The 54,204-nt window shown below is 43.8% G+C and carries 48 protein-coding genes, 1 other RNA gene and 3 pseudogenes; 39 read left to right on the top strand and 13 right to left on the bottom strand.

Annotated elements, in window-relative coordinates; translation table 11 throughout:
• Nucleotides 1-128 precede the first annotated feature (128 nt).
• From ROSEINA2194_RS15410 to ROSEINA2194_RS15385, 7 genes are all read left to right on the top strand, one after another.
• Nucleotides 129-977: a VanW family protein gene (locus ROSEINA2194_RS15410; RefSeq protein WP_007889509.1), complete on the top strand. Its 849-nt coding sequence runs from the start codon at nt 129-131 to the stop codon at nt 975-977.
• 85 nt (nt 978-1,062) lie between these two features.
• Complete coding sequence (locus ROSEINA2194_RS15405) at nt 1,063-2,745, top strand: nucleoside kinase (RefSeq protein ID WP_007889508.1); 1,683 nt, start codon at nt 1,063-1,065, stop codon at nt 2,743-2,745.
• A 128-nt stretch (nt 2,746-2,873) separates the two neighbouring features.
• Nucleotides 2,874-3,249: RNase P RNA component class A (gene rnpB, locus ROSEINA2194_RS19880), an RNA gene on the top strand.
• 104 nt (nt 3,250-3,353) lie between these two features.
• The gene (locus tag ROSEINA2194_RS15400; RefSeq protein WP_172727140.1) at nt 3,354-4,490 is read left to right on the top strand and encodes a type IV pilus twitching motility protein PilT; all 1,137 of its coding nucleotides are present in this window, start codon (nt 3,354-3,356) and stop codon (nt 4,488-4,490) included.
• A 101-nt stretch (nt 4,491-4,591) separates the two neighbouring features.
• Nucleotides 4,592-4,987 carry a hypothetical protein gene (locus tag ROSEINA2194_RS15395; RefSeq protein ID WP_007889494.1) on the top strand — a complete coding sequence of 132 codons (396 nt, stop codon included), beginning with the start codon at nt 4,592-4,594 and terminating at the stop codon, nt 4,985-4,987.
• A 22-nt stretch (nt 4,988-5,009) separates the two neighbouring features.
• Nucleotides 5,010-5,885: a DUF5685 family protein gene (locus tag ROSEINA2194_RS15390; protein ID WP_007889492.1), complete on the top strand. Its 876-nt coding sequence runs from the start codon at nt 5,010-5,012 to the stop codon at nt 5,883-5,885.
• A gap of 12 nt (nt 5,886-5,897) precedes the next feature.
• Nucleotides 5,898-6,554: a DnaJ domain-containing protein gene (locus tag ROSEINA2194_RS15385; protein ID WP_007889491.1), complete on the top strand. Its 657-nt coding sequence runs from the start codon at nt 5,898-5,900 to the stop codon at nt 6,552-6,554.
• Nucleotides 6,555-6,632: 78 nt separating this feature from the next.
• On the opposite strand, the gene ROSEINA2194_RS15380 is transcribed toward ROSEINA2194_RS15385, so the two are convergent.
• Both ROSEINA2194_RS15380 and pyrB read right to left on the bottom strand, forming a co-directional pair.
• Nucleotides 6,633-7,070, bottom strand: coding sequence for an aspartate carbamoyltransferase regulatory subunit (locus ROSEINA2194_RS15380; RefSeq protein WP_007889489.1), 438 nt, complete (start codon nt 7,068-7,070; stop codon nt 6,633-6,635).
• Nucleotides 7,071-7,155: 85 nt separating this feature from the next.
• Nucleotides 7,156-8,082 carry an aspartate carbamoyltransferase gene (gene pyrB, locus ROSEINA2194_RS15375; protein WP_044928435.1) on the bottom strand — a complete coding sequence of 309 codons (927 nt, stop codon included), beginning with the start codon at nt 8,080-8,082 and terminating at the stop codon, nt 7,156-7,158.
• Between the two features lie 252 nt (nt 8,083-8,334).
• On the opposite strand from pyrB, the gene ROSEINA2194_RS15370 reads away from it, so the two are divergent.
• Nucleotides 8,335-8,754, top strand: coding sequence for a PH domain-containing protein (locus ROSEINA2194_RS15370; RefSeq protein ID WP_007889484.1), 420 nt, complete (start codon nt 8,335-8,337; stop codon nt 8,752-8,754).
• A gap of 8 nt (nt 8,755-8,762) precedes the next feature.
• Here the strand turns inward: ROSEINA2194_RS15370 and ROSEINA2194_RS15365 are convergent, their stop codons facing one another.
• Complete coding sequence (locus ROSEINA2194_RS15365) at nt 8,763-9,143, bottom strand: putative ABC transporter permease (protein ID WP_021923308.1); 381 nt, start codon at nt 9,141-9,143, stop codon at nt 8,763-8,765.
• A 141-nt stretch (nt 9,144-9,284) separates the two neighbouring features.
• Between ROSEINA2194_RS15365 and ROSEINA2194_RS22265 the strand changes: the two genes are divergently transcribed.
• The 17 genes and pseudogenes from ROSEINA2194_RS22265 (at nt 9,285) to ROSEINA2194_RS15285 (ending at nt 27,021) form a co-directional block, all read left to right on the top strand.
• On the top strand, nt 9,285-10,298 hold the full coding sequence (locus ROSEINA2194_RS22265) for a Mur ligase family protein (protein ID WP_007889482.1): 1,014 nt from the start codon (nt 9,285-9,287) through the stop codon (nt 10,296-10,298).
• Between the two features lies 1 nt (nt 10,299).
• The gene (locus ROSEINA2194_RS22260; protein WP_252832669.1) at nt 10,300-10,848 is read left to right on the top strand and encodes a glutamate ligase domain-containing protein; all 549 of its coding nucleotides are present in this window, start codon (nt 10,300-10,302) and stop codon (nt 10,846-10,848) included.
• Nucleotides 10,820-13,104: pseudogene (gene priA, locus ROSEINA2194_RS15355) on the top strand (replication restart helicase PriA). Before ROSEINA2194_RS22260 ends, priA begins: the two are co-directional and overlap by 29 nt.
• Before the next feature lie 16 nt (nt 13,105-13,120).
• The gene (gene def / locus ROSEINA2194_RS15350) at nt 13,121-13,594 is read left to right on the top strand and encodes a peptide deformylase (protein ID WP_021923305.1); all 474 of its coding nucleotides are present in this window, start codon (nt 13,121-13,123) and stop codon (nt 13,592-13,594) included.
• Nucleotides 13,595-13,641: 47 nt separating this feature from the next.
• Complete coding sequence (gene fmt, locus ROSEINA2194_RS15345) at nt 13,642-14,577, top strand: methionyl-tRNA formyltransferase (protein ID WP_007889471.1); 936 nt, start codon at nt 13,642-13,644, stop codon at nt 14,575-14,577.
• Between the two features lie 18 nt (nt 14,578-14,595).
• Nucleotides 14,596-15,303 carry a zinc metallopeptidase gene (locus tag ROSEINA2194_RS15340; RefSeq protein WP_021923303.1) on the top strand — a complete coding sequence of 236 codons (708 nt, stop codon included), beginning with the start codon at nt 14,596-14,598 and terminating at the stop codon, nt 15,301-15,303.
• A complete protein-coding gene (gene rsmB / locus ROSEINA2194_RS15335; RefSeq protein ID WP_007889467.1) occupies nt 15,296-16,618 on the top strand; it encodes a 16S rRNA (cytosine(967)-C(5))-methyltransferase RsmB in 1,323 nt (440 codons plus the stop codon). The genes ROSEINA2194_RS15340 and rsmB overlap by 8 nt, the downstream gene beginning before the upstream one ends.
• 36 nt (nt 16,619-16,654) lie before the next feature.
• Complete coding sequence (gene rlmN / locus ROSEINA2194_RS15330) at nt 16,655-17,698, top strand: dual-specificity RNA methyltransferase RlmN (RefSeq protein WP_007889465.1); 1,044 nt, start codon at nt 16,655-16,657, stop codon at nt 17,696-17,698.
• Between the two features lie 137 nt (nt 17,699-17,835).
• The gene (locus ROSEINA2194_RS15325) at nt 17,836-18,582 is read left to right on the top strand and encodes a Stp1/IreP family PP2C-type Ser/Thr phosphatase (RefSeq protein ID WP_007889463.1); all 747 of its coding nucleotides are present in this window, start codon (nt 17,836-17,838) and stop codon (nt 18,580-18,582) included.
• Nucleotides 18,576-20,705 carry a Stk1 family PASTA domain-containing Ser/Thr kinase gene (gene pknB / locus ROSEINA2194_RS15320; protein ID WP_007889462.1) on the top strand — a complete coding sequence of 710 codons (2,130 nt, stop codon included), beginning with the start codon at nt 18,576-18,578 and terminating at the stop codon, nt 20,703-20,705. Before ROSEINA2194_RS15325 ends, pknB begins: the two co-directional genes overlap by 7 nt.
• A 16-nt stretch (nt 20,706-20,721) precedes the next feature.
• A pseudogene (rsgA, locus tag ROSEINA2194_RS15315) lies at nt 20,722-21,599 on the top strand (ribosome small subunit-dependent GTPase A).
• A 66-nt stretch (nt 21,600-21,665) separates the two neighbouring features.
• Nucleotides 21,666-22,319 (top strand): ribulose-phosphate 3-epimerase, encoded by a 654-nt coding sequence (gene rpe / locus ROSEINA2194_RS15310; RefSeq protein ID WP_044928428.1) that lies wholly within the window; start codon nt 21,666-21,668, stop codon nt 22,317-22,319.
• Nucleotide 22,320: 1 nt separating this feature from the next.
• Nucleotides 22,321-22,971 carry a thiamine diphosphokinase gene (locus ROSEINA2194_RS15305; RefSeq protein WP_007889454.1) on the top strand — a complete coding sequence of 217 codons (651 nt, stop codon included), beginning with the start codon at nt 22,321-22,323 and terminating at the stop codon, nt 22,969-22,971.
• A 233-nt stretch (nt 22,972-23,204) separates the two neighbouring features.
• A complete protein-coding gene (gene ychF / locus ROSEINA2194_RS15300) occupies nt 23,205-24,305 on the top strand; it encodes a redox-regulated ATPase YchF (RefSeq protein WP_007889452.1) in 1,101 nt (366 codons plus the stop codon).
• 50 nt (nt 24,306-24,355) lie between these two features.
• Nucleotides 24,356-24,610, top strand: coding sequence for a YlmC/YmxH family sporulation protein (locus tag ROSEINA2194_RS15295; protein WP_007889450.1), 255 nt, complete (start codon nt 24,356-24,358; stop codon nt 24,608-24,610).
• Nucleotides 24,611-24,632: 22 nt separating this feature from the next.
• Nucleotides 24,633-25,466 carry a sigma-70 domain-containing protein gene (locus ROSEINA2194_RS15290; protein WP_044928425.1) on the top strand — a complete coding sequence of 278 codons (834 nt, stop codon included), beginning with the start codon at nt 24,633-24,635 and terminating at the stop codon, nt 25,464-25,466.
• A 175-nt stretch (nt 25,467-25,641) separates the two neighbouring features.
• The gene (locus tag ROSEINA2194_RS15285) at nt 25,642-27,021 is read left to right on the top strand and encodes an MATE family efflux transporter (RefSeq protein WP_007889447.1); all 1,380 of its coding nucleotides are present in this window, start codon (nt 25,642-25,644) and stop codon (nt 27,019-27,021) included.
• Here ROSEINA2194_RS15285 and ROSEINA2194_RS15280 read toward each other — a convergent pair.
• Complete coding sequence (locus ROSEINA2194_RS15280) at nt 26,964-28,655, bottom strand: bifunctional diguanylate cyclase/phosphodiesterase (RefSeq protein WP_044928422.1); 1,692 nt, start codon at nt 28,653-28,655, stop codon at nt 26,964-26,966. The two genes, ROSEINA2194_RS15285 and ROSEINA2194_RS15280, sit on opposite strands and share 58 nt — an antisense overlap.
• A 118-nt stretch (nt 28,656-28,773) precedes the next feature.
• Nucleotides 28,774-33,033: a 2-hydroxyacyl-CoA dehydratase gene (locus tag ROSEINA2194_RS15275; protein WP_007889445.1), complete on the bottom strand. Its 4,260-nt coding sequence runs from the start codon at nt 33,031-33,033 to the stop codon at nt 28,774-28,776.
• A 272-nt stretch (nt 33,034-33,305) separates the two neighbouring features.
• On the opposite strand from ROSEINA2194_RS15275, the gene ROSEINA2194_RS15270 reads away from it, so the two are divergent.
• The 9 genes from ROSEINA2194_RS15270 (at nt 33,306) to pdxR (ending at nt 43,728) form a co-directional block, all read left to right on the top strand.
• Nucleotides 33,306-34,220: a rhomboid family intramembrane serine protease gene (locus ROSEINA2194_RS15270; protein WP_007889444.1), complete on the top strand. Its 915-nt coding sequence runs from the start codon at nt 33,306-33,308 to the stop codon at nt 34,218-34,220.
• Nucleotides 34,221-34,446: 226 nt separating this feature from the next.
• Nucleotides 34,447-35,688 (top strand): BMP family ABC transporter substrate-binding protein, encoded by a 1,242-nt coding sequence (locus tag ROSEINA2194_RS15265; RefSeq protein WP_044928419.1) that lies wholly within the window; start codon nt 34,447-34,449, stop codon nt 35,686-35,688.
• 46 nt (nt 35,689-35,734) lie between these two features.
• Complete coding sequence (locus ROSEINA2194_RS15260; protein ID WP_007889440.1) at nt 35,735-37,348, top strand: ABC transporter ATP-binding protein; 1,614 nt, start codon at nt 35,735-35,737, stop codon at nt 37,346-37,348.
• The gene (locus ROSEINA2194_RS15255) at nt 37,341-38,447 is read left to right on the top strand and encodes an ABC transporter permease (RefSeq protein WP_007889438.1); all 1,107 of its coding nucleotides are present in this window, start codon (nt 37,341-37,343) and stop codon (nt 38,445-38,447) included. Before ROSEINA2194_RS15260 ends, ROSEINA2194_RS15255 begins: the two co-directional genes overlap by 8 nt.
• A 1-nt stretch (nt 38,448) precedes the next feature.
• A complete protein-coding gene (locus tag ROSEINA2194_RS15250) occupies nt 38,449-39,429 on the top strand; it encodes an ABC transporter permease (protein WP_007889436.1) in 981 nt (326 codons plus the stop codon).
• A gap of 184 nt (nt 39,430-39,613) precedes the next feature.
• On the top strand, nt 39,614-41,305 hold the full coding sequence (locus ROSEINA2194_RS15245) for a glutamine--tRNA ligase/YqeY domain fusion protein (RefSeq protein WP_044928416.1): 1,692 nt from the start codon (nt 39,614-39,616) through the stop codon (nt 41,303-41,305).
• 40 nt (nt 41,306-41,345) lie between these two features.
• A complete protein-coding gene (locus tag ROSEINA2194_RS22255; protein WP_007889433.1) occupies nt 41,346-41,834 on the top strand; it encodes a DUF2225 domain-containing protein in 489 nt (162 codons plus the stop codon).
• 55 nt (nt 41,835-41,889) lie between these two features.
• Entirely contained in the window at nt 41,890-42,201 is a 312-nt protein-coding gene (locus ROSEINA2194_RS22250) for a DUF2225 domain-containing protein (protein ID WP_007889432.1), read from the top strand.
• Nucleotides 42,202-42,255: 54 nt separating this feature from the next.
• Entirely contained in the window at nt 42,256-43,728 is a 1,473-nt protein-coding gene (gene pdxR, locus ROSEINA2194_RS15235) for a MocR-like pyridoxine biosynthesis transcription factor PdxR (protein WP_007889430.1), read from the top strand.
• Nucleotides 43,729-43,954: 226 nt separating this feature from the next.
• Here the strand turns inward: pdxR and ROSEINA2194_RS15230 are convergent, their stop codons facing one another.
• Together ROSEINA2194_RS15230 and ROSEINA2194_RS15225 are read right to left on the bottom strand one after the other, a co-directional pair.
• Complete coding sequence (locus ROSEINA2194_RS15230) at nt 43,955-45,250, bottom strand: sensor histidine kinase (protein WP_007889428.1); 1,296 nt, start codon at nt 45,248-45,250, stop codon at nt 43,955-43,957.
• 14 nt (nt 45,251-45,264) lie between these two features.
• Nucleotides 45,265-45,993: a LytR/AlgR family response regulator transcription factor gene (locus ROSEINA2194_RS15225; protein ID WP_007889426.1), complete on the bottom strand. Its 729-nt coding sequence runs from the start codon at nt 45,991-45,993 to the stop codon at nt 45,265-45,267.
• A 188-nt stretch (nt 45,994-46,181) separates the two neighbouring features.
• On the opposite strand from ROSEINA2194_RS15225, the gene ROSEINA2194_RS15220 reads away from it, so the two are divergent.
• Nucleotides 46,182-47,051, top strand: coding sequence for a hypothetical protein (locus ROSEINA2194_RS15220; protein WP_007889424.1), 870 nt, complete (start codon nt 46,182-46,184; stop codon nt 47,049-47,051).
• Nucleotides 47,052-47,368: 317 nt separating this feature from the next.
• Here the strand turns inward: ROSEINA2194_RS15220 and ROSEINA2194_RS15215 are convergent, their stop codons facing one another.
• The 5 genes from ROSEINA2194_RS15215 to ROSEINA2194_RS15195 form a co-directional block, all read right to left on the bottom strand.
• Nucleotides 47,369-48,880, bottom strand: coding sequence for a recombinase family protein (locus ROSEINA2194_RS15215; RefSeq protein WP_007889423.1), 1,512 nt, complete (start codon nt 48,878-48,880; stop codon nt 47,369-47,371).
• A 94-nt stretch (nt 48,881-48,974) separates the two neighbouring features.
• Entirely contained in the window at nt 48,975-49,166 is a 192-nt protein-coding gene (locus tag ROSEINA2194_RS15210; RefSeq protein WP_002566025.1) for a hypothetical protein, read from the bottom strand.
• A gap of 70 nt (nt 49,167-49,236) precedes the next feature.
• On the bottom strand, nt 49,237-50,178 hold the full coding sequence (gene mobV, locus ROSEINA2194_RS15205) for a MobV family relaxase (protein WP_007889418.1): 942 nt from the start codon (nt 50,176-50,178) through the stop codon (nt 49,237-49,239).
• 183 nt (nt 50,179-50,361) lie between these two features.
• Nucleotides 50,362-50,757, bottom strand: coding sequence for a replication initiator protein A (locus ROSEINA2194_RS15200; protein WP_007889413.1), 396 nt, complete (start codon nt 50,755-50,757; stop codon nt 50,362-50,364).
• 111 nt (nt 50,758-50,868) lie between these two features.
• Nucleotides 50,869-51,282 carry a cysteine-rich VLP domain-containing protein gene (locus ROSEINA2194_RS15195; RefSeq protein ID WP_044928413.1) on the bottom strand — a complete coding sequence of 138 codons (414 nt, stop codon included), beginning with the start codon at nt 51,280-51,282 and terminating at the stop codon, nt 50,869-50,871.
• 481 nt (nt 51,283-51,763) lie between these two features.
• Here ROSEINA2194_RS15195 and ROSEINA2194_RS15185 point away from each other — a divergent pair, with 481 nt between their 5' ends.
• Genes ROSEINA2194_RS15185 through ROSEINA2194_RS15175 form a run of 3 tightly spaced genes read left to right on the top strand, consistent with a single transcriptional unit; the run spans nt 51,764 to nt 53,510 of the window.
• A complete protein-coding gene (locus ROSEINA2194_RS15185; RefSeq protein WP_007889409.1) occupies nt 51,764-52,210 on the top strand; it encodes a hypothetical protein in 447 nt (148 codons plus the stop codon).
• 55 nt (nt 52,211-52,265) lie between these two features.
• The gene (locus tag ROSEINA2194_RS15180; RefSeq protein ID WP_044928408.1) at nt 52,266-53,066 is read left to right on the top strand and encodes a helix-turn-helix domain-containing protein; all 801 of its coding nucleotides are present in this window, start codon (nt 52,266-52,268) and stop codon (nt 53,064-53,066) included.
• Nucleotides 53,067-53,084: 18 nt separating this feature from the next.
• Nucleotides 53,085-53,510 (top strand): DUF4299 family protein, encoded by a 426-nt coding sequence (locus tag ROSEINA2194_RS15175; protein ID WP_007889405.1) that lies wholly within the window; start codon nt 53,085-53,087, stop codon nt 53,508-53,510.
• A gap of 131 nt (nt 53,511-53,641) precedes the next feature.
• On the opposite strand, the gene ROSEINA2194_RS21315 is transcribed toward ROSEINA2194_RS15175, so the two are convergent.
• Nucleotides 53,642-53,851 carry a hypothetical protein gene (locus ROSEINA2194_RS21315; RefSeq protein WP_044928406.1) on the bottom strand — a complete coding sequence of 70 codons (210 nt, stop codon included), beginning with the start codon at nt 53,849-53,851 and terminating at the stop codon, nt 53,642-53,644.
• 254 nt (nt 53,852-54,105) lie between these two features.
• On the opposite strand from ROSEINA2194_RS21315, the pseudogene ROSEINA2194_RS20600 reads away from it, so the two are divergent.
• Nucleotides 54,106-54,204: pseudogene (locus tag ROSEINA2194_RS20600) on the top strand (IS200/IS605 family transposase); the annotation flags it as partial.

Below are 54,204 nucleotides of genomic sequence, written 5' to 3'. Positions count from 1 at the left end.
CTTCAGGCATATCGTGAAGGAACGATTGTAGAAAATCCTTAAAAGTGTTATACTACATCTATCTTACCATAATTTACCAGAGTAACATATGGTCTGGAATAATATGATACCAAAGAAGGGAGTTTCTTATGAAAAAGAAAGTAATACAGATTTTATCCATTGCATTGTGCATGGTGTTGTTGTCCGGAAGCACTGTCACGGCAAATGCAGCAAAGAAATCATCGAATACAGGTGCATATCAGGCAGTATTTGATGCAGAATATTATTATAATTCCAACCCGGATCTTCAGGCGGCGTTTGGATATGATGCACAGAAGTTGTTCAATCATTTTGTATCTTCCGGCATTTATGAGGGAAGATCAGGCTGCGCTAATTTCAATGTTGCAATTTACAGAGCCAATTACCCGGATCTTCAGGCAGCATTCGGCAATGACCTTGCATCCTACTGTGCCCATTATGCGGCAAACGGTGCAGCAGAGGGAAGAAATGCAACGACACTGATCTCGGCAGGGGAGGGAGCACAGGCATCGATTGTCCGTGGTTCCTGCACAACGAAGTTTGATCCGAGAGCTTCCAGAGCAACCAACATTGCAGTGGCAGCTTCCAGAATCAACGGTGTAGTCATTCAGCCAGGGGAAGAGTTTTCCTTTAACAGAACGATCTTACCAAGAACGGCAGCAAACGGTTATGTGGAAGCGCCAATTTATGTGAGTGGTAAACATTCCACAGGAACAGGCGGAGGTATCTGTCAGGTATCTTCTACCATGTATTCTGCAATGTTAAACGGAGGAATCCCGGCGACTGAGCGTCACCCACATTCTCTCCCGGTTCCATATCTTCCAGAAGGCAGAGATGCGACAATTGCAGGTAATTATTACGACTTAAGATTTGTGAATATTTATAATACGCCATTGCAGATTTCAGCAGTAGCAGATTTAAGAACCGGTACAGTCAGTGTGACATTGATCCAGCAGTAATTTTTAAGAAAAATAAGAACAGCAAAATACGAAACTTAAGTATATTAGGTTTCGTATTTTGTTTTCACGGAAAAGGGGGATTACGATGAACGGAAAAAAAGTTATGTTAACAATCCAGGGGGAGAAAAAAGAGTATCCGGCAGGAACAAGTTTTTTGCGCATTGCGCAGGATTACAGCGATGCGTATCAGGATGATATTGTTCTGGTATTGTACAATAGGAGACTGCGGGAATTAAATAAGTGTGCAGATGGAGACGGAACCGTAGAATTTCTCACAACCGCAGACAAGACAGGGAAAAAGGCGTACCGCAGAAGCGTGACACTTTTAATGCAGAAGGCAGTCTATAATCTCTGGGGAAAAGGGAATATATCGGTGCGTGTAAAATACTCCATCGGACAGGGAAATTACTGTGAACTTGTGAAGTGGGAGAATGATACAGAGGAAGTTGTGAAAGTAACTGGGACAGAAATCAATAAATTAAAGAATGAGATGTATCAGATGGTAGTTTCCGATATTGAGATCCACAAGGAGAGCATCAATACGGATGACGCCGTGACACTGTTTCATGACCTTGGAATGACAGACAAGGAAAAACTGTTCCGTTACCGGAGAAGTTCCAGAGTCAATATTTATGAACTCGATCATTACATGGATTATTTTTACGGATTTATGGTGCCGTCGACCGGATATCTGCGCTATTATGATGTGATCCCTTATGCGGATGGATTTATGCTTCAGTTCCCGGATAAAAATACGAGAGAGGTCGCACCGTTTGTTCCGGCAGAAAAACTGTTCCACACGTTAAAGACATCCAGAGACTGGGGAAAAATGCTTGAGATCGATACGATCGGAGCCTTAAATGATGCGATCGCAGCCGGAAAAACACAGCAGATGATACTGACACAGGAGGCATTGTTTGAGGAGCGTATCGGAAGGCTTGCCGAGGAGATCATTTCAGCAAAAGACCGCAAATTCATTATGATCGCAGGACCATCCTCCTCAGGAAAAACGACTTTTTCACACAGACTGTCCATCCAGCTGGCTGCAAAAGGACTGAATCCGCATCCATTTCCACTGGATGATTATTATAAGAATCGGGACATCTGTCCAAGGGATGAGAACGGCGAACTGGATCTTGAGTGTCTGGATGCGCTGGATGTGGAATTATTCAACCATGACATGAATGAACTGCTGGCAGGAAAAACAGTCAATCTTCCTATTTTTAACTTCAAGACGGGAAGAAGGGAATATAAAGATAAGCTTATGACACTGGGAAAGGATGATGTGTTAGTCATCGAGGGAATCCATGGCCTGAACGATAAGTTGTCCTATTCCCTGCCGATCGAGAGCAAGTTTAAGATTTATATCAGTGCGCTGACGCAGTTGAATATTGATGAACATAACTGTCTGCCGACGACTGACGGAAGACTGATCCGACGGATCGTCCGCGATGCACGGACACGCGGAACCTCTGCAAAAGAGACCATCGCCATGTGGGATTCCGTGCGCAGAGGAGAAGAAAAGTATATTTTCCCATTTCAGGAAGGTGCAGATGTGATGTTTAACTCCGCGCTCATCTACGAACTGGCGGTTCTTAAAATGTATGCGGAACCATTGCTTTTTGCCATTGACAAAGACTGCCAGGAATATTTAGAGGCAAAGCGTCTGCTGAAATTCCTGGACTATTTCCTTCCAATGCCGAGCGATGGGATCAACCAGAATTCCATTCTGCGTGAATTTATCGGCGGAAGTTGTTTCAATGTATAAATACAATTGAAAAAATTTTCTTGCGAAAAAAATTTTCTTGCGAAAAAAATTTTCTTGCGAAAATTAAAGGAATAGTGTATATTAAGGAGCGTCGCAAAGTTTTTGCGGCGTTCTTTCAGTTTTTAAAATAAGTAGGACAAATGATCGCGGCTGCAAGTGTCGAAAGACCGCAGGTGAGGAAAGTCCGGGCTTCACAGGGCAGAATGCCGGATAACGTCCGGTGGAGGCGACTCCAAGGAAAGTGCAACAGAAATATACCGCCGATTCTGGCTTGACCAGAATCTGGTAAGGGTGGAAGGGCAGTGTAAGAGACTACCGCCTTTCTGGTAACAGGAGGGGCATATGTAAACCCCATTCGAAGCAAGACCGAACAAAAGCGTTGACGTGGCCCGCCAGCTTTAGGTAGGTCGCTTGAAATGGCTGGCAACAGTCATTCTAGAAAGATGATCATTCGTGTCTGCATTTGCAGACGGACATAACCCGGCTTATCGTCCTGCTTATTTTAGATAGAGAAGATGTCAGCTGACATCTTTTTTTTTATGCCGGATTGTTGTATGATGGTGTAAGTGTAGAAATTATCATTGCGCCTGCAAAAAGTGCACCGCAATGTGTATACAAAAAAAATCGTGGCAATCATATATAGAAGAAAGTTGAGGACGATCATGCAGAGTGATACTACCGGATCTTTACAGGAATTTCATAAGATATTAGAAGAGGCAGGAAAAAAAGGAGCTTCCGATATCCATTATGTGCCGAAAGAGCAGCTGCTGCTCCGGATAGATGGAAGGCTTGTGGATATGACAGAGGAATGGAACGTGTCTTTTTCCATGGAGGAACTCATAGAGAAATTGCTGGACAAAAAACAGCAGAAAACATTCGAAGAAAATGGAGAGGTTGAATTTTCCTGCCCGGTTTTCAATAAGCGTGTCCGCGTGAATCTGTTCCGGCAGAGTGGAACGTGTGCAATGTCTGTCCGTCTGTTCGCAGAGAAGATCCCGACACCGCAGATGCTTGGACTTCCGGAGTCGGCAGTGCAGATGGCTGGGAAGAGAAGAGGACTCATTCTTGTGACAGGTGCATCCGGAAGTGGAAGGACAACAACGATGGCATCGATGATCGACCATATTGCTTCTAATTATGAGCGGTCGATCCTGACACTGGAAAAACCGGCAGAGTATCTTTTCCGGAGCGGAAAGTCCATGGTGCTGCAGCGGGAGATCGGCATTGACAGCCGGTCTTATGAAGCGGGTTTAAAAGCTGCGTTAAAACAGGATATGGATGTCATTCTGATCAGTGAGATGGAAGATCTGGATACGGTTTCACTTGCGCTGACTGCGGCGGAGATGGGACATCTTGTGATTGCCGCACTTCCAACCAGAAATGCAGTGGCTTCCATCGAACGGGTCGTGGAATGTTTCCCGGATCACAGGCAGCATCAGATTCGTTCACAGCTTTCGGATGTACTGGCAGGCGTTATTTCCCAGCAGCTTCTTCCGAGACTGGATGGAGGCGGACGTGTGGCGGCGTTTGAAGTTCTTTTGGCAAATCAGGAGATAAAAAGCCTGATAAAGGAACAGAAGTATTTCCAGATACCGTCCGTGATGCGCAGCTGCAGAAAAGAGGGAATGGTCTCCATGGACGATGCCGTGTACGACCTTTATATGAAGAGTATGATCGACTCGGATACTGCTGTCTGCTATGCACAGGATGGTGTGGGCATGCGTCAGAAAGTACAGTTATTTTAAATTATTATAGAAATCTAAAATGTTTCTTAAAAGACAATAGGTGTGTTGACGCGATTTCCTTTGAAGCGTAACATAAAATCACTTGATAGGAGGTCGGAACAATGAGGGAGAAAATACAGCGTTTTATGATTGGAAGATATGGAGCGGATGAACTGGCAAAAGCACAGAGCATTGCTGCACTGGTATTGCTTTTTTTGTCGATGTTCAGCCGTCTTGGCATTTTTTACTGGTTGGCGATCGCGCTGATGATCTATTCCACATGGAGAATGTTCTCGAAGAATATTTCCGCAAGATATGCAGAAAATCAGAAATATCTCAACTACAGATATCAGATGGCTGTGAAGTGGAACCGGTTCAAAAAGCATCTGGCACAGAGAAAAAACTACAGATTTTACAAATGTCCGCAATGTAAACAGAAAGTGAGAGTGCCAAAAGGCAGAGGAAAAATCTGCATTACCTGTCCAAAATGCCGGACAGAATTTGTGAAAAAAAGTTGAAAAATAAAAGGAGATTTTTCCATTGTTTGGTTATATCAATATCAATCAAAAAGAACTATCGGAAGAAAGTAAAAAAATATATCAGGCATATTACTGCGGACTCTGCCAGAAACTCAAAACAAATTGTGGCACAAAAGGACAGATGCTGTTAAGTTATGATCTGACATTTCTGATCGTTCTGCTGACCGGACTGTATGAACTGGAGAACACCGAGACAGAGTTTACCTGTCCGCTGCACCCGACGAAGAAACGGACGGCTTACATCAATGAGGCGACAGAGTATGCCGCAGACATGAACCTGATCCTGGCATACCAGAATCTTTTAGATGACTGGAAGGACGAGAAATCCTACACGAAAAAAGCGTTTGTAAAAATCCTCGATAAGGATTATACTCGTATCGTGTCAAAATATCCAAGACAGGTAAGGGCTTTGGAAGAATTCATGCGTAAGACAGCGGAAGCAGAGAAGAACAAAGAGACGAATCTCGATCTTGTGGCAGGTCTTACCGGTGAGATGCTTGGAGAGATCATGTGCTGGCGGGAGGATGAGTGGCAGGAGGAGATGCGTACCCTTGGATTTTATATGGGTAAGTTTATTTATCTGATGGACGCATACGAGGACTATGAAGCAGACCAGAAGAAGAACTGCTATAATCCGCTTGTATACATGGAAAAAGAAAATGATCAGGAATTTGATACATTCTGTAAATTGCTGCTGACGAGCATGATGTCGGAGTGTGCCAAGTCATTCGAGCGTCTGCCGATTTTACTGCATGCGGATATTTTGCGGAATATTCTCTACTCCGGTGTATGGAGCAGATATGAATACTTACAGCTTAGAAAAAAGAAGCTGGAAGAGAAAAAGACGAAGAGAAAAAAAGAAGACAGGAAAAAGTAACAGGAGAATTATATGATGAATCCATATCAGGTGCTCGGTATTTCACCGGGTGCCTCGGATGATGAGATAAAAAAAGCATATCGGGCTTTAAGCCGTAAATATCACCCGGATGCTAATATTAACAATCCGAATAAGGCACAGGCTGAGGAGAAGTTTAAGGAAGTACAGCAGGCCTATGATCAGATCATGAAGGAAAAACAGTCGGGCGGAAGCTTTGGTGGAAGTTATGGATATAACACCTCCTCCGCAGGTGGTGGAAGCTATCGGTACAATTACAGTGGAAATCAGGGATACAGAACAGCGAATGACTCCCCACAGATGCAGGCGGCTGCAAATTATATCGCAAACCGCTGTTATGCGGAAGCACTCAATGTTTTGAACGGTATTCCATTTGCAGAGCGCAGCGCACGATGGTACTACTATAGTGCAATGGCAAATCAGGGAGCCGGCAATAATATCGTTGCAAAACAGCATGCGGGAAGGGCTGTCGAGATGGAGCCAAGTAATTTTGAATACCGTCAGTTTTTACAACATCTGGAATTTGGAGGTACATGGTACACCAGCATGGGTGATAATTATGACAGACCATATTCCAGTTCCGGAAGCTGGTGCTTAAGCCTCCTGTTTTTGAATATGCTGTGCAACTGCTGTTGTCTGCGGCCATTCTAAGAATTATTTTTTACAAAAATTATGAAATCTGCGATATAAAAAAGTCCCCTTGAATGGGGACTTTTTTGTGCCGTATTTTTATCTGCGGTTTGGATTGGTATATTTCTCTTCACAGTATTTGCAGCGGTAAACTTCTTTTGCCTCATCGGTGAGAAGGAAGATCTGGTCGAGTTCCTGCTCGATGGAAGTGATGCAGCGTGGGTTTTTGCACCGGATGACATTCTTTACCTGTTTTGGCATGTGAAGCTCCTTTTTCTCTACGATCTTGGAATCCTTGATCACATTGACCGTGATGTTGTGGTCAATAAATCCGAGAATATCTAAGTCTAATGCCTCAACCGGACATTCCACTTTTAAAATGTCCTTTTTGCCCATCTTATTGCTCTTTGCATTCTTAATGATGGCAACGGTGCAGTCTAACTGGTCTAATTTCAGATCATGATAAATCTGAAGGCTCATTCCCGCCTGGATATGGTCTAAGACGAAACCTTCCTGAATACCACTAATATTTAACATGTGTACTCCTATCTGTGACGGACGTCACGAAAAATCTTAATATTCAAAATCCATAAAAACTGATTCAGAGTCTGCATCAGTGGATTTAAAGCTTCGCAGTATCGATTTCAAGCAATGTCAGGATCAGTGCCATCCTTACATAGACGCCGTACTGCGCCTGACGGAAGTAGGCAGCTCTTGGATCATCATCCACTTCGACAGAGATCTCATTGACACGAGGGAGTGGGTGAAGCACTAACATATCGTCTTTTGCAAGATCCATTTTAGCTTTGGTCAGAATATAGAAATTCTTCAAACGTACGTAGTCTTCTTCGTTGAAGAAACGTTCCTTCTGTACACGTGTCATATACAAAATATCAAGATCCGGCATTGCATCTTCTAAGCGTTCCACCTCTTCAAATGGAATATTGTTGGCTCTCAATACATCTTCACGGATATAGCTTGGAATCTTTAACTCTTCCGGTGAGATGAGTACGAACTTAATCCCCGGGTAACGGATGAGGGCATTGATCAGTGAATGTACGGTCCGTCCGAATTTTAAGTCGCCACAGAGACCGATCGTCATGTTAGACAGTCTGCCCTTTAAAGACCGGATCGTCAATAAGTCCGTCAATGTCTGGGTAGGATGCTGATGACCACCGTCGCCGGCATTAATTACTGGAATTCGGGATTTTTGGGAGGCTACAAGAGGTGCACCTTCCTTTGGATGACGCATAGCACAGATATCTGCGTAACAGGAAATAATCCGGATCGTATCAGAAACACTTTCACCTTTGGATGCGGAAGAACAACTCGCATCGGAAAAACCTAAAACAGAACCACCAAGATTTAACATGGCAGCTTCAAAACTAAGTCTTGTTCGTGTACTTGGCTCATAAAAACATGTTGCAAGCTTTTTGCCATCACATGCATGGGCATACTTGCCAGGAAACTTCTCGATATCATTTGCAAGGTCTAAGAGTTTGTCTAACTCTTCGACGGAGAAGTCTAATGGACTCATTAAATGACGCATATAAACCTCCTTATAAATACCTGCTCTTTTATAAGAAATAGTGATATTTCTCTCAGGCATTTTTACTATCATATAATAATCATTTTCCAAATTCAAGAGAAAAATTATTTACGTTATATTGGTACAAAATAATAAAATTTTCAGAAATTTTTGGTCGTCAGCTGGCTTTTTATATTGCAGTTTGAAAGCAAAAAAGCTATAATCAAATAATCATGAGGATGAAAAGCAATCCGGAGAAAAAAGGAGTATCATATGGCTGAAGATATCAGGACAATGCATGAAGAAGACGAGGATGAAGTAAAATACTGTGAGCGGAAGAGATTATTATTTTTCGGTCTGCCATGGACGTTTACAAAGTATACGATCACACCAAGCATGCTGACGATCGATCAAGGTCTGTTAAAGACGGAAGAAAATGACTGTTACATGTATAAGGTACAGGATGTGAAGCTGACAACGACACTGTTGGAGCGCATTTTCGGGCTCGGAACGATCACCTGCTACACTGGGGATGTCACGAATGCGGAACTGAAACTGATCCACATCAGAAAGTCAAAGGAAGTCAAAAATTATCTTTTGAAAGCATCAGAAGCGGCACGTATGAAACGCCGCACATTAAATACACTAGACATTGGAGCTGCGCAGGATCTGTCGGATGCTCTGGATTCATGATCTAAAACTTACTTAGAGAGGATTTTCTCAAAGATCAGTCCGGCAGCCATCCATACCGGCGCATAGTCAAGACGGATGACACCATTTATGTTTGTGGGAGCATTGCTGTAATCCCAGGGACATAGATGGTGTTTTTTTAACAGGGAACCACTTAAGTACTCAAAACAGAAAATACCTGTGGAATAGATAAAGCCCCGGAAGAGAGCAGGGATTTTTTTAAAGTATCTGTACAGCGGTTTGATGATACATGCCATGCCGTAAATGGGAAACATCCAGACGGAAGTCTGCCCGATCAGGCGCAGGTCATGCCGGCTGCAATTGCCGATGGAGGTAAAAAGAATTTCAAGGCACCAGCCCGTGAGTCCGCAGATAAAAAAATTTCGCCGCATAATAAAAGTCTCCTGTCTTTTTTTATAATATGCCACAGATCCATTGATTTCATACATGGAATCGAATGGGACAACTTGTAAAATCAGCCTTCTTGTCATATAATAAAAAAAGTACATTCTGCCATTAGGCAGGGGAGCAGTATGCAATTATTACGCAGTCTGTTAAAACAGATTTTATACGAAAGTGTAAGGGGAGACGATGACCGGAAGATAACGGATATCTGTTGTCATTCTGAAAAAGTAAAAGAAGGCTCCCTTTTTGTTTGCATAAATGGATACCGAAACAACGGTCATGAATATGTGCCACAGGCGGTGGAGCATGGTGCAGCGGTACTTGTTGTGGATGACCGCTATGTGATCGAGAGCCGGTCTGGACCGGTGATTCTGACAGAACATATGAAGGTGAATGTGTATGAGTTGATCCGTGACAGAAATATCTGTGTGGTCGCAGTGAGAGATACCAGAAAAGCACTCTCTGCGCTCTCGGCAGCTTTTTTTGATCATCCGGCAGAACGGATGAAGATGATCGGCATCACAGGCACGAATGGCAAGACGACAACAGCATTTCTGACTGCGGGGATTTTGCAGGAAGCCGGTTACCGGGTAGGAATGATCGGAACAATCGAATCCTATGATGGAAGAAGGAGAGAGACGGTGAAAAACACCACGCCGGAATCGTGCGAGATCCACAGGCTTCTGTCCCGCATGGTGGAAAATGAATGTGACTGCTGTGTGATGGAGGTGTCCTCGCAGGGCATTGCATTGCAGCGCACGGCAGATATTTTTTTTGATATCGGCGTTTTTCTGAACATAGAACCGGATCATATCGGAAAGGGGGAACATGCAACTTTTTCCGAGTATCTGTACTGCAAAAGCAGGCTGATGCGGCAGTGTGGCATTGGCATTGTGAATCAGGATGATCCGAATGTGGATAAGATACTTGCAGGACATACCTGCGAGGTGGAGAACTTCTCCATCCGGCACCCTTCGGACGTGATGGCGGAGGACGAATGGTATGGGATGGAATCGGGCAGCTTACAAAGCCATTTTACGGTAAAAAGAGAGTGGCGGAGAGAGGATATCGTCATGCAGCTTCCGGGGCAGTTTAATATCTATAATGCGCTTGCCGCCATTTCTGTGGCAGGGCATTTTTAAGGTGGACCGGGAGCAGATAAAAGCAGCGCTGGCAAAACAGATCGTGCCGGGAAGATGTCAGAACATGACGGCTGGGACCGGGTATGTGTTCCTGATCGATTATGCCCACAATGAGATGAGTCTTCGGAATCTGCTCGAAACTTTACGAAAATTCAAACCGGCAAGGCTGATCGTGATTTTTGGATGCGGAGGAAACCGCTCTGTTTTGAGAAGGTATCAGATGGGAGAGACGGCAGGCAGACTGGCAGATTTTACCATTATCACCTCGGATAATCCAAGGTGGGAGGATCCGGAGCGGATCATGAACCAGATCGAGGATGGGCTGCGTGGCGCAGTGTGTGCAGGGGAAAAGCCATCTTACATAAAGATCTCAGACCGCAGGGCAGCAGTGGAATATGCCGTTTCGATGGCAGAGAAAAGGGATATTATTGTTTTAGCCGGAAAAGGACACGAGAGTTATCAGGAGATCAAAGGAATCCGATATCCGTTAGACGACAGAAAAATAGTACAGGAGGCGCTGGATGGCGGAATACGCGAATATCATTGTTGATATATTCAATGAAAAATTAGATAAAACATTTCAATATAGGATTCCGGAAGCAATGAAGGAAAAACTGACACTTGGAATGCAGGTGTATGTCCCATTTGGCAAGCGCAACATCAAGGGATATGTTGTGGAACTGACGGATGAACCGGAGTTTGAGGTGGCAAAGATCAAAGAAATTATCGGGATCGTGACAGACAGCGTTCCAATTGAAAGCCAGTTGATCGCACTGGCAGGCTGGATGAAGAAAAACTATGGAGCGACCATGAACCATGCGTTAAAAACCGTCATTCCGATTAAGAAAAAAAGCAATGCAGTGGAACACAAAAGCGTCCGCCTGAAGCTGACAGAAATCGAAGCCAAAAGTGAACTTGCAGAATTTGAACGGAAACATCAGAAGGCGCGTGTGCGGCTGTTGTCTGCGCTGATTGAGAATCCACAGATGGATCAGAGCATGATCACACAGAAGCTGAATGTTTCGGGAACGGTGATCCGGGCATTAGAGACCATGGGAATCGTGGAGGTGGTCAGTGAGCGGTCCTACCGCAACCCAGTGTCACATTTAGACAGCAAGGGGTATCATCTCACGTTAAACGAAGAACAGCAGTCCGTGGTGGATGCGATCGAGCGGGATCTGGATCAGAAAATTGCAAAAACCTATCTGATCAAAGGCGTGACCGGAAGCGGCAAGACGGAAGTGTACATGGAACTGATCGCCCATATGTTAGCGCAGGGAAAACAGGCGATCGTGCTGATCCCTGAGATCGCGCTGACATTTCAGACCGTCATGCGGTTTTACAACCGTTTCGGAGACAGGGTTTCCATCATGAATTCCAGATTGTCTCCGGGAGAGCGGTTTGACCAGTTTGAGCGGGCAAAAAACGGGGACGTGGATATTATGATAGGCCCGAGATCGGCGTTGTTCACACCTTTTTCAAAATTAGGGCTTATTATTATCGATGAAGAGCACGAGAGCAGTTATAAAAGTGAGACACTTCCGAGATACCATGCAAGGGAGACTGCGATCGAGCGTGCGAGAATGTGCGGTGCGAGTGTCGTGCTTGGCTCGGCAACTCCGTCTGTGGAAAGTTATTACAAGGCGAAAACAGGGGAGTATGAGCTGTTAGAGTTAAAGCACCGTGTAGCAGAAAAACCACTCCCGAAAGTAGAGGTCGTGGATTTAAGGGAAGAGTTAAAAGCAGGCAACCGTTCCATTTTAAGTGTACGGCTTCAGGAGCTAATGGAGGACCGCCTGAAAAAGGGACAGCAGATGATGCTTTTTATCAACCGGAGAGGGGTTGCAGGCTTTGTCTCTTGCAGAGCCTGCGGTCATGTGTTAAAATGTCCGCATTGCGATGTGTCTCTAAGCCAGCATGTGACAAGACAGCATCCGGAAGGAAAAATGGTCTGTCATTACTGCGGATATGAGATACCGATGCCGAAAACCTGTCCGGCGTGTGGTTCGCGGTATATCAGCGGATTTAAGGCGGGTACGCAGAAGATCGAGATGATCGTCAAGGAGCGTTTCCCACAGGCGAGGGTGCTCCGCATGGATATGGACACCACGCGGAACAAGGAAGGCTATGAACAGATTTTATCTGCTTTTGCCAATCAGGAAGCCGATATTCTGATCGGAACCCAGATGATCGTCAAGGGACATGATTTCCCAAATGTGACGTTAGTCGGTGTGCTGGCGGCAGACCTGTCATTATATGTCAGTGATTACCATGCAGCAGAACGCACCTTCCAACTTCTGACACAGGCGGCTGGAAGAGCAGGGCGCGGAAGTGAGCCCGGAGAGGTTGTAATCCAGACGTATCAGCCGGATCATTACAGCGTGCAGGCAGCAAAAGAGCAGGATTATGAAGCATTTTATGAGCAGGAGATGGAGTACCGCAGGATGCTTTTATATCCGCCGGTCTGGAACATGCTTGTGATCTTATGTGCATCGAAGCAGGAGCAGACCGCTTATGATTCCGCAAAGCTTCTGGTGCAGGAGATCGACACCTGGCAGGAGAACATCAAAGCTGCAATGGAGCGCGTGGGAGAGGATTTTAAAAAGAAACGGGTTTTCCCGGTTGGACCTGCGGATCCGGCAGTGGCAAAAGTGAATGACATCTATAAAAAGGTGATTTATATAAAACAAAAGATTATCAGACGCTGGTTGAGTTGAAAGACCGTCTCGAACATTACATGCGTGATAACAGAGCATTTAAAGATACGGTCGTACAGTTTGATTTTAATCCAATGAGTGGTTTTTAAAAACAAGGAGGACATTATGGCACTTAGAACAATCCGTGTACAGGGAGACCCTGTATTAGAAAAAATCTGTAAACCTGTGAAGGAGCTGACACCGCGCACAAAAGAGCTGATCGAGGACATGTTAGATACCATGTACGAGGCAAACGGTGTTGGACTTGCAGCACCGCAGGTGGGTATCTTAAAAAGAATCGTAGTGATCGATGTGGGCGAGGGCCCGGTCGTGATGGTAAATCCGGTTATTCTGGAGACATCCGGGGAGCAGACCGGCGATGAGGGATGTTTAAGCATTCCCGGAAAAGCCGGACAGGTTACAAGACCAAATTATGTGAAGGTGCATGCATTTGATGAAAATATGGAAGAATATGAGATTGAGGGCACAGAGTTAATGGCAAGAGCCATGTGCCACGAGATCGATCATCTGGACGGACATCTTTACGTGGAAAAAGTGGAAGGCCAGCTTCATGACGTTACCTATGAGGAAGAGGAATAGGCGCAGAGGGAAGAAGCAGAAAAGAAACCGGAAGCGAGGAGAGGATCATGAGAGTTATATTTATGGGAACCCCGGATTTTGCAGTGGGTACATTAGAGGAAATTATAAAAGCAGGACATGAAGTAGTGCTGGTTGTCTCACAGCCGGATAAAGCGGTTGGAAGAAGCAAGGCATTAAAGTACACACCGGTGAAGGAATGTGCGGTTGCACATGGGATTGAAGTGTATCAGCCGGCAAAGATCCGTGCAGAGGAAAGCGTAGAATATTTAAGACAGTACAATGCGGATATCATCATTGTAGAGGCTTTTGGACAGATCATTCCAAAAGCAATCCTTGATATGCCGCGTTTCGGATGTGTGAATGTACATGCGTCCCTGCTGCCAAAATACCGTGGTGCAGCCCCAATCCAGTGGGCAGTGTTAAACGGGGATCAGGTCACAGGCGTCACGACCATGCGTATGGATGAAGGTCTTGATACCGGGGATATGATCATGAAGCAGGAAGTGATCGTGGATGAGGATGAGACAGGCGGAAGCCTGTTTGACAAGCTGTCGGAAGTAGGGGCAAAGCTTTGCGTGAAAACGATGGAAGCAATTGAAAATGGTACAGCTGTTTACACACCTCAGGATGACGCGCTTGCAACCCACACCGGAAAGATCCAGAAAGAGATGGGAAGTATCGACTGGTCAAAAGATGCAGAGGTGATCGAGCGTCTGGTGCGCGGCTTAAATCCATGGCCGAGTGCATATACAAGGATCGATGACAAAAACCTAAAGATCTGGCGCGCAAAAGTCATTTCCCATGAGGTGAAAGCCGCTCCGGGATGTATTTTAAAAGTGACAAAGGACGAACTGGAAGTCCAGACGGGGAATGGAGTATTAGCTTTATTAGAGGTACAGTTAGAAGGAAAGAAACGAATGACAACGGATGCCTTCTTAAGAGGATACCAGGTGACAGAAGGCAGTTTCTTAAAACGTTGCTGATAAGAAAGGATGATTACTATGCCATATTATTATTACGGATTTGACCCAACTTATTTTCTTGTGATTATCGGAGCAGTGATCTGCATGATCGCTTCCGCAAGAGTAAAATCAACTTACAATAAATATTCCCAGTACCGCAGTGCATCGGGAATGACAGGCGCACAGGCAGCACAGAGAATCTTAAATTCCGCAGGAATTTATGATGTGACGATCCAGCATGTATCCGGAAATCTGACCGACCATTACAATCCGTCTGCAAAGACATTGAATCTTTCGGATTCTGTATACAATTCCACATCGGTTGCAGCCGTTGGAGTTGCAGCACATGAGTGTGGACATGCAATCCAGCATCAGAACAGCTATTTTCCACTGACACTGCGCACGGCAATTGTCCCGGTAGCCAATCTTGGTTCCACACTTGCATGGCCGTTGATCCTGATCGGATTATTCTTTACAAGAAATACAGGGGCAGTTCTGATCAATCTTGGAATCATCTGCTTCTCTTTTGCAGTGATATTCCAGCTTGTGACATTGCCGGTAGAGTTTAATGCATCTGCAAGGGCATTGCGCATTTTAGGCGAGCAGGGCATTTTGAGTGACAGTGAGCTCCCATACACGAAAAAAGTGTTAAAAGCAGCGGCACTGACTTATGTGGCAAGTGCGGCTGCAGCTATTTTACAGTTACTGCGTCTGGTACTGTTATTTGGAGGAAGAGACCGTGACTGATTCTGTCAATACAAGAGAACTGATCCTCGGGATCCTGATGGAAGTGACAAAAGAGGGCAGTTACAGCCATCTTGTGATCCGTTCCGTGCTCGATAAGTATCAGTATCTGGAAAAAAAAGAGAGAGCCTTTATCACGAGAGTATCTGAGGGAACCATCCAGTACATGATCGAGCTTGACTATATCATCAATCGGTTCTCCAAAGTGAAGGTAAACAAAATGAAACCGGTCATCCGCAATATTCTGCGGATGAGCGTGTATCAGTTGAAATATATGGATTCCGTGCCGGACTCCGCAGTGTGCAATGAGGCAGTGAAACTGGCAAAGAGAAAAGGGTTTGGTTCTTTGAGCGGTTTCGTGAACGGGGTGCTGCGCAATATCAGCCGCAATTTAAGCAGCATCACCTATCCGGATGGGCAGAAAGATCAGATCCAATATCTGTCCGTGCATTATTCCATGCCGGAGTGGATTGTGAAACAGTGGATCAACGATTATGGCATGGAGCGGACGGTAAGTGTGTTGCAGGCATTTTTGCAGGAGGCACCGGTTACGATCCGTACCAATCTTTTGAAAATCACGCCGGAAGCGTTGGAAATGCGGTTGAAAGAGGAAGGCGTTACCACAGAGAAAATTGTCTGTGCAGATATGCCGGAATTAAACTATGCATTTATGATCTCCGGTTTTGACCATCTGAATGCATTGGAGAGTTTCCGTGAGGGACTCTTTTATGTGCAGGATGTGAGCTCCATGATGGTAGCGGAAACGGTTGATCCAGTGAAAGACAGCTACATCATGGATGTGTGTGCAGCGCCTGGAGGAAAGAGCGTCCATCTGGCAGAAAAACTCGGGGGAACCGGTATGGTGGAGGCGAGAGATCTCACAGATTATAAGACAGATCTTATAAGACAGAATATCGCAAGACATCAGCTTTCTAATATGCGTGCAGTACAGATGGATGCGACGGTTCTGGACGAGGCTTCCATTGGAAAAGCAGATGTGGTGATCGCCGATCTTCCGTGTTCAGGGCTTGGCGTCATGCGTAGGAAGACGGATATAAAATATAAGATGACATTACAGACAGAGCAGGAACTCGTCTCTTTACAGAGAAAAATGTTAGAAACTGTCTGTCAGTATGTAAAGGCGGGCGGAACATTGTTATATTCCACCTGTACAATGGATAAAATGGAAAATGAAGACAATGTCACATGGTTCTTAAAACAGCATCCACAGTTTGAACTTGTGAAAATGCAGCAGATTTTTCCGCAGAAAACATATGGAGACGGATTTTTTCTGGCAAAATTACAGAAAAAGGCGTGAGAGACTTCCGAAACTTCTGATGAATGAAGGAGAATTATGGATCAAAAGGAAAAGACAGATATCAGATCGCTGAATCTGAAAGAACTGACTGTATTCATGGAGCAGCTTGGGGAGAAAGCGTTCCGTGCAAAGCAGATTTACCAGTGGCTTCATGTGAAGCAGGCAGCGTCTTTTGATGAGATGACCAATATCTCAAAGGCGCTGATCGAAAAGTTAAAAGAGAACAGTCATCTCGTCAGCATAAAACAGGAGGCAGTACAGATCTCCAAAATCGACGGAACGAGGAAATACCTGTTTCTGTTAGATGACGGAAATGTCATTGAGAGCGTTTTCATGCGATACAAACATGGTAATTCGGTCTGTATTTCTTCACAGGTGGGATGCCGCATGGGATGCAGATTCTGTGCATCCACATTAGACGGTCTTGTGCGGGGACTGACACCCTCTGAGATGTTAGACCAGATTTATCAGATCGGAAGGGACACCGGCGAGCGGGTTTCCAATGTGGTCGTGATGGGAACCGGGGAGCCAATGGATAATTTCGATAACCTGTTAAAGTTCATTGAACTTCTGACCGATGAAAATGGATTAAATATCAGCCAGAGAAATGTGACAGTATCCACCTGTGGAATTGTTCCGCGTATGCGGGAACTTGCGGACAAAAAATTACAGATCACGCTTGCATTATCCCTGCATGCATCCACGCAGGAAAAGCGGCTGGAATTGATGCCGGTCGCAAATAAATATGAGATCCATGAAGTGATCGATGCATGTAAATACTACTTTGAACAGACGGGCAGAAGAGTTACATTTGAGTACAGTTTAGTGGGAGGCGTGAATGACACGGACGAGGATGTAAGGAATCTGTGCAGACTGATCAAAGGCATCAACTGTCATGTAAACCTCATCCCGGTAAATCCGATCAAGGAGCGCGACTATGTGCAGCCGGATGTGAGAGTGACAACGGAATTTAAGAACAAACTGGAAAAAAACGGGATCAATGCAACCATCCGCAGGGAGATGGGAAGAGATATTGACGGAGCCTGTGGGCAGCTTCGAAAACGTTATATGGGAAGTTGACTTGTTCTTTTACAGTACGTGTGATAGAATAAAGTGCGTCGGACAGAGTCCGCGCAGATAACAATGATAAGTGAAGTTTATGAAACATTCCGCATGGAATGCACAGATGTAGCAGTAAGAAAGGCAGGAATTGGTAAATGAAGACGTTTTCCATGACACATATTGGAAGGCGACGTGAGATGAATCAGGATTATATGTATACGTCTGAGAACGCAGTAGGAAAGCTGCCGAACCTTTTTCTGGTTGCGGATGGCATGGGCGGTCACAAAGCAGGTGAGTATGCTTCCAGATTCACAGTAGAAAAGATTGTAGAGACGATTGAAACATCCGGACAGACAGAGCCGGTAGCAGCAATGAAGGAAGCTGTGGAGGCGGCAAACAGAGGTCTTTTGGAAGAGGCGGGCAGGGATGCCGCCAAGGCAGGAATGGGAACTACAGTGGTAGCTGCCACAGTGATCGGAGATCATCTGCATGTTGCCAATGTAGGGGACAGTCGTTTATACTTAATAAATCACGAAGCTATCAGGCAGATCACAAGGGATCATTCTCTGGTAGAAGAGATGGTCCGTTTAGGAGAGATGGATAAAGCGGATGCGAAAGATCATCCGGATAAGAACATCATCACACGGGCGGTGGGCGTTGTTCCCGAGTTGTCCGTGGATTTTTTTGAGGTTGAGTTAAAGCCGGGAGACACAGTTTTAATGTGCTCGGATGGTCTGACGAACATGATCGAGGATGAAGAGATCAAAAAGATCGTGCTCGGACAGAGAGATATTGTTGAGAAAGCAGAAAAATTAATAGATACTGCCAATGAGAATGGCGGAAAAGATAATATTACGGTTGTGTTGATAGAACCATTTTCTGATGAGGTGAAGGAATGTTAACGGAAGGTATGTTTGTTGGAGATCGTTATGAGATCGTAAACAAGATAGGAACTGGCGGAATGTCAGATGTATACAAAGCGAAAGATCATACACTTGGACGTTTTGTAGCGATTAAAGTATTGAAACCGGAATTTTCGGAGGATGTCAATTTTGTGACAAAGTTCCGCACGGAAGCCCAGTCGGCGGCCGGATTAGAACATCCGAATATTGTAAACATCTATGATGTAGGCAGCGAAAATGGCATGCATTACATCGTGATGGAGTATGTGGAAGGAATCACTTTAAAAACTTATATTGAGAAAAAAGGACAGCTCACATTCAAGGAGGCTGTCAGCATTGCAATCCAGGTGGGAAGAGGTATTGAGGCTGCCCATAACAAAGGCATTATCCACCGGGATATCAAGCCGCAGAACATCATTATCTCCACAGAGGGAAAAGTAAAAGTCACAGACTTTGGTATCGCAAGAGCCGCAACATCCAACACGATCAGTTCCGATGTGATGGGATCTGTTCATTACGCATCCCCGGAGCAGGCGAGAAACGGCTTTGTGGATGGCAAGAGTGACATTTATTCCCTTGGTATCGTAATGTATGAGATGGTGACCGGAAGAGTACCGTTTGACGGAGATACGACCGTTGCGGTGGCGATCCAGCATCTGCAGGAGGAGATCGTTCCACCAAGTGCTTACGCACCAAATCTTCCTATCAGTATGGAAAAGATCATCTTAAAATGTACGCAGAAGAATCCGGACAGACGCTATGAGTCCATGACAGCGCTGCTTGCAGATTTAAGAAAAGCGTTGATCAGCCCAAATGAAGACTTCGTTGTGATCGCACCGGTTTCCCAGGAGAAGACACGTGTGATCGGGGAAGAAGAGATCAATAAGATCAAACAGGAAACAAGCAATATTTATCTCAGCGATGAGGATGTTGTATCACATAATCAGAATCACAGAGACAAATTTGAAAAGCGTGACCGCTTCGAAGAGGATGACGAGGATGACGAAGAGGCATATGATGATGATGATCTCGAAGAGATGAATCCGAAAATGGATAAGGCGATCACGATCATGGGGATTGCTGCCGGTGTCATCATTGTCGCACTGATCATTTTTATCCTGGTAAGCTTCTTCGGAGATTTTAAATTCGGAGGATCTTCCAACAAAGCAAACACTGAGACATCCGAAACCCAGACAGACGGAATCGAAGTGCCGGATCTGAAAGGTCTTACCTTCGATGAGGCAAAAGAACAGCTCAATGCAAAAGGTCTCGGAATCAAGAAGAATGCGGGAACCGTTGCATCTGACCAATATGGCGAGGGACAGATCGTAAGCCAGACACCGGATGCACTGACAAAGGCAGAGGCGAACACAACAGTGGAAGTTACCTTAAGCAGCGGAAAAGGAGAGGTTTCCGTTCCTTCCGTGACAGGCATGGATGAGACAACTGCTTACAATACACTGACAAATTCAGGATTTACTCCGGTAAAAGATTATGCATACAGTGCGGATGTCGCACAGGGAAATGTCATCGAACAGAGCCCAAATGCGGGATCGCTTGCAAAGTCAGGGGACAATGTCAAGATCGTGATCAGCCGTGGTGAAGAGCAGGCAGAGGCAACAAGTGTAGCAGTACCTGGCGTGACAGGACTTACCGAGGATGCAGCAAGATCTGCCATCCAGAATGTCGGTCTTGCCGTTGGTAATGTGTCAAGCGCCTACAGTGACAGCGTGGCAAGCGGACAGATCATTTCCCAGAGTCCGGTTGCAGATACAGCAGTGGATGCTGGAACCGCAGTTGATTTTGTGGTAAGTATGGGTGCAGAACCTGCACAGGAAGTAACGCCTACCACTTATAAGATCAATCTGAACATCAAAAAACCAAATAATGAATCCGTGGCAGCAGCCAATATTTATCTGTATGATGGAGCAGACGGAACAGGTAATATCTTAGAGCAGTGGACGAACCAGTCTATCTCCTTATTCGGGGAGGAAGGTCTCAGCATTTCCAAATCCGGAATGTTAGCATCCAGCGGTTCATTAAAGATTGACTGGCTTGGAGCAGATGGACAGCAGCTTGGATCATCCCAGATCGTGTCTCCAATCTCATTCAAGGCAGAATAATAACAAAAGGTAATATATGCAGGGAAAGATTGTAAAAGGAATTTCCGGGTTCTACTACGTTCATGTAGGAGAACCCGGAATTTATGAATGTAAGGCAAAAGGTGCGTTCCGCAATCAGAAGATCAAACCGTTGGTCGGAGATGATGTGGAGATTGCGATTGTTGACGAAGAAACAAAAAAGGAAACATTGAAAAAATCCTGCCGCGGAAAAATGAACTGATCCGCCCGGCAGTTGCGAATATCGATCTGGCGCTGATTATTTTTGCAGCGGCAAAACCGCAGCCAAACTTTAATCTGTTAGACCGTTTTCTGATCATGATGGAATATCAGGATGTTCCTGTGACAATCTGTTTTAACAAAAAAGATCTGTTAGAAGAACAGGCGATTGAGGAATTTGCGGGTGTATACAAAAAGTGTGGCTATTCCGTTCTCTATACCAGCGCGGAAAAAGAAGAAGGAATCCGTGAACTGCATGAACTGTTAGATGGCAAGACAACAGCGGTCGCGGGACCTTCCGGCGTTGGAAAATCATCACTGGTCAACCGTCTCCAGCCAAATGTGCAGATGGAGACCGGAAGTATCAGCAGAAAGATTGAGCGTGGAAAGCATACGACGCGCCATTCGGAGATCATACCGATCGCGGCAGACACATACATTATGGATACACCGGGATTCAGTACACTATATATTCCGGGATTTGAGAAAGAAGATCTGCAGAATTTCTATCCGGAATTCAAAGAGTATGAGCCATATTGCAGATTCAAGGGATGCAGCCATATCAGCGAGCCGGACTGCGGTGTGAAAGAAGCACTGGCAGAAGGAAAGATCAGCCCATTGCGCTACGAGAACTATAAGCTGCTCTATGAAGAATTGAAAGATGTAAAAAAATATTAGAAAAGATATTAAAATATCATTTTGCATGAGAATTATGTTTTCAAAATTACTTTGGAGGAAAAAGTTATGAATTGTTTATCACCATCCATTTTATCCGCAGATTTTGCAAATCTGGGAGAACAGGTGAGAATGTTGGATGAGGCAGGCGCACAGTATGTACATATTGATGTGATGGATGGAATGTTTGTGCCAAGCATTTCATTTGGTATGCCGGTCATCAAGAGTATCAGAGAGTGCAGCGACCGTATTTTTGATGTGCATCTGATGATCGAGGAACCGGGAAGATATATTGATGATCTCGCAGAAGTGGGAGCGGATCTCATCACAGTACACGCCGAGGCGTGTAAACACTTGGACCGCACGATTGAGGCAATCAAAGAAAAGGGACTGCTTGCAGGTGTGGCATTAAATCCGGCAACTCCGTTGTCTGCGATTGAATGGATACTTCCAAAGGTTGACATGGTGCTGATCATGTCTGTCAACCCGGGATTTGGAGGACAGAAGCTGATTCCTTACACCGTTGAAAAAGTTAGGGCGTTAAAGAAAATGATCGATGAGAAGGGTCTTAAGATCGACATTGAGGTAGACGGCGGCGTGAACCTTGAAAATGTGACAGAAGTCATGGATGCCGGTGCCAACATTATCGTGGCTGGCAGTGCAGTGTTCAAGGGCGATATTTCTGAGAATGTGGAACGTTTTTTAGATGTATTAAAGGAGTAGTATGAGACATTGCATCATTGTGGTAGGCGGATATATCAATGACATTTTTGCAAAAGAGTTCATAGAAAAAGAAAGACCGGAGCTTTGCATTGCGGCAGATTCCGGGATGAACTTTTTCTATCGGAATAAGTTGACCCCGGATTGGATCATCGGAGATTTCGATTCAGCATCCAGTGAGGCATTAGATTATTTCGGCGGACAGCCTGATATTTCATGGATCAGGTTAAACCCGGTCAAAGACGATACGGACACGGAATCGGCGATCCGGAAAGCAATTGCGCTTGGAGCAGAGAAAATTACGCTGCTGGGAGCAACCGGAACAAGAATCGATCATCTGCTTGGAAATATTGAACTTCTGGGGATCGGACTGCAAAATCATATTCCAATCCAGATTGTGGATGAGAGAAACAGAATCCGCATGATCGGGGCAGGAATCACGCTTGAGAAGGAAAAACAGTTTGGAAAGTTTGTATCCCTGATCCCTTATACGAACGTAGTAAAAGGTCTTACGCTGACCGGTTTCAAGTATCCTCTGGATCATTATGATTTCAAGGGCTTTTGTTCGCTCGGTGTGAGCAACGAGATCATTGCAGAAAGTGCAGAGATAGCCTTTGAAGAGGGAATACTGATCGTGATCGAGGCGAGAGACTGAGGATAGCCTGATTGCTGATAACAATAAAACAACAAAAATTGATTTTAAGGTTTAAAAAATGAGGCTGATATGGTATAATACAAGACTGTATCAGACTCTTTTTGCTTGCGAAGCAGAAGGAAATTCATTTTACAAACAAAGATTGAAAAGAAAGAAAAATCAGGTGTAGTAAAATAACATAGAAAGGCGAAAACCCTTGAAAACAAAGGATTTTCAGACAGGTATATTAAGATATGAAACTTGGAATCGTCGGACTTCCAAACGTCGGAAAGTCTACATTATTTAATTCCCTGACCAAAGCAGGTGCTTTATCTGCAAACTATCCATTCGCAACGATTGATCCGAACGTCGGAATCGTTTCCGTACCGGATGAGAGAATCGTAAAACTCGGTGAACTTTATCATACCAAGAAGGTAACACCGGCTACCATCGAATTTGTGGATATTGCAGGACTTGTAAAGGGAGCCAGCAAGGGCGAGGGTCTTGGAAACCAGTTTCTTGCAAACATTCGTGAAGTGGATGCTATCGTACATGTAGTACGTTGTTTTGAGGATACCAATATTATCCATGTGGATGGATCTATTGATCCGGCAAGAGATATTGAGACCATCAATCTGGAACTGATCTTTTCTGATATTGAGATTCTTGACAGAAGAATTGCAAAGATTTCCAAACAGGCAAGAATGGACAAGACACTTGCAAAAGAACTGGAGCTTGTAGAGGCAATCAAAGCACATCTGGAAGCCGGTAAGATGGCAAGATCTTTTGAAGTGCCGGATGATGAAGATGCGGAAATCTGGTTCAAAGGCTATAACCTTCTGACTGCAAAACCGACCATTTACGCAGCAAATGTTGCAGAGGATGATCTTGCAGATGACGGGGCATCCAATCCACACGTTGCAAAAGTGAGAGAGATGGCAAAGGAAGAGGGCGCAGAAGTATTTGTGATCTGTGCACAGATTGAACAGGAACTTGCAGAACTCGATGAAGATGAGAAAAAGGAATATTTAGATGACCTTGGAGTGACCTCAAGCGGACTTGATAAACTGGTAGCTGCAAGCTACAGCCTGCTTGGTCTTATCAGTTTCCTTACAGCAGGAGAAGATGAGTGCCGTGCTTGGACGATTAAGAAAGGCACAAAAGCACCACAGGCAGCAGGTAAGATCCACACAGACTTTGAGCGCGGATTTATCAAGGCTGAGGTTGTAAATTATCAGGATCTTTTAGATAATGGAAGTCTTGCAGCAGCCCGTGAAAAAGGAATTGTAGGCATGGAAGGAAAAGAGTACGTGGTCAAAGACGGAGACGTTATTTTGTTCCGCTTTAATGTATAAGAGATAAAAAAACGCATATCATTTTTCGAGGGAATGTTTCGGAGAATGGTATGCGCTTTTGTGACTTGACAGAAAAAGAAGTGATAAACGTCTGTGACTGCAAATGCCTTGGAAATGTCCATGATCTTGATATTGACGAATGTGATGGAAGGATACGGGCGTTGATCGTTCCGGGACCCGGAAAATGGTTCGGCTGTTTTTGCAGGGAGTTCGAACTGTTTATTCCGTGGTGTAAGATCGTCAGAATCGGACCGGACATTATTTTAGTTGATATTGATGAGAAAGAGGCAAAACACAAGGTTTAAAGAGAAGAAAACAGGAGAGACTATGTTAGATCAGAGTGTATTTACAGAGACAATCCATGAGGTGGCAGAGATTATCCGCACTTCTGCGACACCGTTATCAAAAGAAGAGATCTTAAGCTATTTCAAAGAGATGGAGTTAAACGAACAGCAGGAAAACATGGTTTTAGAGTTTCTGCTGACACCACATGAGGAGGAAGAAGCGGAAGAGGAAACGGAAGAGAACGAAGGCGGAGAGCAGGAAGCAGCAGACTGGCAGGAAACGTCAGATGCATCTGTGCTGGCGCAGAATGATCCTGACAAAAAAGAGGAAAAAAACGCAGAGCCGGATGTTTTACCGGAAACTAAGGTATTTCAGATGTATCTGGAGGAGATCAGCAGTCTTCCGGTATATTCTGGGAAGAAGCAGGAAGAAATGTATCAGAAACTTTTAGCAGGGGATGAGTCCGTGATCAATCCAATCTCTGACAGCTGGATGATAAAGGTGTTAGAGACCGCCAGAAAGCTTGCAGTGACCTCAGAGGGCTTTGAGGATGTCATTCAGGAAGGAAATATGGCACTTTTTTTAAAACTGACAGAACTTTGCGGATGTGAGGAAAAAACAGATGTTGAGGCAGAATTGCAGGGCGCAGTGGAGACAGCCATGAAATCATCCATTCTTGCGGAAGAAGGCGAGGATGAGGATGAGAAGGCTATGGTCGGTAAGCTGGCATTAGTCAACGAGGCAAAGAAGTATCTTGCAGAGGAGAATGGCAGGGAAGCAACTGTACAGGAACTTGCAGCATATACACAGTTGACAGAAGAGGAACTTTCTGATATCCTTTTATTGATCCAGAAAGCGGATCAGAAGGACAAATAGCATATAGAATCCAAAACCAATATTGGAGTGGACTTTTTTGGAGCAAAAAGCTCTATTTTTCGCCACACGACTGAATGTGAACAGTCGTGTGGTATTTTTTTGCGCTAAAACAGATATTTCAGCGTATGCGAGTAAGATTGATTGACAGAAAGAAAACAGAGGAGAAAAAGAAAAGATGAATCAGGAATTTATGAAAGAAAAACCGGTGATGCCGCTGGTGATCTCCATGGCGCTGCCGATGACATTTTCCATGTTAGTGAATGCATTATATAATATCATAGACAGCTACTTTGTAGCGCAGATCAGTGAGGATGCGATGACGGCGTTATCGTTAGTATTTCCGTTACAGAATCTGGTCAATGCAGTGGTCATTGGTTTTGCTATCGGAATGAATGCTGCGATGGCTTATTATCTTGGGGCACAGAAACAGCAGCTGGCGGATAAAACAGCATCGATTGGCATGTTATTGAATATGCTGCATGGTCTGGTGCTGGCAGCCATCTGTATTGCAGTTATGCCGGTCTTTTTAGGAATGTTTACAAAACAGGCCGGAATTATCGGAATGGGGGTACAGTACTCGGATATTGTATTTTTATTTGCAGTGCCAAATGCGGCAGCGCTTTGTTTTGAAAAAATATTTCAGGCAGTTGGACGCATGAAAACATCTATGTTTTGTATGCTGCTTGGCTGTGTGACCAATATTGTGCTTGATCCACTGCTGATTTTTGGAATTGGGATTTTTCCTGCAATGGGAATCCGGGGAGCGGCACTTGCAACCGGAATCGGACAGATCGTGTCACTGGCAGGGTATCTGACCGCATATTACTGGAAACCGATTCCTGCCAAAGTGAAGGTCAGAAATATGAAGCCGGAGAAGCAGCTCTGCAAAAAAGTGTATTCTATCGGAATCCCTGCAACGTTAAGCCTTGCGCTGCCTTCCGTCCAGGTGTCTGCATTAAATGCGATACTGGCTGTTTATTCTGCAAGTTATGTTCTTGTATTGGGTGCTTATTTCAAATTACAGACATTTTTGTATCTGACTGGAAATGGTGTGGTACAGGGGATGCGTCCATTGATTGGATACAATTATGGAGCAGGAGAGTCAAAGAGAGTGAAAGAGATTTTTCGGTCAGCATTGTTCCTGATCGTAATAGTGATGGTGATCGGTACGATTCTCTGTATGGCAGTGCCACAGGCGCTGATCGGTCTGTTTACAGGAAATCCTGAGACAATCCGGCTAGGCAGGGAGGCACTCAGGCTCATCAGTATAGGATTTATCGTGTCATCGGTTTCCGTCACGGTATCCGGCGCTTTGGAGGGGCTTGGAAAAGGGAAGGAATCGTTAGTCATTTCATTACTGCGTTATATCGTGGTGATTTTGCCGCTGGCATTTATTTTAAGCCGCCTTTTTCAGGCGGCTGGTGTATGGCACGCGTTCTGGATCACGGAATTTGTTTCAGCAGTGATCTCATGGATCATATGCAAAAAAGAGATTTTTCAGTGGGGCACATCCAGCAATGTTTCGAACTGGTCGATCGGAACAGGTTTGGAATAAAAATAACCCTGATACCAGGTCGCACCAAATTGATGAATGTAGTCGCTTACCTCCTGATTTTCAATTCCCTCGATACAGGTTTCGGTATTGGTACGGTTTGCGTAATCAACGATCGACTGTACCATAGCCTGATTCTGTGGCTTATGTTCAATATCTTTGATAAAACTCATATCGACTTTCAGCTCATCAATAGGTAATTCCAAAGCAAGGCTTAGGGAGCTGTTACCGGTTCCAAAATCATCCAGTGCAATTTTAATCCCCTTTGAGTGAAAGAAATCGACTTCATTCTTCAGAAAAGTCACATCGAGATCCCGGCAGCGCTCAGTCAGTTCCAGACACAATTCCTCCGGTCTGGCTCCGGTTTCTTTTAAAATCGTCATGACAGAGTCACGAAATTCTTTTCGCGACAATTGAGCGGCAGAGATGTTGACGTTTACGAAAAAGTGTGGGATCTTATCACGGATCCTGCCGATATCCTTTAATGCGGTGCGTAAAATCCAGTTGCCGAGGTCAAAGATACATGGATCTTCCTCTAACCACTCCATAAATATTCCTGGAGAGATGAGACCATAGGGCTCTAATTCCCATCGTATCAGTGCTTCCATGCCACGGATCTTTCCGGTCTTTGTGTCTGCTATCGGCTGGTAGAACAGGCGGAATCCCTCAAAATGGCTGGTCGCACACTGGTGGATCAGACCGATCAGCTCAAACTGTTTTTCGTTGTTGCCACAGATCTCATCGTTAAAAATGACGAGATCGCTATGATGTTCATAGCGTGAATGATTCTGCGCATAGGTCAGACGGCTGCGGACAGCATTCGTTTCTTTCATATAGGGTTCTAAGAAAATGGCTCCTGCAGAGATCTTGATCGGAATCCGTTTTCCATTCACTGTAATGGTGTTTGCCAGTGCATCCTCGATGAAATTGAAGATGTCACGGAGTTCTATTTTGGATATTTTGTCGAAAACGAGCACAAATTTTGCACCGGACAGGCGATAGGCATATCCGATATTGCGTACCATGTGTAAAAGGCTTTGTGCCACTTTGTTCAGGATATTATCTGCAAAAGCTGCTCCATACATGACATTGATATGACTGAACTGATCCAGCCCGATCTTTAAGAGTGCGGAAGGACGTGTGTTATCTAGTAATTGTGTGATATGGCGGTTCAGTGCCGGTTCCGTATAGAGACCTGTGACAGAGTCCACTTCATCAGAAATTCCATAATTATCATAGCGGATAATGATGATAAAAGGCTGCTTTTGTTCATCATAAAGTACACGCGCCATGGCGTTGAAACGGTTGTAGGAATCGCCATCCTGAATCCGGTATTCCCATGCGGTATCCAGATTCTTACCGTCAACCCGTTCTTTAAAACCACGTTTGAAAGTGGCAACATCATCAGGATGGATCTTCCGGTTTGCCTTTTCCATGCCGCGGATCGTATAATTTTCTTTCATGCCAAAATAATCCATCGCCCGTTCGGACCACCAGGTGATTCCGGTCCGAAGGTTTGTAATGGAAAGATATGATTTTTTGGAAAGAGAGGCGATCGCTTTTATCATATCTGGAAAAAGCTGGTCGATCTCTTCCCAGAAAAGCTGTTCATGATTGTCAGTTTTATCGTTTTTCATTCGTTTTCCCCGATTGACATACGCACGCATGTCTTTTCACAATGTACACATAACCAATAACTAATAAAGCTATTTGTGATTATAGCATAAAACAAATTAAATTTCGAGTTTTTTCGTATTAATTCATAGTATCTTTTTTCAGGTTCTTATTTGCTGTTGAAAGCATGAGTTTAATACGGTTCAACTGGTTTACCTCACTTGCACCCGGATCGTAGTCGATCGCAACAATGTTGGAATCCGGATAGCGGTGACGCAATTCCTTGATAACACCTTTTCCTACAACATGGTTCGGCAGGCAGGCAAATGGCTGCGTGCAGACAATGTTCGGAGTGCCGGTATGGATCAGTTCCAACATTTCTCCGGTTAAGAACCATCCTTCACCGGTCTGGTTACCTTCGGATACGATATCCCTTGCATATTTTGCAAGATCCTCAATGTGTGCAGGTGGAGTAAAATGTTTACTCTTCTTAAATTCATCAACCGCAGCAGAGCGCAGCCACTCAAAGAACCTGATGCCAAGGCGTCCGATACGTTTGGATTTCTGGCTGAAACCGAGGTTGTCTGCCTTAAAGCCTGTGTTGTAGAAGCAGTAGAGCAGGAAGTCGGTAAGGTCAGGAACAACAGCTTCCGCACCTTCGGATTCTAACAGGTCTGCAAGATAGTTGTTGGCAGCCGGATGGAATTTCACCAAAATCTCACCAACTATGCCGACACGCGGCTTTTTAATATCAAGACGCGGGAGATTGTCAAAGTCACGGATGATCTCACGGCACATCTGTTTGTATTTTTTATGGGATAAAATCTTATCCTGTGTAATAAATGCAATGATCTTCTTTTTCCATTTTTCATGGAGCTCGTTGGCAGAACCGGGAACTGCTTCATAAGGTCTTGTGGCGTATAAACAGCGAAGGAAAATATCACCAAATTCCAGAGCGTAAAGTCCGTGCTGGATAAGCTTTGGAGTGAAAGTGAATCCCGGGTTGCTCTCTAAACCGCTCAAGTTGATGGAGATAACCGGAACATTCGGGTAGCCAGCCTTTTCCAGAGCACGGCGGATGAATCCGATGTAGTTACTTGCACGGCATCCGCCACCGGTCTGGGAGATTAAAATCGCAGTCTTATTCATATCGTATTTGCCGGATTTTACGGCAGCCATCAACTGGCCGACAACGATCAGGGACGGATAACAGGCATCGTTATTGACGAATTTTAATCCGACATCGACACATTCCCTTGCAGGAACATCTGGTACGACCAGATTGTATCCGGCAGCATTGAAAGCCGGCTCTAATAATTCAAAATGGATCGGTGACATCTGCGGGCAGAGAATCGTGTAGTTTTCACGCATCTCCTTCGTAAATACCACACGCTCATAACTTGCAGGCACGATCGTTCTTTTGGTCTGCTTTTTCTCGCGGACGCGGATCGCTGCGATCAGTGAACGGATACGGATTCTGGCAGCACCTAAGTTGTTGACCTCATCGATCTTCAGACAGGTGTAGATTTTGCCTGATCTGGTCAGAATATCGTTGACCTGATCGGTGGTAACGGCGTCAAGACCACATCCGAAGGAGTTCAACTGGATCAGATCCAAGTCATCTCTTGTTTTTACAAAGTTTGCAGCCGCATACAGGCGGGAGTGGTACATCCACTGATCCATAACGATCAACGGACGCTCCGGCTGATGCAGATGAGAGACAGAGTCTTCTGTTAAAACGGCGATTCCATAGGAAGTGATAAGCTCCGGAATACCGTGGTTGATCTCCGGGTCAACGTGGTATGGACGTCCGGCGAGAACGATACCGCGTTTTCCGGTCTCTTCCATATATTTTAATACTTCTTCACCTTTTTTCTGCATTTCCATGCGGATAACAGCTAATTCCTTCCAGCCTTCGGAAACTGCATCACGGATCTCCGCTTCGGAAATGCCGAATTCAGAAGAACCAAATACCTTGATGAGCTGGGAGGATAAGGTGTCCTCATTTGTGAATGCCATAAATGGATTTAAGAACTTCACCTGACCGGAAGTGATCTCATCCACGTTGTTTTTAATATTTTCCGCATAAGAAGTAACGATCGGGCAGTTATAGTGGTTGTTGGAATCCGGGAACTCATTTCTCTCGTAAGGGATACACGGGTAGAAAATGAAATCCACATTCTGATGGATCAGCCAGGTCACATGTCCGTGTGCAAGTTTTGCAGGGTAACATTCGGATTCGGATGGGATCGAATCGATACCAAGTTCGTAAATCTTACGTGTGGAGGACGGAGAGAGTACCACGGAGAAACCTAGTTTTTTGAAAAAGACTGCCCAGAATGGGTAGTTCTCATACATATTCAACACACGTGGGATGCCGACGGTACCGCGGGCTGCTTCCTCTGCACTTAATGGTTCATAGTCAAAAATACGTTTGTTCTTATATTCAAAAAGGTTTGGAATGTTGTCTTTGTTCTTCTCTTTTCCAAGACCACGCTCACAGCGGTTGCCGGTAATATACTGACGGTTGCCGGAGAAACGGTTGATGGTTAAGAGACAGTGGTTCGTACATCCCTGACATCTTGCAAGCTTCGTGTCAAAAGTCAGTGCATTGATTTCGTCGATGGAGAGCATGGAGGTCTGATAACCTTCCTCATGGCGTTCCCTTGCGATCAGGGCAGCACCGAAAGCTCCCATAATACCGGCAATATCCGGACGGATACACTGGACACCGGCAATTTTTTCAAAACTTCGTAAAACGGCATCGTTGTAGAACGTTCCACCCTGTACCACAATGTTCTGGCCAAGATCTTTTGCATCGGAAAGCTTGATTACCTTATATAGAGCATTCTTGATGACTGAGTAGGCAAGACCGGCAGAAATATCAGCGACGGATGCGCCCTCTTTCTGCGCCTGTTTTACTTTCGAGTTCATGAATACTGTACAGCGGGTTCCAAGATCGATCGGATTTTTGGCAAAAAGAGCTTCTCTGGCAAAGTCCTGCACAGAGAAATTCAAGGATTTTGCAAATGTCTCAATGAAAGAACCACAACCGGAAGAACAGGCTTCATTTAACTGGACACTGTCAACGGTCTGGTTTTTGATCTTAATGCATTTCATATCCTGACCACCAATGTCGAGGATACAGTCAACTTCCGGATCAAAGAATGCTGCGGCATAAAAATGTGCGACAGTTTCTACTTCGCCGTCATCTAATTTCAGAGCAGCCTTCTGTAACGCCTCACCATATCCGGTGGAGCAGGAGTGTACAATGTGTGCCTTTTCCGGCAGTTTGGAATAAATATCCTTGATCGCACGGATCGCAGTAGAGAGCGGGCTTCCGTTGTTATTGCTGTAGAAGGAGTACAGCAGAGAACCATCCTCACCGATCAGGGCAACTTTCGTTGTGGTGGAACCTGCATCGATACCAAGGTAGCAGTTACCTTCGTAAGAAGCCAGATCTGCGGACTTTACATGATGTCCGTCGTGGCGTGTGCGGAAAGCATCGTATTCTGCCTGATCTTTGAATAAAGGATCAAGTCTTGCAACTTCGAATTCCATATGGATATCCGACTGAAGTTTTGTATGTAATCCTGCTAAAGTAGTTACTTTGTCCTCTTTATAGTTCAGCGCAGAACCGATCGCTGCAAAAAGATGGGAATTCAAAGGAGTGATCGCATGCTCCTCGTCTAAGTTTAAGGTACGGATGAACGCAGCCTTTAACTCGGATAAAAAGTGCAGGGGACCTCCTAAGAAAGCAACGTGTCCACGGATCGGTTTGCCGCAGGCAAGACCGCTGATCGTCTGGTTGACAACTGCCTGGAAAATAGAAGCGGATAAGTCTTCCCTGGTAGCCCCCTCATTGATCAGAGGCTGGATATCTGTTTTGGCAAATACACCGCATCTGGCGGCGATCGGATAAATTGCCTTATAATTCTTTGCGTATTCGTTCAGCCCGGTCGCATCTGTCTGGATGAGGGATGCCATCTGGTCGATAAAAGAACCTGTACCACCGGCACAGATACCGTTCATACGCTGTTCCACATTGCCGCCCTCGAAATAAATGATCTTTGCATCCTCACCGCCAAGCTCGATGGCAACATCGGTCTGTGGTGCATAGTGCTGTAAAGCAGTGGATACGGAGATGACCTCCTGGACAAACGGCACGTCTAAATGTTTTGCAAGGGTAAGACCACCGGAACCGGTGATCATCGGGGCAATCTGCATATCCCCAAGCTGTTTATAAGCTTTTTCCACCAGCAGGGAGAGAGTTTCACGGATATTGGCGAAATGTCTCTCGTAATCGGAGAATAACAGGTTGTCATTCTCATCCAGCACAGCTACTTTGACTGTCGTGGAACCAATATCAATACCAAGTTTATGAAGTGTATTGTTACTCATATCTTTCCTCCAAATTATCTCTTGTAAATCAAATCTATCAATAGTCTATGTTCACTATTTCTTCCTATTATATATATGTGCTCAAAAACCAAGCAATGTACATTATACGACAGGAAAAAACAAAAACAATGACAAAATAATCTGAAAAATCTAAACTTTTTATGAAGAAATTTAGCGCCGATTGACAAAGGTTTCCTGCATAGATATACTTTAGCTAGATTGTTTGAAAAAGAAGACAGTCCAAAGAGTATTTGAAAAAAAGGAGTAGCAATATGAACTGGTTAAATAAACTGGAGCGTAAATTTGGAAGATATGCGGTACCGAATCTGATCGTGTATCTGATCGGAGCATATTCCGTTGGATTTGTATTGAACATGGTGGCACCGAATATATTGGGATTCTTGAATTTCCAGCCTTATTACATTTTACACGGACAGATCTGGAGACTTATCACATGGATTTTAATGCCGACAGACAGCAATATCATTTTTCTGTTGATCATGATGATGTTTTATTATCAGCTTGGAACTGCGTTGGAGCGCGCGTGGGGAACTTTCCGTTTTAATGCCTATATCATCGGCGGAATCCTGCTGACTGAAGTGGGAAGCCTTTTGGCGTATGGTCTGATCTATCTGTTTATGGGTGGCAGTTTTGCCCACACTGCAAGCACAATGATGGGACAGATGATCAGTACTTCCTATATCAATATGTCTATATTCCTTGCATTTGCGACCTTATATCCGGATATGCAGGTGTTACTGTACTTTATCATTCCGATAAAAATGAAATGGATGGCAGCCGTATATGTTGTTATCATGGTATTCAGCGTGTGGGATACCTATCATGCGATTTATGCATATACACAGTCTGTATCCACTGCATTATGGTATGCAGGGATCATGCTGTTATGTATTGTGATGTCACTGTTAAATTATCTTATTTTCTTCCTGTCCACGAGGAATCTGAGCCGGTATACCCCACATGAGGTGCATCGCAGGCAGCAGTTTAAGGCACAGATGAGAGAGCCGAGACCGGGTTCCGGTATCGCAAAACACAAATGTGCAGTCTGCGGACGCACAGAGCTGGATGATCCAAACTTACAGTTCCGTTTCTGTTCGAAGTGCGAGGGCAATTATGAGTATTGTCAGGATCACCTGTTTACACATCAGCACATCCGAAGAGTATAAGAATAAAGATACAGTCTTTTTCCAGATGACGGAGAAAGACTGTATTTTTTATTAGTTAAAAATATCTCCTGTATTAGTTCTTCTTATCAATATAAGAATTTTTTGCAAAAATTGACGTTTTTTTGAAAATTACCATACAAATCATATTGACGATAAAAAATTGCTATGCTAAATTGACTTTTGTATTTTGAGATTAGTTTTTCTAATGCAAAACAAGGAGGATTATATGAAAAAGGCATTAAGTATTTTATTGGCAATGGGAATGACTGTCGGTATGGTGGCAGGATGTGGAGACACAGCAGACAACAGCAGTGCAGCAGCTTCTACAGAGGCTGGTACAGATGGCACACAGGCAGCAGCTTCCGCAGCAGATATCAAAGTCGGTGTTATTTATATCGGTGATGAGAACGAGGGATATACAGCAGCTCATATGGCAGGTATTGATGAGATGGCAGCAAACCTTGGATTATCAGATGACCAGATTATTGAGAAGACGACGATCCCGGAGGACGAGAAAGCATATGATGCAGCAGTGGATCTTGCAGAGCAGGGTTGTGATATTATTTTTGCAACAAGTTTTGGACATGAGACATACATTTTACAGGCAGCACAGGAGTATCCGGACATTCAGTTCTGTCATGCAACAGGTTTTAAAGCGGCAGGTTCAGGACTTGCAAATATGCACAACTACTTCGATGCTATTTACGAAGCACGTTATGTATCCGGTGTTGTTGCAGGTATGAAATTAAATGAGATGATCGAGAATGGTACTATCACAGCAGATCAGGCAAAAATCGGTTATGTAGGTGCATTCCCATATGCAGAGGTTATTTCAGGATTCACATCTTTCTACTTAGGTGCTAAGAGCGTATGTGAATCTGTTACAATGGAAGTTCAGTATACAAACAGCTGGGCAGATATGACAGCAGAGGGCGAAGTTGCAAATCAGCTGATCGCAGATAACTGTGTACTGATCAGCCAGCATGCCGATACAACAGGTGCTCCATCAGCATGTGAGACAGCAGGTGTTCCTTGTGTTGGTTACAACGTAGATATGACATCTGTTGCTCCGGACGCAGCATTGACATCTCCTACAAATAACTGGGGTGTATATTATACTTACGCTGTACAGTGCGTATTAGATGGAAAAGCAATCGACACAGACTGGTGCAAAGGATTCTCTGAGGATGCAGTCAGAATCACTCCGGTCAATGAGGCTGTTGCAGCAGAAGGAACAGACGCAAAAGTAGAAGAAGTAGAAGCAGCATTAAAAGATGGTTCTCTTCATGTATTTGATACATCTACATTTACAGTAAACGGATCTTCCTTAGAAGACCTGATCGCAGAAGGCGGAGATTACGCAAAATATGCTGATTACGTTTCAGACGGTTATTATCATGAATCTGAATTGGCATCTGCACCATCCTTTGATATTATCATTGATGGCATCACATCTCAGGCAAACTAATTTTTAAGATAAACCGGCAGGGCACAGATGGTTTCTGTGCTCTGCAATGATAGAAATATTGGAAGAAAACAGAGAAATCCTTTCAAGATACAGATTGAAAGGATTTTCGTATTTAGGAGGATTACTTGTGGAAACAGGAAACGCTATTGAACTGAAAGGTGTAACCAAACGTTTCGGTGACGTGATTGCGAACGATAACGTGAATCTGACCGTCAGGAAAGGTGAAATTCTTTCGATTTTAGGAGAGAATGGTAGTGGAAAGACTACGTTGATGAACATGCTTTCCGGAATTTACTTCCCGGACGAAGGAGAAGTTTATGTGGATGGAAAAGAAGTGACCATCCGCTCCCCAAAAGATTCCTTCGCACTCGGTATTGGAATGATTCATCAGCATTTCAAGCTGATCAATATTTTGACAGCCGCCGAGAATATTATTTTAGGTCTGCCTGGAAAAGAAAAACTGAATATGAAACAGGTAGAGAAAGAAATCAGGGAACTGACAGAACAGTATGGATTTGACCTCAATCCGTCCCAGAAAATTTATGACATGTCTGTCTCACAGAAACAGACCGTAGAGATCGTAAAAGTACTTTACCGCGGGGCAGACATTCTGATCCTCGATGAACCGACAGCCGTATTGACACCGCAGGAGACTGAAAAATTATTTGCAGTCCTCAGGAACATGAGGAAAGCAGGAAAATCCATTATTATCATCACACATAAATTAAATGAAGTATTGGAACTTTCTGACCGTGTCGCAGTGCTTCGAAAAGGAAAATATATTGATACGGTAGAGACGGCGAAGGCAACCGTAGAATCACTCACAGAGATGATGGTCGGCGAGAAAGTAAAACTGGATATCAACCGTACCGAGCCTGTAGGAGCAGAAAAACGTATTGAGATGCGTGGCATTACGTGTAAGAACAAGGAGGGACTTAAGGTTCTGACAGAGGCTTCCTTCACCGCCTACAGTGGGGAAATCCTTGGCGTGGCAGGAATTTCAGGAAGCGGACAGAAAGAATTATTAGAGTCCGTTGCAGGACTTCAGCCGATCGAGAGCGGCGAGATCCTTTATTTTTCCCCGGAGGGTACGACAGAAAAAATCTCCGAGATGAAGGCGGAGGATATTAAAAATCTTGGTATCACATTATCGTTTGTGCCGGAAGACCGTCTTGGAATGGGACTTGTTGGTTCCATGGATCTGACAGATAATATGATGATCCGAAGCTATAAGGAAGGCAGACATTTCTTTGCCGACCGTAAATCTCCAAAGAAACTTGCAGAAGATATTGTGGAGAAATTAGATGTTGTGACACCGGGTGTGGATACTCCGGTCAGCAGGCTTTCCGGCGGTAATGTACAGAAAATCCTTGTCGGCCGTGAGATCGCAAGCAATCCGACCGTGCTGATGGTTGCGTATCCGGTCAGAGGACTTGACATCAATTCATCATACACGATTTACAATCTGTTGAATGACCAGAAGAAAAAAGGAGTTGCAGTCATCTGTGTAGGTGAGGATCTGGATGTCCTGCTGGAACTTTGTGATAAGATTTTAGTATTGAACAGTGGAAAAGTTGCGGGTATCGTGGATGCGCGTACTACAACGAAGGAAAAACTGGGACTGATGATGACTGGTTTGACGGAGGATAAGAATGAGTAAGGAAAACGTGATTTCGAAGAAAGAACCTTTTGCACGTATGGTAAAGAGAGACCATATCAGTGTGGGAAAAGCATGGGCAATCCGCCTGATTGCAGTTGCATTGTCACTGGTAGTAGCGGCACTTGTGATCGTGGCGATCACAAAACAGAATCCGATCGAAGTATATCTTGGAATTATTGATGGAGCAGTTGGAAGCAACCGGAGGATCTGGGTGACCATCCGGGAAATGATGGTGCTTTTATGCATTGCAATTGGTCTTACCCCTGCATTTAAAATGAAATTCTGGAACATCGGTGCAGAAGGACAGATTTTAATGGGTGGTACAGCGGCAGCGGCAATGATGATCTACTTTGGCGAAAAAATGCCAAACTGGTTATTACTGGTCGTGATTTTTGTTGTCAGTGGTCTGGCCGGACTGATCTGGGGTGTGATCCCTGCCATTTTTAAAGCATATTTTAATACCAATGAGACTTTATTTACCCTGATGCTGAATTATGTTGCAATGCAGATCGTAACGTTCTGTATTGTATTCTGGGAGAATCCATCCGGTTCTAACACCGTTGGTATTATCAATGCAGCAACAAAAGGAGGATGGTTTCCAACAATTTTTGGCAATGCATATACATTAAATGTTATCATTGTTTTAATAATTACATTAGTAGTTTATATTTATATGAAATATTCCAAACAGGGATATGAGATCTCGGTTGTCGGAGAAAGCCAGAATACTGCAAGATATGCAGGGATCGATGTGAAGAAGGTCATTATCCGTACAATGATGATCTCCGGTGCGATCTGTGGAATTGCCGGTGCAGTGATCGTCAGCGGTGCGAGCCATACCATCTCGACAAGTACAGCAGGTGGACGGGGATTTACTGCGATCATTGTTGCATGGATGTCAAAGTTTAATCCACTTGCGATGATCCTTGTTTCCGGATTCCTTGTATTTATGCAGCAGGGATCGATCCAGGTGGCATCGCAGTTTGGTCTGAATGAAAATGCATCAGATATTATTACAGGTATTTTATTGTTTTTCCTGATCGGATGTGAATTCTTTATTAACTACAAATTAGAGTTCCGTAAGAAAGGAGAGAAATAGAATGACATTATTACTGACGTTTATACAGAAGGCGATCGGACAGGGAGTCGCTATTTTATTTGGTGCTTCCGGAGAGATCGTCACAGAAAAATCCGGTAACTTAAACCTCGGAATTCCGGGAATTATGTACATGGGTGGTATCGCCGGACTTATGGGTGCTTTCTTTTATGAAAAAAGTACAGAGACGCCAAACGGAGCCATCGGGGTGCTGGTTTCACTGCTGTGTTCCCTGATCGCATCTGCCCTGGGCGGGCTGATCTACAGTTTTCTGACGATCACACTCAGAGCGAACCAGAATGTGGTGGGACTTGCACTTACGACATTTGGTGTTGGATTCGGTAACTTCTTCGGTGGTTCCATTTCCAAGCTGGCTGGAGGTGTCGGACAGATTTCCGTTCAGACAACGGCGGCTGCATACCGCACCACGATTCCGGGACTCTCAAAGATCCCGGTGATCGGAACACTTTTCTTTTCTTATGGATTCCTGACATATCTGTCCGTTATCGTGGCAGTTGTCATGACTTACTTTTTGAAGAAAACAAGAAGAGGACTGAACTTAAGAGCTGTCGGTGAAAGCCCGGCAACAGCGGATGCAGCAGGTATCAATGTCTCAAAGTATAAATATGTTGCCACAGTAACCGGCGCGGCGATCGCAGGTCTTGGAGGTCTTTATTTTGTTATGGAGTATCTGGGTGGTACCTGGTCGAACAATGGATTCGGTGACAGAGGATGGCTTGCGATCGCACTGGTGATCCTGGCATTGTGGAATCCGGATCATGCGATCTGGGGATCTTTTGTGTTTGGTGGATTATATATTTTATATATCTATCTTCCGGGATTGAACAGGGCAACACAGGAGCTTGTAAAAATGCTTCCGTATGTTGTGACGATTATCGTCCTGATCATCACAAGTAAGAGAAATAAACAGGAAAATCAGCCGCCGGCAAGCCTTGGAGAAGCATATTTCAGGGAAGACCGGTAAAAGGCATGAAAAGGAAGCGAAGCTGCCTGGGTGCAGCCGCTTCTTTTTTTGTTTTGCAAATAGCTGGAAAACAGTGAAAAGTATGCTATAATAAAGAATGCCGGGCGATTTTATGCTTGCGTCTGAATCATACATCATGTAATATGTTAGATAGACTTCATTTTTGAAAAACAAGGAGGAAATTATGGAAAACGAGACTGTCTCTAAGAATTTTATTGAGCAGATGATTGATAAAGATATCGAGGAGGGATACTGCCATGAGGTTCACACCAGATTCCCACCGGAACCAAATGGTTATCTTCATATTGGACATGCAAAGTCCATTCTTTTAAACTATGGGCTGGCACAGAAGTACGGCGGAAAGTTCAATCTTCGATTTGATGATACAAACCCGACCAAGGAGAAAACAGAATTTGTAGAGGCGATCCAGTCTGATATTGAATGGCTCGGCGCTGACTGGGAGGGAAGACTTTTCTTTGCATCGGATTATTTTGACCAGATGTATGAAGGTGCAGTAAAGCTGATCAAAAAGGGAAAAGCTTACGTATCAGACCTTTCCGCAGAACAGATCCGCGAATACAGAGGAACTTTGACAGAACCGGGCAAAGAAGACCCATACAGCACACGTTCTGTAGAAGAGAATCTGGCATTATTTGAAGATATGAAGAATGGAAAGTTCGCCGATGGTGAAAAAGTACTCCGTGCAAGGATCGACATGGCATCTTCCAATATTAATATGAGAGATCCGGTTATCTATCGTGTGGCACATATGACACACCACAGAACAGGCGACAAATGGTGCATCTATCCAATGTATGACTATGCGCATCCAATCGAGGATGCAATCGAGGGAATTACCCATTCTATCTGTACTCTGGAGTTCGAAGACCACAGACCATTATATAACTGGGTAGTTGAAGAAGTTGGCAAAGATATGATCCCGGATAAGGATGAGATGCCGCCAAGACAGATCGAGTTTGCAAAATTATACCTTACAAATGTAGTAACCGGAAAGCGTTACATCAAACGTCTGGTAGAAGAAGGCATCGTTGACGGATGGGATGATCCTCGTCTGGTTTCGATCGCAGCACTCAGAAGAAGAGGATTTACACCGGAATCCATTAAGATGTTCGTTGATCTCTGCGGAATCTCCAAAGCAAACAGTTCTGTCGATTATGCAATGCTTGAATACTGTATCCGCGAGGATTTAAAATTAAAGAAACCGCGTATGATGGCAATCCTTGATCCGGTCAAAGTAGTGATCGATAACTATCCGGAAGGACAGATAGAATATCTGGATGTTGTGAATAACCTTGAAAACGAAGAACTTGGAAGCAGAAAAGTGCCATTTGGAAGGGAAATCTACATTGACCGTGAGGACTTTATGGAAGAGCCGCCAAAGAAATATTTCCGTATGTTCCCGGGAAATGAAGTCCGTCTTATGAACGCATACTTTGTAACATGCAATAGCTTCGTGAAAGATGAGAACGGTAAAGTGACAGAGATCCACTGTACCTACGATCCGGCTTCCCGCGGAGGAAACAGCCCGGATGGACGTAAAGTAAAAGGAACGATCCAGTGGGTATCTGCTGAGAAGAATGTAAAAGCAGAGATCCGGCTGTATGAAAATATTGTGGATGAAGAGAAGGGTGTATACAATGAGGACGGAAGCCTGAACCTGAATCCAAACTCACTGACAGTATTAAAGGACTGTTATGTAGAGGAGAATCTTGCAGACGCAAAGGCTTATGACAGCTTCCAGTTTGTGCGTCAGGGATTCTTCTGTGTAGATGCAAAAGATTCTACACCGGAACATCTCGTATTTAACAGGATCGTTTCGCTGAAGAGTTCATTTAAATTACCGTCAAATAACTAATTTACGATCAAGAAAAGCAGTCAATATTGGAGGAACGTATATGAATTTATTCAAGGGACTAGAAAAGTTCGGTCTGAAGACAGAGGGTACAGAAAATCTGTTTGAAGAAGAAAAAAGGACCAATGCATCAACAGAGCAGGGAGAGGCAAAAGAAGAAATACCTTCTGAGGAATCATTTCTGTTAGAAAAATCAGTGCGCTGCACTGTGTGCGATAAAGTGTTCAAAACAAAAATGATCAAAAACGGAAGAGTGAAACGTCTCGAACCGGATTTTGATCTGAGACCAAGATTTATGTATATTGATACTTTAAAATATGATGTTGCATCATGTCCAAACTGCGGTTATACAGCAATGAACCGCTACTTTGAACATCTGTCATCGGTCCAGATCAAACTGATCAAAGAGAAAATATGTGCAAATTTTAAGCCGACTGGTGAAGAACCGGCGGTATATGATTATGATACGGCAATTAACCGTTACAAACTCGCACTGTTTAATACTCTAGGTAAAAAAAGGAAAAGCAAGTGAGAAGGCATATACCTGTCTTAAGATTTCATGGCTCTATCGTGGAAAGTTAGAGGGCATGGATGAGAAGGATGCTTCGCTGGAACAGGAACGCAGGGAGTGTCTGGAGCAGCAGGAGGCATTTTATAATCAGGCTTATGAAGGCTTTTTAAAAGCAGTATCAACAGAGATGTTTCCAATGTGTGGCATGGATCAGACAACAGTAGATTACCTGTTAGCTGTTATGTCAAAGCATTTCAAACGTTACGATACTGCGTCCAAATGTATTTCCAGGATCTTGTCTACAAGCTCTGCTTCTAAGAAGATGAAGGATCGTGCATTCGATCTGAAAGAGGAGATCATCCGGGAAATTAAGGATTCCAAAGCGTAAAAGGCGGCAGGGGAAGACCAGACATCAGAATTGGCAAAGAGTAAGAGGATTGCAATGAACGAGATTATGATTGATCTGCAGGGGGGCGCGAAAGCGCCCCTTTATGAAAAAATATATGAATATATAAAAAATGAGATCGTTGACGGTAAGATTTCCAAAGGGGAAAAATTACCGTCAACCCGTTTATTGGCAAAAAATCTGTCTGTGAGCCGCAGTACGGTGGAACTGGCATACGATCAGCTTTTGGCAGAAGGGTATATTGAGGCAGAACCATACCGGGGATATTTTGTCTGCGATGTTGAGGCGCTGTATCAGTTAGAACAGCGGAACCATATGCAGGAAAAACTGCAGGCAGGGCAGGACTGGCAGCCGGGATGGAAAACTGAGATAAAACATGGAGCAGGATCTTCAAAACAGAAGGAAATTGATTTTTCCCCTTACACGATCGATACGCAGAATTTTCCGTACAATGTCTGGCGGAAACTGCATAAAAATGTCCTGCTTGATGACAGGGAAGAAATTCTTTTGTCGGGAGATGGACAGGGAGATCACGAACTGCGCATGGCAATTGCAGATTATCTTCATCAGGCAAGAGGTGTGAATTGTGTCGCAGAACAGATCATAATCGGCGCAGGTAATGAATATTTAGAACTTCTGCTTGCGCAGGTGTTAGGGGAAAAGAAGACCGTACTGATGGATGATCCGACTTATCTGCAGGCGTACCGCACTTTTTCCAATATGGGTTATCTGGTGAAAAATATTCCGGCAGAGCAGGGGAGTATGCCGATCGAGGCGGTGCGCAGGGAAAACGCAGATATCTTATATGTTATGCCGTCACACCAGTTTCCTTTGGGAACAGTCATGCCTTTAAAACAGCGGCTGGAACTTTTGAAATGGGCATCGGAGAAAGAAGGCAGATATCTGATCGAGGATGATCATGACAGTGAGTACCGTTATAAAGGAAAGCCGATCCCGTCGTTACAGAGTATTGACCACGAGGAGAAGGTGATATATCTGGGTACTTTTTCAAAAAGTATTGCGCCGTCCCTGCGAATCAGCTACATGGTTCTTCCGTTGCATTTGTTAAAAAAATATCAGGAATCATGCAGCTTCTATTCCACAACCGTTTCAAAAATCCAGCAGGAAGTATTGCGGGAATTCATCCGGGGAGGATACTTTGGCAGACATTTAAATAAAATGCGTGGAATTTATAAAAACAAGCATGATTTTTTAGTCGGCGAATTGAAGAAAAAAAACTGGGTGCAGAATATTGCAGGGGATAACGCAGGACTGCATGTGCTTGTGCAGGTGAATACAACGCTTACAGAGGAAGAAATCTGTAAAAAAGCCGCAGAGTGCGGAATCCGCCTTATGGGTATCAGAGAGCATTATATTCACACACCGCCGGAGGGAAGACCGGTACTCTTGTTAGGATATGGAAAACCGGACGAACAGGAAATACAAAAAGGGCTGGAAGTGCTTGAAAGCATTGTTCTGGAAAATAGAATTCCCCTGCCACTTAGGTAGCAGAGGAATTGATAATAAATGTTAATCGTTTCCTGTTTTAACAGAATTTAGGAAAAGGGTAGACGGCGTGTTATTCATCGCTTACAAAGAAGGGAAGAAAAATTGGAAGACTTCTATTTTAATAGAAAACAAAAAGTGAAATACCGTTTGTCAGATAGAAATTCCTGACAGCCGGTATTTTGATTTGCAAAGGATTATATGTGTTGATGAAGGAATTAAGTATTAATTAGTGCGTATTACTTAAAACAACATTGCAGTTAAATTCGGTTTGCGAGTAGCTGATTTTTAAGAAACCTTCATATTTCTTAACACTATTTTCAACATTGTAAAGACCAGTTCCATAGTCTTTAGAAGAGAATGTTCCGCATTTTGTGTATGAATTGCAACTATTTTTGACGTTGATTATAACAAAGTTATTATGGGAACTAATTATTACTGATACTTCTTTATTGGTTTTGCAAAGAGCACTAGCAGATAAGGCGTTTTCAAGCAAATTTGAAAATATAGTTGTGATGTCAATGTCATCCATAAATCTAAAATCAGTTTGTTCAACGGTACATTTATACAGAATGCCGTGTTGTTCTGCAAAAATCTTTTTTTCGTTCAGTATAAGATTTAGAACTGTATTATTGCTGTATGGGAATAATACAAAATCTGATATAAGTCTATCCATTCCTTTGATATAGTTATCTGCTTTTTCAAATTCATTGCTTTTATATAGTTGCTCTATCGTATTAACATGCTTATCTATGTCATGTATCATTTGTAACGATTTCTGATAGTTTGCGTCTAATTGTTTATAATATTTAAGTTGTAAGTTTGCTTGCTGCTCTGATCGGGCTATTTTAGACTTTAATTTTTGATTTTCAATAATGTATTCAAGTAGCCACATAATATGAAGATTAATAAATACGGTAATTATAATTGTTAAATATCCTATATATTTGTCAGACTCCGGTATTGTAACAGAATAACCTATTTTAGCGTTTAAGCAAATGTTTACTATACTACAGAATGATAATAAAATATATAAAATCAATTGTTTCATAGGAAGTACACTATGCTGTTTTGACAAATAACGATTCTTGGTTACCTGGTATAAACATATAATTAATAATTTTGAAATAGCCATTTTAAAAACGGAATGTGCTGGTTCGCATAATGGAAACTTAATAAAAATCAAAAACAATTCATATAGAGCGACCCCTATTGTTTCAAAAAAAGTTAAAAGAAATATGAAAAAGTATAAATCCAGGAGTAAAGTTTTCTTTGAACTCCATGGATCATAAAATAGTAAGCATATAACAGGTGTAAGAATGATAATCCAACTTGCAAAATTTAAAATAGGGTAATTAAAAAGATTTATAATTCCAATTAAGACTCCGACGGAAATGGTAACTATATTATAAATCCATTTTTGTGAATATATAGAGTTAAAATTTATTTTAAAATGATCAAAAATTAGTTGTGCAGAAACATAACAATTAATTACAGAAACAAAGTAAATGATATAAGTATTCATAAAAGGATCTCCCTTTATAGTATTAACATTTTTTCTAAATAATTGTTTAGAGCATTTTTGAATAGTACGGCACGTTTTTGAGACAAAGGAATCCTTATCCCATTGGTCATTAATAATTCGTAGTTTTTTATATCCTTTACATATTTTAAATTAACTACAAAACTTTGATGTGGCATAAAAAAGTTATAACTCGCCATGTCAATATCTATATTTCCGATTTTTTCATTAAAATGATAATCACCGCTTTTACTGCATATCTTGACATATCGTTTCTTTATATATTCAAAAAAATATATATCATCTATATTAAATTCGGTCAATCCTTGCTCATAAGTTATGAAACGCGCAATATAAAGGGGATCATTATTTTGTGATTCATAAATAAGAATGTCATTAAGTTGTTTATAAATGATTTTTTTTGAAATTGGTTTAGTAAGGAATGCAAAAGAATGTACATTATTATGTGCCGTTTCATGATATTGTTTATAATTCGTAATATAAATTATATATGTAAATGCATTCAATTTTCGGAGCTGAGTACCTATATCTATGCCGTTTTCTGTTTGTAAAATAATGTCCAAGAAGATAACGTTATATTTTAGTGATGATTCTAACAATTTTTTGCCGGAATCATATAAATCAACGGATATGGATATATTATTTTCGGTGGCAAATTCTTCTATGCATTTTTGAATTGAACTGAGTACAATCTTGTCATCATCACAAATAGCAACAGTAAACATTTTTTACCTCTTTTATTATATTTGTAGTAGGAAGCAACTAATCTGATACAAATTATAACATATATCGTGAGAATACACTATGAAATAGTTGTGTATGTTAGGGCGAAAAACTGTATATCGGGGCATACTTATTGTTTTTATTCAAAACTCTTTTATAATATAAAAAAAATTTTTTGAGGAGGATTTGTATGAAAATAAAAGGGTTATTAATAATTGTAATATGTATGATAGGTCTATCGGGATGTACTTCAAAAGGATTTGATATTGAAAGAGTATATCAATTTGTTGAGATACAGTCATCAAATGGTAAAGAGATAGGAACTATAGTGAATTCGGATGATTTAGAATTTTTTTTTGAGGAAATGAAATTTCAAGAATGGAAATATATTGAAGAAAAAGAAGATTTTGGTAAATGTATTTACAAATTTATAGCTTATGAATTTGTAAAAGATGATGAAGAGTACTATATTAGGGAAGACCCATATGAGTTATATAAAGTAGATGACAACTATTATATTATTCAAGATAGTGATGTTATTTCCATTCCAAAAAGCGCGGGGCAATTTTTGAATTCAATTGAAAATAAAATTACAATAACTCAACCTATATCAGAAGACATTCTGGATAATTGGGAAAATAGAATTGTCAATAATACGGATAGTAGTTATGGAACAAAGAAAAAAACATATAATGATGAAACAATTGTTTCTAATATCACTAAAATAGTTATAAGTGATGAAGATGAATTAGATATAAAAATAGATAACAAGGAAGAGATAACGGCATTCATTGAAGGCTTAGATACAGATAGTTGGAGTTCAATAGATGATATACCAAACGATGCGATTTTAAGGCGTAATATATCAGCATATTCGTTTAGGAGAAGAACTAAAGAAAAGGTTTTGACCACAATGTATACGATTATGTTATATGAAGCATCTAATAATGAATATTTTATAAGTGAGACTATTCCAGATAATGGTACACAGGACGGAGATTATATTGAATATTATACTATTCCCAAAAGCGTAGCAGATTTTATTTTACAAACTGAATAATAGATAAGCGTTTAAAAAAGGAGATAGCCGTTGTGGCTATCTCCTTTTATTGTTAGGGCAAGGCCCTGTTTCCAGGATGGAGTTTTTCGTGTTCCGAAAAATGGAATGCTGGAAACAAATAAACCACTTGCTATGCGAGTGGTTGGAAATGCTTTAGCTTACAGAAAAAAACCTCCAATGCTATAATAATGCAGGTTCGCCAACCGCATTACAAGCAGAGGAGGTATCCATATGGATATAAATAGTTTAGCACACACGAAAGTACAGTTTACAAGGGACTACACAGGGTAGGTATCTGACGGGAGGGGTTCCGCCCGTCAGATTTTCCATGTGATATTCAAGCTGTCGCTTGTGGCGGCTATGGTGGTAATCATTAAATCCACCACCCGCCGCTTGTCGTCAAAGGATACATTCTCCCAAGTGTCAAGGTAGCCGGAAATCTGGCTGACCTGTTCCGGGCTAATGGCTTCCACCGTTAGTTCCGCTATCCTCGCCAGAAGTTCCTGTTTGCGCCCGTCCAGTTCCGCTATCTTCACATTCACATAGGAGAGCAGCACATTGTTTGCGCTCGTCAGACTGTCCACCAGTTTTTCAATCTCGCCGTCCACATGGGCAAGTTCCACTTGCAGGGCGGCAATTTTAGGGTTTGCCTTTGCCGCTTTCTTTCTGCCTGTCAGCGTCTTGTGCTTTTCCAGCTTTTTCACCATCTGCTGGTAAACCACTGCTTCCAGCTCCGAAGTGATGATTTTCCCGCACCCGGCACAGCTTTTATTGTCCAGCCGCTTTGTGCAGCGGAGATATTGCTTTCCCACAGGATTGTTAATGCTCATAAGGGCATACCCGCAGTTCCCGCACTTGATTTTTCCCGCCAGCCATGTATGGGTGGCTTTTCGGGCAGACTGGATTTTCATGTTGTTCATCAGCTTCTTGCGGCAGGTCAGCCAGATGTCGGAGGGGACAATGCCCTCATGGGGAGCCAGTACCAGCATTTGGTCTTTCAAGTCGTTCTTTTTGCTGGGCTTCACATCCCGCCCTTGATACAGATAGCAGCCGTTCATGCCTGTAAAATCGGCGGCGTCATTGACAATGACTGTCCCTTGACTTTTGAAAAACTCGTACACATCAAGGTCTGCCTGCACATAGACAGGATTGCGTAACATCTGCGCCAGCGTGGGGCGTATCAGCTCTTTTCCATGGAACAAAATCCCCTGTTCCGCAAAGTACCGGGTAATGTCCCCATAGGAGGTAGTGGGCTGGGCGTACATCTCAAACATCAGCCGGATATTTGCCGCTTCATCTGGATTTACCACCAGCTTCTTTGTGTTGATACCATCCATCTTGATTGGTTCGGTGTGGAAGCCGTAAGGGGCTTTCCCACCCATCTTGAAACCTCGCTGGCTGCGGGAATAGTAAGCGTCCGTTACCCGCTTCTGTATGGTTTCCCTCTCAAGCTGGGCGAACACGATACAAATATTCAGCATCGCCCGCCCCATCGGGGTGGAGGTATCAAACTTTTCCGTAGAGGACACAAACTCTACATTGTACTGTTGGAACAGCTCCATCATGTTGGCAAAGTCCAGAATAGAACGGCTGATACGGTCGAGTTTGTAAACTACGACCTTTGCAATCAAGCCCCGCTTGATGTCCCGTACCAGTTCTTGAAACTTCGGACGGTCTGTGTTTTTGCCGCTGTACCCTTTGTCTGTGTATTCCTTGCAGTTACCGCCTTTCAATTCATATTTGCAAAATTCAATCTGGCTTTCAATGGAAATGCTGTCCTTTTTGTCTACCGATTGTCTTGCATAGATTGCGTCTATTCGATTGTTCATATTGTCGCTCCTTTTCTTAAAAAAGAAACGGAGCTGCTGACACCTTTATTATACCGTCAGCAGCCCCGCAAATCAACGATGGCTTCGGAAAATCTTATGCCCCGGCTTCCTCGCTCTGCCGTTTGTCGGCATACTTGCGGAACACCTCATAAAGCTGCTGTTCCAGCTCCCGGCGTTTTGCCGCTTCCTGCTCCGGCGTGAATACCGGGGAGAGATTTTCCAGCGTGATTTCCTTTCCCTGAAAAGTCACGACTTCGGTTTCTTTCTTGTATCTGATATGCTCCATAGTACCTCCGTATTTAATTTTCAAAGTGCAGTGCCGCCATGCTGCGGCGTGAAATGTTTTCTGTCATCAATCACCGTTCCCTTGTGTGCCGCTGTTGGCGTTTCAGTTCTGCCAGCACCTCCGGTGGGATACGGTCTACCAGCCGCTGAATGTCTTTCAGCTCGCTTTCCAGCTTTGCTCGTTCCATTGTATCTTTCATCTTGCCTTTTTCGCTGGCTTTGGCTCTGGCTTCCAACTGTTCATTTTCTGCCAAGAGGTCGTTTATCGTGACCTTGTATTTTTTGAGCTGCCATGAGAAGTTCTCCATCTGCGGAAACCACTTTTTCAGCAGGAAGAGGGCTTCCTCTTTCTTCTTTCCGGCATTGAACGGGGTAATACAGTCCAGCGTGGCTTCAATGGCTTTTGCCTGTTTGGAGAGATTGACCGCCTGCTTGAACAAACGGGTAGGGATATGCTTCCTGCCTGTCTTGCTGGCACTTTCTCCACGCTCCAAGTCGGGATATTTCTCCACCATATAGGCGTGAAAATCGTCCTGCCATTTTGTGAGGTTGGCTCTGTTCCCAATAATCTCCTTTGCACACAGGCGGTTGTCCTCTGTCAGCGGGACAAAGACCAAATGCAGGTGGGGCGTTTTCTCGTCCATGTGTACCACCGCCGACACGATATTTTCTTTCCCTACCCGCCCGATTAAGAAATCAGCCGCCCTCTGGAAAAACGCCTGTATCTCCTTTGGGGATTTTTTCTTGAAAAACTCCGGGCTGGCGGTTATCAGCGTATCGACAAAACGGGTGCTGTCCTTGCGGGTGCGGCATCCGGCTTGTTCAATGCGGCTCTGAATGAAATGGTAATAGCGGCCCTCTGGCTTAACGATATGGAAGTTGTACTTGCTCCGGCTGGTGTCAATGTCGGGATTACTGGCGTACTGTTCCTTTTGCCGTTCGTGATGGGCTTCCAGCGGTCTTGCCGGATTGCCCTTGTGTTTTTCAAATCGCAAAATTGCGTGTTGTGCCATGAAACTCCTTTCCCCATTCCGTTCCTTTCCGGGACTTTTCCACAGGAAAATCCCGCAGAAAATATCTCGGATAGGAAGGGAATGGATAGAATATAAATCAATATTTTTATTTCTGTATTTCTATATACCGTCCGATTTTCGTACTTCAAGAGGATTGATTATCGTACTCTATGAGTGCAGTTTTCAGTCCTCTGGCGTTCCATAACCGGATTTCTTGAAGTCGGTGTTTGGAACCGCTTCGTAGGATTTTGGGTAAATGCGGTTGGGTTTTCCACAGCCCTGCTTCTGGATTTCCACCAGTCCGGCATATTGCAGCTCCCGCAGGGTATTGACCGCCTTCTGCCGCCCGCAGTGGAGCAGCTCCACTACCTCGTTAATGGGATAGTAGAGGTAAATGCGCCCGTATTCGTCCGCCCACCCGTTTTTTCGGGATAGGTCTGTCCGGCGCAGGATAAAGGCATACAGTACCTTTGCTTCGTTGGACAGTGGCGTGAATGTGGGGGCTTCAAAAAGGAAATTCGGAAGCCGGGTAAAGCTGACCGCCTTTTCCGGCTGATGGATATAAATGGTGTTTGTCATATCGTGTTTTGTGGACGGTTAGAAGCCCGTTTCCGGGAGCAGGCGGTAGTTTCTATTGCCTGCCCCTGTTCTGTGCTTGCAAAGCCTTGTAAATCAAGGACTTTTCAGCCCCTAACTGTCCACAGTAGACCTCCTTTTCCGTTCACTTTCTGTTTTCTGCTGCCTGTGAACTCTGGCGGCACAGTCGGGACAGTATTTCGCCCGGTTGGACTTTGGGACGAACACTCTGCCGCAGACCGCACAGCGTTTTAGCTCCTTATCCTGGAAAATCTCTGCTTCCAGCGTTCCGATTTGCGGCAAGACCGACCAGCGGAACCACTTACAGCAGACCGAGAAAGAAATGGTCTGGGGGCAGGTGTGGGTATCCCCATCGTCAAGGAGCATACAGTTCCCGTCCTCATAACAGCAGCACTCCCGGCGGATCAGGGCGTTTGCCTGTTTCCTCTGTGCCGGTGTCATGCGGTAAAGGGAACCGTCCGGCTTGCGCTCTATGGGCGGCAGTCGTTTATATGGGTTCTCTTTCATGTGTTCCCTCCATTTTTCCTTAGCCGTTCTCCCCGAAAAGGCTTCCTGCCCCATTCCTGCGGCGTGTTCCCAACAGGGGCCCCCGCAAAGTCGTTGGACTTTGTGGGGAGAGGAGGCGCAGCGGAGCGAGTGAGCTTTCGCCATTTGGCGGAAGCGAATGATACGCAGCTTGCGGCGACGAGGCAAGCTCCCCACAGCTTCGGGACAAGTTGTCCCGAAGTGACCTCTGGACAAAGTGTCCAGAAGTTGGCTCCTTGCGGTGCTTCCCCTGCCGGGGTATTCCTTTTCGGACGGTCATTCGGTTTTCAAGGTGCGGCTCATCGATGAACTACCCTAAGTCTACACCTAAAAGACCGCCCGTCCCGTATATCCGAAAGGTAGGAAATCCGCCCAAAAAACTGCCTATTTCCACGCTCTCGGAATTGTGGTAAAATGATAAGTACAAAGAGACAAATCGGCGTTTGGAAAGGGGGAAGCCTATTTGATTGAGTTACAAACAGGAAAGATTACTTTCCCTGAACTGAATATAACAGTATCACCGTTATTGCATTATGCTGACTTTATTTCTGATTTTCCAAAAGATAAAATCACACAAATCAGAGATATGAGAAATGGATATATATGGTACGATATAAAAGAAAAAGTTTATGACAACAAAATCCCTGTTTATTTTTGCTTCAATCCACAGAAAAATCTTGAATTTGTTAATCTATATCCGCAGCACTTTGACTTAAATGCTATTCAGCATTGGGAATGCTGGACACCCGAAGAAGCTCAGAAAGATAAAAGGTATTGTGATGAATGGCTCATGAGGTTTTGTGGTTTGAAGAACGAAGAAAACTTGTTTTCATGGGGTTCTATTTCATCTTACTTTGACCCGCGCTCGTGCAGTAGTGGTATTTGTATTCATTACACAGAACAGAAATAAATTAAAACATGAGAAAACAGCTATTCCCATTTATTGGGCAGACAGGGGGGAGAGCATGGAACTATCCATACAGGAACGCCTAAAAGACCTGCGTGTGGAACGAGGGCTGACGCTGGAACAGCTTGCGGAGGAAACTCATCTTTCCAAATCTGCTTTAGGCAGTTATGAGGGAGACAATCTCAAAGACATCAGCCACCATGCCCTTATCCAGCTGGCAAAGGTTTATGAAGTGACCGTTGATTACCTGCTGGGACGCTCTAAAACAAAAAATCACCCAAATGCCGATCTTGCAGACCTGCATTTGAGTGATGATATGATTGAACTGCTGAAAAGCGGGCGGGTGGATAATTCCCTCTTGTGTGAACTGGCGGTACACCCGGATTTTCCCCGGCTGATGGCTGACCTCGAAATCTATGTGAACGGTATTGCTGGCAAACAAGTGCAGAGTGCAAACGCCATTGTAGATGCTGTAAGCGCAACCATTATGAAGCAGTACAATCCCGGCTTGTCCGACCCGCAGTTACGACAGCTTATCGCCGCCCATATTGACGATGACAGCTTTTGCCGCTATGTGATACAGCAGGACATAAACAAGATAGCCCTCGATCTGCGGGAAACACATAAGGACGATTTTTTCAGTGTCCCGGAGGACAACCCACTGGAAGATTTTTTGCAGACCGCAGACGAAATCGCCAGCGAGGGCGGCGACCCGGAAACAGCGTCCTTGATGTTCATTTGCAAAAGGCTCAAACTGAACTTTAAGAAGCTGTCCGAAGAAGAAAAGAAGTGGCTGAAAAAGATTGCACAGAAGTCGGACTTGCTGAAAAATCCGAACCCGCAGCGGGGGAGAAAGTAATAAATATGAAATTACAGAATGGAGGAAATCAAAAACATGAATTTCTTTAAGAAAAAGAACTCGCAGACAAATAGTAAGCTAACAAAGCCGGATATTGAAAAACTTTTACAAGAAGCATATCAAGCTAATCCTAAGTGTTACGAAAAAGAAGATGGTACACTTTTGATAGGGCTTGCGCTTACAGAAGATACCGATTCTCTTTTCCCCATCGTGCCGGAGGAGCAGTGGGCAATAGAGGGCAAGACAATTAGCGAATGGATTATTACAATGGTTAGCCTTACAAATCCACAAGGTGGAATTATCGGGCAAATGGAATACCACGAAGCCATAAAACGACTTGAACCATTTATTCTTATGAAAAAAGATAATTGGGCACTTATTAGAGCAATGACCCATGAAGAATTAGACAGTCTATTTGGAAATCTTCCTCGTAAATTATATTGATTACATACAGATTAGGAACGGATAGCAAAGCCAGCCGAGCCAGTCAACGGTCAAGATGAACGGCACATTTTATGTGCCGCCGTTGACAGTCCTGCCCGTCTTTGCTAATAGTCAATCAAGGCGGGAAAGCCTTAAAATGGCTTCCCGCCCATTTCAATTTTGAGAGAAAAATCCGTCTGCTTTTTCGTAAGTGTGGCCACAAGTTCGGGACATTTTGTCCCGAAGTCCGGCGTGGGACAAGGGACGGGGGCTTTCATATACGCCCTGTCTGCTGGCGAAACCAGTCCTGCGCTTGCGGCTCCATGCCACGCAATCACAGCCCTGTTTTCCTGCCGTTTCAAATGCCCTTGCCCTCCCCGGTGGCAACCGCATTTTCGCAGCAACGCCGACAGAGCGTATAACACACTACACTTTGCAAGCAAAGTCGTGTGCCAAGGGGCAAGCCCCTTTGGAAACCCCAGACAACAAAACAGGCTGAATATCTCGCACTTCCCCGGTGCTTGATATTCAGCCTTTATTTGTTGTCAGCAGCCCCCGTTTCGTGGTCTGCGTGTAGTTCCTTGTAAACTGACCTAAATGGAATTGTAAGTATCACATTGTTATTTGCACCAAAGTATCGCAGAAAACTAATATATGGACAGTTAAAACGTGATATAGCTAATATATTAAGCATGTTATGTAAAAGAAAAGGTGC

The organism is Roseburia inulinivorans DSM 16841 (genome assembly GCF_000174195.1).
Classification (GTDB): domain Bacteria; phylum Bacillota; class Clostridia; order Lachnospirales; family Lachnospiraceae; genus Roseburia; species Roseburia inulinivorans.
Note: the sequence above shows the minus strand (reverse complement) of the source record. Positions and strands in the feature narration are given on the sequence as shown.

Excerpts from the sequence above, each read along its gene's own strand:
- ROSEINA2194_RS15405 (WP_007889508.1), top strand. The coding sequence starts at position 1,063 with ATGAACGGAAAAAAAGTTATGTTAACAATCCAGGGGGAGAAAAAAGAG.
- ROSEINA2194_RS15215 (WP_007889423.1), bottom strand. The coding sequence starts at position 48,880 with ATGAACAATCGAATAGACGCAATCTATGCAAGACAATCGGTAGACAAA.
- rlmN (WP_007889465.1), top strand. The coding sequence starts at position 16,655 with ATGGATCAAAAGGAAAAGACAGATATCAGATCGCTGAATCTGAAAGAA.
- ROSEINA2194_RS15340 (WP_021923303.1), top strand. The coding sequence starts at position 14,596 with ATGCCATATTATTATTACGGATTTGACCCAACTTATTTTCTTGTGATT.
- ROSEINA2194_RS15260 (WP_007889440.1), top strand. The coding sequence starts at position 35,735 with ATGATAGAAATATTGGAAGAAAACAGAGAAATCCTTTCAAGATACAGA.
- ROSEINA2194_RS15270 (WP_007889444.1), top strand. The coding sequence starts at position 33,306 with ATGAACTGGTTAAATAAACTGGAGCGTAAATTTGGAAGATATGCGGTA.
- ROSEINA2194_RS15200 (WP_007889413.1), bottom strand. The coding sequence starts at position 50,757 with ATGACAAACACCATTTATATCCATCAGCCGGAAAAGGCGGTCAGCTTT.
- ROSEINA2194_RS15230 (WP_007889428.1), bottom strand. The coding sequence starts at position 45,250 with ATGAATACTTATATCATTTACTTTGTTTCTGTAATTAATTGTTATGTT.
- ROSEINA2194_RS15245 (WP_044928416.1), top strand. The coding sequence starts at position 39,614 with ATGGAAAACGAGACTGTCTCTAAGAATTTTATTGAGCAGATGATTGAT.
- ROSEINA2194_RS15290 (WP_044928425.1), top strand. The coding sequence starts at position 24,633 with ATGTTAGATCAGAGTGTATTTACAGAGACAATCCATGAGGTGGCAGAG.
- ROSEINA2194_RS15285 (WP_007889447.1), top strand. The coding sequence starts at position 25,642 with ATGAATCAGGAATTTATGAAAGAAAAACCGGTGATGCCGCTGGTGATC.
- ROSEINA2194_RS15395 (WP_007889494.1), top strand. The coding sequence starts at position 4,592 with ATGAGGGAGAAAATACAGCGTTTTATGATTGGAAGATATGGAGCGGAT.
- ROSEINA2194_RS22250 (WP_007889432.1), top strand. The coding sequence starts at position 41,890 with ATGGATGAGAAGGATGCTTCGCTGGAACAGGAACGCAGGGAGTGTCTG.
- ROSEINA2194_RS15250 (WP_007889436.1), top strand. The coding sequence starts at position 38,449 with ATGACATTATTACTGACGTTTATACAGAAGGCGATCGGACAGGGAGTC.
- ROSEINA2194_RS15280 (WP_044928422.1), bottom strand. The coding sequence starts at position 28,655 with ATGAAAAACGATAAAACTGACAATCATGAACAGCTTTTCTGGGAAGAG.
- ROSEINA2194_RS15305 (WP_007889454.1), top strand. The coding sequence starts at position 22,321 with ATGAGACATTGCATCATTGTGGTAGGCGGATATATCAATGACATTTTT.
- ROSEINA2194_RS15195 (WP_044928413.1), bottom strand. The coding sequence starts at position 51,282 with ATGAAAGAGAACCCATATAAACGACTGCCGCCCATAGAGCGCAAGCCG.
- ROSEINA2194_RS15210 (WP_002566025.1), bottom strand. The coding sequence starts at position 49,166 with ATGGAGCATATCAGATACAAGAAAGAAACCGAAGTCGTGACTTTTCAG.
- pyrB (WP_044928435.1), bottom strand. The coding sequence starts at position 8,082 with ATGCGTCATTTAATGAGTCCATTAGACTTCTCCGTCGAAGAGTTAGAC.
- pdxR (WP_007889430.1), top strand. The coding sequence starts at position 42,256 with ATGAACGAGATTATGATTGATCTGCAGGGGGGCGCGAAAGCGCCCCTT.
- ROSEINA2194_RS22265 (WP_007889482.1), top strand. The coding sequence starts at position 9,285 with ATGCAATTATTACGCAGTCTGTTAAAACAGATTTTATACGAAAGTGTA.
- ROSEINA2194_RS15295 (WP_007889450.1), top strand. The coding sequence starts at position 24,356 with ATGCGCTTTTGTGACTTGACAGAAAAAGAAGTGATAAACGTCTGTGAC.
- ROSEINA2194_RS15225 (WP_007889426.1), bottom strand. The coding sequence starts at position 45,993 with ATGTTTACTGTTGCTATTTGTGATGATGACAAGATTGTACTCAGTTCA.
- ROSEINA2194_RS15380 (WP_007889489.1), bottom strand. The coding sequence starts at position 7,070 with ATGTTAAATATTAGTGGTATTCAGGAAGGTTTCGTCTTAGACCATATC.
- rpe (WP_044928428.1), top strand. The coding sequence starts at position 21,666 with ATGAATTGTTTATCACCATCCATTTTATCCGCAGATTTTGCAAATCTG.
- ROSEINA2194_RS15385 (WP_007889491.1), top strand. The coding sequence starts at position 5,898 with ATGATGAATCCATATCAGGTGCTCGGTATTTCACCGGGTGCCTCGGAT.
- pknB (WP_007889462.1), top strand. The coding sequence starts at position 18,576 with ATGTTAACGGAAGGTATGTTTGTTGGAGATCGTTATGAGATCGTAAAC.
- ROSEINA2194_RS15365 (WP_021923308.1), bottom strand. The coding sequence starts at position 9,143 with ATGCGGCGAAATTTTTTTATCTGCGGACTCACGGGCTGGTGCCTTGAA.
- def (WP_021923305.1), top strand. The coding sequence starts at position 13,121 with ATGGCACTTAGAACAATCCGTGTACAGGGAGACCCTGTATTAGAAAAA.
- mobV (WP_007889418.1), bottom strand. The coding sequence starts at position 50,178 with ATGGCACAACACGCAATTTTGCGATTTGAAAAACACAAGGGCAATCCG.
- ROSEINA2194_RS15265 (WP_044928419.1), top strand. The coding sequence starts at position 34,447 with ATGAAAAAGGCATTAAGTATTTTATTGGCAATGGGAATGACTGTCGGT.
- ROSEINA2194_RS15325 (WP_007889463.1), top strand. The coding sequence starts at position 17,836 with ATGAAGACGTTTTCCATGACACATATTGGAAGGCGACGTGAGATGAAT.
- ROSEINA2194_RS15410 (WP_007889509.1), top strand. The coding sequence starts at position 129 with ATGAAAAAGAAAGTAATACAGATTTTATCCATTGCATTGTGCATGGTG.
- ychF (WP_007889452.1), top strand. The coding sequence starts at position 23,205 with ATGAAACTTGGAATCGTCGGACTTCCAAACGTCGGAAAGTCTACATTA.
- ROSEINA2194_RS15275 (WP_007889445.1), bottom strand. The coding sequence starts at position 33,033 with ATGAGTAACAATACACTTCATAAACTTGGTATTGATATTGGTTCCACG.
- ROSEINA2194_RS15175 (WP_007889405.1), top strand. The coding sequence starts at position 53,085 with ATGGAGGAAATCAAAAACATGAATTTCTTTAAGAAAAAGAACTCGCAG.
- fmt (WP_007889471.1), top strand. The coding sequence starts at position 13,642 with ATGAGAGTTATATTTATGGGAACCCCGGATTTTGCAGTGGGTACATTA.
- ROSEINA2194_RS22255 (WP_007889433.1), top strand. The coding sequence starts at position 41,346 with ATGAATTTATTCAAGGGACTAGAAAAGTTCGGTCTGAAGACAGAGGGT.
- ROSEINA2194_RS15370 (WP_007889484.1), top strand. The coding sequence starts at position 8,335 with ATGGCTGAAGATATCAGGACAATGCATGAAGAAGACGAGGATGAAGTA.
- ROSEINA2194_RS15180 (WP_044928408.1), top strand. The coding sequence starts at position 52,266 with ATGGAACTATCCATACAGGAACGCCTAAAAGACCTGCGTGTGGAACGA.
- ROSEINA2194_RS15220 (WP_007889424.1), top strand. The coding sequence starts at position 46,182 with ATGAAAATAAAAGGGTTATTAATAATTGTAATATGTATGATAGGTCTA.
- ROSEINA2194_RS15255 (WP_007889438.1), top strand. The coding sequence starts at position 37,341 with ATGAGTAAGGAAAACGTGATTTCGAAGAAAGAACCTTTTGCACGTATG.